Here is a 56,523-nt window from a genome sequence, read left to right as displayed (position 1 = left end):
ATCCCCCGGCGCGTCACGGTCGACGAGCTGTTCGACGACACAACACGGGACTTGAACTGATGACCATCTCCAGCGATCCGCGGCAGTGGCAGGTCGGCATGCTCGGCTATGGCGAGGTCGGTCGCATCCTCGCCGAAGATCTGCGCCAGCAGGGTGTGAAGGTTGCAGCCTGCGACATCAAGCTCGACCGCGGGCAGGGCGCGCCGCTGCGCGCGCATGCGGCGGAAACCGGCGTCGTGCTTGCGGAATCGCATGCCGATCTTGCGGCGCGGGCCGATTTCATCATCTCGGCGGTGACGGCGAGCCAGGCGGTGCCGGTGGCCGAGGCCTGCGCGCCCGCAATCCGGAAGGGCGCCTGGTTCCTCGATTTCAACTCGGCCTCGCCCGGTGCCAAGCAGCGCGCGGCGGCCCACATCGATGGCGCCGGCGGCCGCTACGTCGAGGGCGCGGTGATGACCTCGCTGCCGCCGTACCGGATCAAGGTGCCGCTGCTGCTCGGCGGCCGCGGCGCCCGCGAACTGGCGCCGCTCCTGGCTGCGCTCGGCTTCGCGGCGAAGGTAGCAAGCGACGAGCTTGGCGTGTCCTCGGCGGTCAAGATGTGCCGCAGCATCATGATCAAGGGGCTCGAGGCGATGGTGATCGAGAGTTTCACCACCGCGCGCGCCTATGGCGTCGAGGACGCGGTGCTGGCCTCGCTCAAGGAGACCTTCCCTGGCATCGACTGGGAGAAGCAGGGCGCCTACTTCTTCCAGCGGGTGATCGAGCACGGCCGGCGGCGCGCCGAGGAGGTGCGCGAGGTGGCGGAGACCGTGCGCGAGGCCGGGCTGACGCCATGGTCCGCGTCCGGGACCGCCGAGCGGCAAGGCTGGATCGCCGATCTTGCCGATGAGGGCGTGTTCGGACGCAAGGGCACCGCGGACTTCGCCCGCAGCGCCGATTGGCGCACCGAGGCCGACCGGATTCTCGCGCGCATTAAATCCTGAGCAGGGCGCGCGGAGAATCCGCCGCGTTCCCTGGCGCCGCGCAATGCGCTATTGCTCCGTAAACAGTTTCGTTTTGGAGGCACTCCCATGAAGAATTCCGGCAAGGTCGTCGCCATCACCGGCGCGGCGCGTGGCATCGGCAAGGCCTGCGCCGCGCGCTTCCTGTCCGATGGCGCCAGGGTCGTCATCTCGGATGTCGATGCCACCGGGCTGGTCCACACCGCCCAGGAACTCGGACAGGTCGATCAGTTGCGGGCCGTCGAAGCCGATGTCAGCAAGCGCGCTGACGTTGATCGCATCGTCGCCACGGCGGTGAAGGAGTTCGGCCGGCTCGACGTCATGGTCAACAATGCCGGCGTCGCGCGCAATCGCGACTTCCTCGACATCACCGAGGCCGAGTTCGATGACGTGATGGGGATCAACCTGAAGGGCGCATTCTTCGGCGTGCAGGCCGCGGCGCGCCAGATGATCGCGCAGGGCGGCGGCGGTGTCGTCGTCAACATGTCCTCGGTCAATGCGCTGCTCGCGATCCCCTCGCTTGCGACCTACGCGATGTCCAAGGGCGCGATGAAGCAGCTCACCTCGGTGGCCGCCGTGGCGCTGGCGCCGCACGGCATTCGCGTCGTGGCGGTCGGGCCCGGCACGATCCTGACCGAGATGGTGGCGACGGCGATCTTCTCGTCGGAGGACGCGCGGCGCAGCGTGCTGTCACGTACACCGGCCGGCCGCTGCGGCGAGCCGAGCGAGGTTGCCTCGGTCGTCGCATTCCTCGCCAGCGACGATGCCTCCTACATCACCGGCCAGACCATCTATCCCGATGGCGGGCGGTTGATCCTCAATTACACGGTGCCGGTCCACGACAAGAAGTAGGCGAGGGTCGAGCGCAGGCGGTGAAGATTCTCCCTCCCCCGTTCTTACGGGGAGAGGGTTGGGGTGAGGGGCTATCGCCGCGCCAATGCTAGTAGCGGGATTCGCGGAGGCTCCCCCTCACCCGGATCGCATCTTCGATGCGATCCGACCTCTCCCCGCAAGCGGGGCGAGGTAAGAAGACCGCTCTACCGGCCCTTGAACTGCGGCTTGCGCTTTTCCATGAAGGCGTTGCGGCCTTCGCGGAAATCCGCGCTGTCCATGCAGTCGATGCCGATCTGCTTGATCGCGGCCATGTCGCGATCGGCGGGATCCTTCAGCACCTGCGCGATGGTGATCTTGGCGGCCTTGATCGCCAGCGGCGCGTTGCCCGAGATGGTGCGCGCGATCTCCATGGTCGCGTCCCAGAGCTCGGCATCCGGCAGCACGCGATCGACGAGGCCGATCCGCAGCGCTTCCGCGGAATCGATCCGCATCCCCGTATACATGATCAGCCGCGCCCAGGACGGGCCGACCAGCGACACCAGATGGCGCAAGCCGTCATAGCCATAGGCGATGCCGAGCTTGGCGGCGGGAATGCCGAACTGGCCGCTGGCGCCTGCGATGCGGATATCGGTCAGCATCGCGACCTGCATTCCGCCGCCGAGACAGAAGCCGCGGATGCAGGCAATGGTCGGCTTCGGGTAGTCGGCGAGCAAAGCGCGCTGGGCGGCGCTGCGCCGCGAATATTCCTCGGAGGCCTCGGCGTTGTGTCTCGTCTTCTCGAATTGGCTGATATCGGCGCCCGACACGAAGGCCTTGTCGCCGGCGCGACCAGGATCACGACACGGACCGCCGGATCGTCGCGCAGGGCGATCAACGCCTCACCGAGCCCTTCCCACATCTCCAGCGACATCGCGTTGCGCTTGCCGGGGTTGTTGAAGGTGATGACGCCGACGCCGTCGACCACACTTTGCAGGATCTTGCCGTCGGCGAGCGACTTCTCTGAGATATTGGGCATATGAGGGTCCGGTCTGATTTCGGCCAAAGCTAGCACCCGCTCGTGCGCCGAGGCAGGCGGTTTAGGGCACGGCGCGATTGCATCGGCGTGTGGCAACTCTCCCGGTAGTTGTACGGCTCGCAAAATAAACTGCCGCGTAAGGGTTGCGCCATAGAGTGCGCCGCCCGCGCTCCGTCCCGGCTTAACGTTTTCCTAGTTTTTCGACGGTACGACTGTACGCACCTGCGCGCCAGGACCCTCCCGCGGCGCGCTGGGACGCGTGCTGCAGCCTTCACGCTGCCATCGCGTCGGTAGCGGAAGTCCCACCACCGGACCGACCCGGGATGTCGGTCAACCCAGACCTCCGTGCACTCACATCGCCTCGGGCGAGGTCCAGTCGTGTCTGTCGAAAAGTTCCTCAAGCAACGCGCGGTCAGGATCACGGTCAACGGCAGCTACACGCTGCCGAACTGGTACGACGCGCAGGGCAAGCTGCGCACCTTCGCCTGCCGCACCACGCGCGTGTCGCCGTTCCGCATGATCGTGGACGTGCCTGTCGTCGGCAAGGTCGGCGACCGGCTGACCTCATATTTCGAGGAGTTCGGCAAGTTCGAGGGCTGCATCACCGATACGATGAGCGGCAGCTTCCTGCTCGAGCTCGAGATGACGCATGCAAGGCGCGAGAAGTTCGCCGACAAGCTGACCTGGATCGAGAAGAAGCAGAAGGATCCGAGCGTCCGCGAGGCGCGCAACAATCCGCGTTTCGTTCCGGTCGCGCCGCATGCGATGCTGACGCTGGCGGACGGCACCGTGCAGAGCTGCTTCATCATCGATATGTCGCTGTCGGGGGCCGCGGTGTCCTCCGAGGTGCAGCCGCCGGTCGGCATGCCGCTGGCGATCGGAGCTTGTGTCGGGCGCGTGGTCCGGCATCTGCCGAACGGCTTCGCCATCAAATTCGTCGAGAGCTACAAGCAGGGCGATCTCGGCCGCCTGATCGCGCGCAAGTCCAAGGACCTGCTGGTGGTGTCGGCCGACGCGGACTCTGTTGCCTGAACCGCCGGGCTCCGCCGCTTCGCTACAGCTGTTCCGGATCCTCGGCTGCGCGCATGCGCGCGATGCTGTCCTCGGCAGCAGTCGCACCGGCCGCCGCGATCGCAATCTCGCGCGCCAGGTTGGTGCATTCGGCCCACAGCAGGAAGAACACCAGCGGCGGCCGCTCGCGCGCCTCCAGCATCTGCCGGCAGCGCTCCGCGGCGCCGTCGAGCGCCCACCACTGCCGGGCGACGACCATGACCTTGCGGAAGCTTCGCAGCGTGCCGGAGAATTTCTGCGGATCGGCATTCACGATGGCGCCGCAATGGTTCAGCCAGTTCAGCGCCGCATAGATCGCGATGCCGTAATCCTCGATCGCGGTTCCCGTGAAATCGACGACGGTGTTGTCGTGGGCGCGCTGGCGCAGGAAGGCATCGATCGTCTCGGCCTGGCGGGCCGGATCGGTCAGCAGCGCGGTATCCTTCCGTGGCACCATCGGGACATAGCGCATCGCTTCGAGGCGGGTGTGCTCCCAGATCGCCCTGGCATCGCCGAGCAGGTCGCCGGGCTTGCGCTTGCAGGCCGGATAGACCAGCACGCCATTGTCGGCGAGATCGAGATAGCGCGGCACCACCTTGTCGAGCGCGGCGAGAAACGCACAGGGGTCGGTGAGGCCGCGCAAGTCGCTGGCGGCATCCTCCGCTTGTGCAGGCCTGTTGACGCGTGTCCAGCCGAAATTGGCCATCCCCGGGCGCCTCGATCTCAACCTGTGTGTCAGGTTAGATGGAAAATGCGGCGATGCAAATGCGGCATTTGCCGCCATGCGGCCGTGCGTGCCGGCTGCTGCCGGTTGACGCGGGGTAGCGCCGCGCCTAGCTCATGCTTAACCGTACGCAACGCAGGTTGCCGCCGCTTTCGGGACGTATCGCCATGACCGCGTCTGATCGCCAATTGCATTGGCAGACCGTCTATCTGACCAAGGGCGAGCAGCAGGTGAGCTGGTCGCAAGCCGATCCGCAGCCTTCGCTGCGCCTGATCGAATCCGTGGCGCCGGGCCGCGACGCGTCGATCATCGACATCGGCGGCGGGGCCTCGCGCCTCGTCGATGCGCTGCTGATGCGCGGCTTCCATGATCTGACCGTGCTCGATCTCTCCGAGGCGGCGCTGGCGAGCGCGCGGAAGCGCATCGGCGCGACCGGCGATGCGGTGCTCTGGGTCGCCGATGATGCGACGGTCTGGCAGCTGCCGCGGGCCTCGACATCTGGCACGATCGTGCGGCGTTTCATTTTCTGGTCGAGGCGAACGATCGCGCGGCCTATCTCGACCGGCTGCATCGCGGCGTCAAGGCAGGCGGCCACGCCGTGATCGGCACCTTCGCGCTGGACGGTCCGGAGAAATGCAGCGGGCTGCCGGTGCAGCGCTATGATCCCGCAGCGCTCGGCCGGGCCATCGGTCCGGCATTCGAATTGATCGCGCATGAGGCGCACCGGCACGTCACGCCCTGGGGCGCGACGCAGTCGTTCCAGTTCAGTGTGCTGCGGCGCAGGTGATAGGCCGCGGAGGAGAGGTGAGATGACGGACGCGCCACGGACGATCGGCGAGATCGCGAGCTATCACGCCCATGTCTATTACGATCCCGCAACCAGCCGCGGCGAGGCCGAGCGCCTGCGCAACTGGATGGGCGAGCGTTTCCTGGTCACGCTTGGGCGCTGGCACGACGTCAAGGTCGGCCCGCACGATCAGGCGATGTATCAGGTGGCGTTTGTGGCCGAGCTGTTTCCGACCCTGGTGCCGTGGCTGATGCTCAACCACGGCAGCCTGAGCATCCTGGTCCATCCCAACACGACCAATCCGCGCCGCGATCATCGCGACGATCCGCTCTGGATCGGCACGCCGCTCGCCGTCCATGCCGACAAGCTGCCCGAAGAGGCCGAGATGGAGCAGGCGCCGGCACCGAATACGTCGCCGACATTGCGTCCCTGAGCGCTGCCGGCCCGGTCGGCCGGGTGCGTAAATTTTGACGCAATTCAATTACAACCAAGTCGTTTCAAACTCATCGCGTTTTGCAACGTGAGGTTAAGCCGGCGTTCCTAGGTTCACCCGATAATTTCAGGGTTGGGCGCATTGGGCATGTTCTTTTCATTCCGAAGCTGGGCGCTGTGGCGGGTCGTCGGCCCTCTGCTGGCGATCGTGCTGCTGCTCGGCGGCCTGTCGGCGGGCAGCCTGCAGGTGATGTCCGCGGTCAGGGCCTATGTCGCCGGCGAAAGCATGTGGTCGAAGGGGCAGAAGGACGCCATTCACTACCTCCAGACCTATGTCAGCACCGGCGCGCCGCTCTATTTGCAGAAGTTCGACGCCGCGATCGCGGTGCCGCTGGCCGATCGCACGGCGCGGCGCGCGCTGGAATCGCCGGGCAATAACGACGCGGTGGCCCGCGCCGGTTTCGCCAAAGCGGGTAATCATGATGACGACATCGGCGGCCTGATCTGGCTGTTCAAATATTTCCGCAAGATGCACCACGTGGCCGGCGCGGTGACGGCGTGGCGGAATTCGGATGCGCTGCTCGATCAATTGATCGAGATCAGGAACGAGGCCGCCAACGACGTCGCGCTGCATGATCCCTCGGCTGCGGCCATCAAGCACTGGGCCGAGCGGATCGGTGCGGTCGATGCCGCAATGAGCACGCTCGCCGTCGATTTCTCGGATGAATTGGGCAAGGCGTCGCGCCAGGTTTCCGCGCTGCTGCTGCTGGTCAATCTCGGGATCGCGGCCTGCCTTGCCGGCATCGTGCTGTTCCACACGCGGCGGATGCTGTGGCGGCGCTGGCTTGCCGAGACCGCGCTCGCCGTCGAGAAGGAGCGCGCCCAGCTCACGCTGGCCTCGATCGGCGATGCTGTCATCGTGACCACGGAGGACGATCGCGTCGGCTACATGAACGCCGCCGCGGAGCGGCTGATCGCGTCGGGGCAGGACGTGACAGGGTGGCAGCTTTCATCGCTGTTCAACATCGCCGAGCAGCCGGTGCGCGGATCGTTCCAGAGCGCGGATGACGATGACGAAAGCCGGCCGCAGCAGCCGCTCCTGGTGCGGCCGGATCATTCCAGCGTGCCGGTCTCGGTGGTCGAGACCCCGATCGTGCATGAAGGCGAACCGTCCGGCCGCGTCATGATCATTCACGACATGACCGCCGAGCGGCGGCTGGTCGAGGAACTGGCGTGGGCCGCCTCGCACGACGCGCTCACCGGCCTTGCGAACCGGCGACAGTTCGAGTTCGAGCTGCACAAGGCGATGTCGGGCGCACCGGCGGCGGGCGCCGATCTGATGCTGATCGACCTCGACCAGTTCAAGATCGTCAACGACACCTGCGGCCACATGGCCGGCGATCGGCTGCTGAGACAGGTGGCGCGGTTGCTGACCGCCGAGGTTGGCGACAACGGGCTGGTTGCGCGTCTCGGCGGCGACGAATTCGGCATTCTGCTGCGCGACGACGGCTCCGCCACGCACGACGTTGCCGCCGATGTCGCGGAGCGGATCAGGGCGGTGGTCGAGCAGTCGAACTTCGTCCATGAGGGCTCGAGCTTCAGGATCAGCGCAAGCATCGGCCTGGTCGGGCTTGCCGACAGCGCCGGCGTGCAGGACGCGCTGCGGCTTGCCGACGTCGCCTGCTTCCTCGCCAAGGACAAGGGACGCAACCGCGTCCAGGAGCACCGTCCGTCCGATACCGGCATGGCGGTGCGGGTTGCCGAGATGAGCTGGGTCAATCGCATCCGCAAGGGATTGGACGAGGGCCGCTTCTGCCTCTACGAGCAGGAGATCCGCCCGGTGAACGGCCTGCTGAGGGGCAACGATCGGCGCGAGCTGCTGCTGCGCCTGCGCGACGAGAACGGCGCCCTGGTGCCGCCCGGCAGCTTCCTGCCCGCGGCCGAGCGTTACGGACTGATGCCGCTGATCGACCGCTGGGTGGTGCGCCGCGCCTTCGAGATCATCGCCGAGCGCAAGCACCATCCGCGCAAGATCGCGAGCTACGCCATCAACCTGTCCGGCGCCACTATCGGTGACAGCGACTTCGTCGACTTCGTCGCCGGGCTGTTCGCGCAACACGACGTCCCGCCGGCGCTGGTCTGTTTCGAGATCACCGAGACCAGTGCGATCTCCAATCTCGACGAAGCGCAGACATTCATCGCGCGCTTGCGCGAGATCGGCTGCAGCTTCTCGCTCGACGATTTCGGCACCGGCATGTCCTCGATCGCCTATCTGAAGCACCTGCCGGTCGACATCATCAAGATCGACGGTTCGTTCGTGAAGGAGATCCTGAACAGCAAGGTCGATCGCGCGATGGTGGAGATGATCACCAAGACCGCCAAGATCATGCAGAAGCAGGTGGTTGCGGAGTTCGTCGAGAGCCTCGCGATCCTGGACGAGCTGCGCCAGATCGGGGTCGACTACGTCCAGGGTTACGCGATCGGGAAGCCGGTCCCGGTGCTGACGCTGCGGGAAGAAAAGATCGCCTGAGTCGCCGAGATTGTCCCGAATCGGGACTTTTTGGGCCGTTTCAGCCCGTCCGAGGCTGATTCTCCGGCACTTTCCATCCGAAAAACGTTTAAAAAGCCTGTCGTTGCCGGCTTCGTCTCGATTATGCCTTACTCTAATTCCCTGATATGATGAGCGATCGGTGAATCCCACGTGGGCCGGCTAACAGGCCCCAGAACACCGAACTTGGGGATGATGGGTCAACGTACGACGAAAGCTGCCGGGCGTAGGTCAAGCCGCGGCATGTCTCTGGTGGGCAGCACGGCGTTCGCCGTGAGCGCGCTCGTCCTGTCGTCTGGCCTTGCCGCCTGGATGGTCGGCATCGACCCGACCGCGTGGCTGCACGGACCGGCACTCGCCAATACCACCGCCTCGTTGAATTTCGACGACCGCTTCGGCTCTCGCTCCACCATCAACACGGCTTCGCTCTACTATCCTCTGCGCCGCGGGTTCCGTTCGAGCCGCGGCGATTTCAATTCCGAGTTCGGTCAGATCGAGGACGCGCTGTCTGGTCAGCTGCGTGACACGCAGACCGAATTGCCGAGCAGCAGCGAGCCGGCGACGGCGTCGGTCGCCGCAACGACCACGGTGACGACCGCACCCGCGGTGCCGATGCCGCGGTCGCGGCCGGCCGAGGCCAATCTGCTCGCCCGCAACGATCAGCCGCTGCCGCCGCAGGCGCCGGTTCAGCAGGGCGACAACCGGACGTTCCTGCAGAAGATCGCCGACATGATGCCGGGCAAATTGCAGCTGGCCTCGGTCGATCCGAATGACGGGTTGTTGTCCGGCCCGAGCCCCGATCTCGGCAAGCTCGGTTATGACAGCACCACGGCGGTCTACGATATCACCGGCCGCATCGTGTACATGCCCGACGGCACCAAGTTCGAAGCGCATTCGGGGCTCGGCAACCTGCTCGACGATCCGGCGCATGTGAACGCCCGCAACGCCGGCGCAACTCCACCCGGCATTTATGAGATGAAGCCGCGCGAAAAGCTGTTCCACGGCGTGCCGGCGCTGCGCATGACGCCGGTCGATGGCAGCGATACGTTCGGGCGCGTCGGCCTGCTGGTCCACAGCTACATGCTCGGCCCGAACGGCGACTCCAACGGCTGCATCTCGGTCAAGCACTACGACAAATTCCTGCAGGCCTACCGCAGCGGCACGATCAAGCGCATCGCCGTCGTCATCAGCATCAGGGATGTCCAGTCGGCCTCGACCCGCTCGGCGTCGAACTCTTAAGGCCGCGCGCCGGCGCTGTTCGGTGCATCAGGTCCATCAACATTCAGAATGTCTCCTTACCTCCGGCGCGAAAGCGCCGGGCGATGCGCCGTGGGCGTGATGGAACGTTCAGGCAAAGCTCTCATACCTCTCGACGATCAATACTGTATACGTAAATTGGATATCAAAGTATTATATTACCGTAATTTGTATTATGATGGCTAATGATGTATACATAAAGTATCCGAGGAGATGCTGAGAGGGCGAACGATGCCAAAACCCTTCCCCATGAACGCGTGGTACGCGGCCGGCTGGGACGCCGAGATCAAGCACGCGCTGTTGCCGCGGACGATCTGCGGCAAGCATGTCGTGATGTACCGGAAGGGTGACGGCGAGGTCGTGGCGCTCGAGGATGCCTGCTGGCATCGCCTGGTGCCGCTCTCCAAGGGCCGGCTCGACGGCGATACCGTGGTCTGCGGCTATCACGGCCTGAAATACAATGCACAGGGCCGCTGCACCTTCATGCCCTCGCAGGAGACGATCAATCCGTCGGCCTGCGTGCGCGCCTATCCCGTCGTCGAGCGCCACCGCTTCATCTGGCTCTGGATGGGCGATCCCGCGCTGGCCGATCCGGCGCTGGTGCCCGACATGCACTGGAATCACGATCCGGCCTGGGCCGGCGACGGCAAGACCATTCACGTCAAATGCGATTACCGCCTCGTCGTCGACAATCTGATGGACCTGACGCACGAGACCTTCGTGCACGGCTCGAGCATCGGAAATGATGCGGTCGCCGAAGCGCCGTTCGACGTCACCCATGGCGAGAAGACCGTGACGGTGACGCGCTGGATGCAGGGCATCGAGGCGCCACCGTTCTGGGCCAAGCAGCTGCAGAAGCCGGGCCCGGTCGATCGCTGGCAGATCATCCGCTTCGAGGCGCCATGCACCGTCAATATCGATGTCGGCGTCGCGCCGGCCGGATCGGGCGCGCCGGAAGGCGATCGCTCGCAGGGCGTGAACGGCTATGTGCTCAACACCATCACGCCGGAGACCGAGAAGACCTGCCATTATTTCTGGGCCTTCGTCCGCAATCACCGCATCACCGAGCAGCGTCTGACCAGCGAAATCCGCGACGGCGTCGCCGGCATCTTCCACGAGGACGAGATCATCCTGGAGGCGCAACAGCGCGCGATGGACGAGAATCCGGACCGCGTATTCTACAATCTCAACATCGATGCCGGCGCGATGTGGGCGCGGCGCGTCATCGACCGCATGGTGGCGAAGGAGACTCCGTCGCAGCTGCAGGCAGCGGAGTAGGCGGCATGGCGGAACGCGAAACCGATCGCTCCGTGTCGCAGACCGTGCGGGCGCAGCTTGCGCTGCGCGATCTCGTGCTCTCGGGCCGGCTGCGGCCGGGCGAGCGCATATCCGAGCTGCAGGCGGTCGAGATCACCGGGGTGTCGCGCACGCCGGTGCGGATGGCGCTGGTCCGGCTCGAGGAGGAAGGCCTGCTGGAGGCGATCCCGTCCGGCGGCTTCATGGTCAAGGCATTTTCCGAGCGGGACATTCTCGATTCGATCGAGCTGCGCGGCACGCTGGAGGGGCTGGCTGCGCGCTTTGCCGCCGAGCGCGGCGTGTCGTCGCGCGATCTCGAGCCGCTGAAGGAATGCCTCAACGAGATCGATGGCCTGGTGCGGCAGGATCCGATCTCGGTCGAAGCGTTTTCATCCTATGTCGCGCTCAACGCGCGTTTCCATGCGCTGCTGACCGAGTTGTCGCGCAGCCCGCCGCTGATCCGGCAGATCGACCGCGCCTCGGCGCTGCCGTTCGCCTCGCCGAGCGGCTTCGTGATGGCGCAATCGGCCCTGCCCGAGGCGCGCCAGATCCTGCTGATCGCGCAGGACCACCATCGCGTGGTGGTCGACGCCATCGAGAATCGCGAGGGCGCGCGCGCCGAAGCGGTCATGCGCGAGCACGCCCGGCTTGCGGCGCGCAATCTGCGGCTCGCGCTGCGCAACCGCACTCACCTCGATCTGCTGCCGGCACTGGCGCTGATCACATCAGGCTGAACGGAGCGCGCCATGCGATTCATCGAAACCTGGACATCAGCGACGCTGGTTGAGACGCGCGACCTCACGCCCGCCATCCGCGAATTCCTGCTGCGGCCGGATCATTTCACCGGCGCGCCCTATCCCGTCGGCAGTCATATCGATGTCGGCGTCACCATCGACGGCCAGCCGCAGACCCGTTCCTATTCGCTGGTCGGCGAAGTCGATCCGCAAGGCTATCGGATCGCGGTGCGGCGCGCTCCGGATTCGCGCGGCGGCTCGCGCTACATGTGGTCGCTCGCGCCGGGGGCGCGGCTCAACATCACGCAGCCCGCCTCGCTGATGCAGCTCGACTGGACGCGGCGGCAGTTCTGCCTGATCGCGGGCGGCGTCGGCATCACGCCGATCGTCGGTGCGGCACAGGCGCTGGCCCGCCGCAACGCAGGCGTTGTGCTGCACTATGCCGTGCGCACGCGCAGCGATGCGGCCTATCTCGATAGGCTCGAAGGTTTGCTCGGCGAGCGCCTCATCGTCCATGCCGGTGACGAGGGCAGCCGGCTTGACCTCGAACGCGTCTTCGCAAACCTGCCGCGGGATACGATGACGCTGTTTTGTGGGCCGATGCGGATGCTGGATGCAGCGCGGCGCGCCTGGGAAGCGTCCGGCCGGGCGATGACCGACCTGCGTTACGAGACCTTTGGATCGAGCGGGCTGTTGCCGACCGAGGCGTTCCGCGTGCGGCTCGCGGGCCAGGGCGGCGAGTTGGGCACCGAGTTCGTGATCCCGCACGACCGCTCGATGCTGGACGTGCTCAACGACGCCGGCCATGAAGTGATGAGCGACTGCCGGCGCGGCGAATGCGGCGTCTGTGCGCTCGACGTCGTCGCTGTCGACGGCGAAATCGACCATCGCGACGTCTTCTTCAGCGAGCACCAGAAGCGGGAAAGCCGCAAGATCTGCGCGTGTGTTTCGCGTGCGCGCGGCACCATCACGGTGGACACACTGCATCGCCCCGACGTCCTGTGACGGGCGCGGGCGCTCGATCAGGCTACGCCGCGTGCACCGAGTGCTGCGGATCGTGATCGAGCAGCGCGGTGATCTCGCTGGCGGACATCGGCCGGCCGATCAGATAGCCCTGGACCTCGTCGCAACTGGTCTGGCGCAGATATTCGAGCTGATCGGCGGTCTCGACGCCTTCGGCCACGACGCCGATCTGCAGGTCCTGCGCGAGGCCGATCACCGATTTGACGATCGCGGCGCAATCCGGCTGGGTCAGCATGTCCCGGATGAAGGATTGATCGATCTTGATGCGGCTGAACGGCAGCTTGCGCAGATAGGTCAGCGACGAAAAGCCGGTGCCGAAATCGTCGAGCGCAACCGTCAGGCCAAGCTCGAGCAGCCCGTTCAGGATCGCGGGCGCCGATCCGTATTTCGAGATCAGCATCGACTCGGTGATTTCGATCTCGAGCCGGTTCGGCGCGACGTTGGCCTCGGCAAGCGCCTCGACGATGGTTTGCAGGATGCCGACGTTCTGGAACTGGACCGCGGAGAAATTCACCGCGATCCTGACGTCGTCAGGCCAGCGCGACAGCATCGCGCAGGCGTGGCGGATCACCCACTCGCCGAGCTGGTGGATCAGGCCGCTCTCCTCGGCGATCGGAATGAAGACGCTCGGCGGGATCAGGCCGCGCGCCGGATGCTGCCAGCGCAACAGCGCCTCGAAGCCGGTGATGCGGCCTTTGCGGATGTCGAGGAACGGCTGGTAGACGAGAAACAGCTGGTTCGCCTCGATCGCCTGTTCGAGGTCGCGCTGCAAGGCGCGGCGGTCGCGCGCCGATTGATCGTCGCTCGCCTCGAAGAAGCAGATCGTGCCGGGACCGGACTTCTTCGCGCGGTAGAGCGCGATGTCGACATGCTTGAGCAGATCGTGCGATGTGTTGCCGTCCCGCGGCGCGAGCACGATGCCGATGCTGATCGCGCTTGATATCTCGAATCCGTCGATCGGGAATGGATCGGCGAAGGCCGCGACGAACCGTTCGGCGATCGCAAGCACGTCCTCGGGCCGGGTCAGATTGGACATGATCAGCGCGAACTCGTCGCCGCCGATCCGCGCGACATGCTCGGCCGCGCGCGTGCAGCGCTGCAACCGGGCCGCGACCTGCACCAGGAATTCGTCGCCTGCCGGACGGCCGAACCTGTCGTTGATCTCCTTGAAGCGATCGAGATCGAGCAGCAGCACGGCGAATTCCTCGCCCGAGCGCGACAGGCGGTTCAGCGCGCCGCTGAGCGCCTCGTTGAAGGCGACGCGGTTCGGCAGATGCGTCAGCGGATCCTGCCGCACCGTCCGCTCGGCCTCATGCTGGGCAATGATGCGCCGGCGGAACTCGAACGCATTGACGAAGACGCCGCGCAGCAGCACGGAGCCGTAGACCAGCACGAGGACCGCCATCAGGAGATAGATGAAGTCGCCGTCGCGGCCGAGGCAGATCGCGGTGCCGACGAAGATCGGCGCGGTAAACGCGATCGCGGCGATCGGAATCGTGGAGAACGCGAAAGCGCCGCCGGCCAGCATGCCTGCGCAAAGACACGTGATCACCAATTGTGCGCCGCTCGATGCGTTCGCGAAGAAGGCGACGGGGACGACGCCCCAGGCGGCGCCGAGCGCCAGCGCATTGCGCACCAGCCGGTGCATGGTTCGTCGCGAGACGAATTGCGGTTTGGCGATGCGGCGCGATGCGCGCGCCTGCAGGCCGAAGAACAGCGCGGCGCCGCTCACGGCGGCCGCCCACACCAGCGCAAAGATCCAATCGGGCGATTGCCACAACGCAGCTGCCAGCACCAGCGCGTTGCAGGCGTTGGCCAGCATGATGCCGAAGGAATAGCCGAGCACGAGCGACACCTGCTCGGCGCGGATGTGGCCGGCAAGCGCTTCATCCGTCGGTGCGCCGAAGGCCGCGAGGTCACCCGCGAACAGGGCCGCGAAATATGATCTGAGATAGGTACGCATCTCACTACGTTGCCTGCGCGTCACGACGTCGCCTGCGCGGTTGGCCGTGGCGCAGCGCCGAAGAATTCTCTGCAAACCTTTGACAAACTATGAACTATTGGAACAGACCGTGCCACGCTGGGCTCACGTTTCGGTTCCACGGGCGGGCATTGCTAACAAATTGATACAAATGCGTGACGCGACGTCACGGACCGGCAGAGTTTGCCCAGCGCGCTGCTTGATCGCTCGCCGGTTTTTCGCAATGAGTCGGGTTCCCGCGACTAAAAACCAGAAGGTGCGCATGAGCCTCCCGGCCACGAACCATGATCCCGGGTTTCGTATCACGCGGGCGAGCCATGTGGTCCTGACCGTCCGCGACCTCGCGGCGAGCCGGCGGTTTTACGAAAAGGTGATCGGGCTGATCCTGACCGCGGAGCAGGGTGACACGCTCTACTTCCGCGGTGTCGAGGAGGCCTGTCATCACAGCCTTGTGTTGCGCAAGGGCAAGGGCGCGGTCTGCGCGCGGCTTGGCCTGCGGGTGTTCAGGGACGACGACCTCGATCGGCTCAAGGCTTTCTTCGAGGCGCATGGATGCGAGGCCGCCTGGGCCGAGGTGCCGCACCAGGGCCGCACGCTGCAGGCGACCGATCCGGCGGGAACGCCGCTGGAGTTCTGTGCGACCATGCCGGTCGAGCCGCGCATGATCACGCAATTCAGCCGCCATGCCGGCGGCTCAGCGCTGCGGCTCGATCACTATCAGGTGCTGACGCCGGACGTGCGCAAGGCATGCGAATTCTACACCGCGGCGGGCTTCCGGCTCAGCGAGTATATCGCGCCCGCCGGCACGTCCGATCTGCGCGGCGTGTTCCTGCAGCGCAAGGGCAATCCGCACGACATCGTGTTCTTCAACGGTGCGGGACCGCGGCTGCACCATTTCGCGTTCCTGGCGCCCGAGATCCATTATCTGCTGAACGCCTGCGATCTCGCCGGCGAGCTCGGCTATGGCGCGGCCGTCGAACGCGGCCCGGGGCGGCACGGGCCGGGACACGCGATGTATGTCTATATGCGCGATCCCGACGGGCACCGCGTCGAGCTCTTCAACACCCACTACCAGATCATGGACATCGAGAACGAGCCGATCGGCTGGGATCCGTCCGACCACAAGATCTCGTTTCCATGGGGCCTGCCGGCGCGGCAGGCCTGGTTCGAGGAGGCGACGCCGTTTGCCGATGTTCCGATCCGTGAGCCGCAGATGAAGCCGAAGCCGCTGACGCTAGAGAGCCACCTCGCGAAGTAGCATGTCGTTGTCCGTCGCAAACCCCGAGCCTGATCCAATCTACGATGTGGCAATCGTCGGCCTCGGACCGGTCGGCGCGATCTTCGCCAATCTGCTGGCGAAAGCCGGCTTGCGTGTTGCCGTCGTCGAGCGCGTCGCCGACATCTACGACAAGCCGCGCGCGATCACGCTCGATCACGAGGCGTTGCGTGTGCTGCAGGCGATCGGGCTCGGCGATTTCATGGAGCAGGCGATCGCTCCGCATAACGGCTCGCACTATCTCGGCGTCGACGGCGAGATCATCAAGATCTTCGATCCGATGCCGCCGCCGTTCCCGCTCGGCTGGATTCCGAATGTCACCTTCGTGCAGCCTGACCTCGAGCAGGCGCTGCGCGACAGGCTCGCCGAATATCCGCATGTCGACGTTTTCCTTGCGACCGCCGGCGTGGCGCTCGAGCAGGACGACACCGCGGTGACGTTGACCGCGCGTCGCGAGCGAGGCGAGGAGTTCCTGATCCGCGCGCGCTATCTGGTCGGCTGCGACGGCGCCAACAGCTTTGTCCGCAAGCAGCTCGGCGTCGGCCTCGACGACCTTGCCTTCGACGAATGGTGGATGGTGGTGGACACGCTGACCAGCGATCCCGCCAAGCGGCCGGCCAGGAGCTTTCAGTATTGCTGGCCGTCGCGTCCCGGCACCTTCGTGCCGGGTCCGCGCAATCTGCGGCGCTGGGAGATCAAGCTGCTGCCGGGCGAGGATCCCGAGGCGGCCGGCGCACCCGACAATGTCGTGCGGTTGCTGCAGGGCTTCACCGACATCTCCGATCTCACGATCTGGCGCTCGGCGGTCTATCGCTTCCACGCGCTGCTTGGGCAGCGCTGGCGTGATCGCCGCGTGCTGCTGATGGGCGATGCCGTGCACCAGATGCCGCCGTTCCTCGGGCAGGGGCTGTGTGCCGGCATCCGCGATGCCGTGAACCTCGCCTGGAAGCTGAGGCTGGTGCTGCGCGGCGATGCCGCCGAGGCGCTGCTCGACAGTTACGAGGTCGAGCGCAAGCCGCATGTCCGTGCCGTCGTCGCCAGCGCCAAGGAGTTCGGCAAGATCATCGGCGAGCTCGATCCCGTGGCTGCCGCCGAACGTGACGTGCGATTGCGCGCCGATCTGAAAGCCGGCAAGGCCGAAACCATCAGGCAGAAATTCATCCCCGATCTCGTCTCCGGTCTGATCGCGCGCGATGCTGTCCTTGCCGGGCGGCTGTTCGTGCAGCCGCATGTGCGTGCGCCGGACGGGCGAACGTGTCGGCTCGACGATCTGCTGAAGCCGGAATTTGCGATCGTGACGGCGGCAGCGGAGCCGATGGTGTGGCTATCGGACGAATCCCGTGCCGCCTGGCAGCATCTGGCCGGCGAGCGCATCGTGATCATCACATCAGGTGAAAGCGGTGATGCCGACGGCGTTCTGAGCGTGGTGGAGCGTGACGGGCTGTTCGCCGACTGGATGCGGCAACATGGTGTTGCAGCTATCATCGTGCGGCCTGACCGTTACGTCTTCGGTGCTGCCAGGAACGCCGACGAGCTCAATATGCTTGTCGGGCAACTGCTCCAGAACCTCAGCGCATGGCACTAGAGCGTTTTCGAGCGAGGTGGATGCCGGTTCGCGTCAAGAAAACGCGTCAAAACAAAAGGCTAGAGCCCCATTCCGATTAAATCGGAATGGGGCTCTAGCCTTTTCAAGCCGCCGCTTTGTCTGTACCACCGGAAGAAAGAAACTCCGGGGGAAACCAGTGAACGCCAATAATGATGCGGCCGAGTATGACTACGTCATCGTCGGTGCCGGCTCGGCCGGCTGCGTGCTCGCCAATCGCCTGAGCGCCGACGGCAAGCATTCGGTGCTGCTGCTGGAGGCCGGGCCGAAGGACACCAACATCTGGATCCATGTCCCGCTCGGCTACGGCAAGCTGTTCAAGGAAAAATCCGTCAACTGGATGTACCAGACCGAGCCCGAGCCCGGCCTGAACGGGCGGCAGGTGTTCCAGCCGCGCGGAAAAGTGCTTGGCGGCTCGAGCTCGATCAACGGCCTGCTCTATGTGCGCGGCCAGCACGAGGACTACGATCGCTGGCGCCAGCGCGGCAATGCCGGATGGGGCTATGACGACGTGCTGCCCTATTTCAGGAAGGCGGAGGATCAGCAACGCGGCGGCGACAAGTATCACGGCGCGGGCGGTCCGCTGCCGGTGTCGGACTGGCGCCATCACGATCCGCTGTCGGAAGCCTTCGTTCATGCTGCGGCCGAGGTCGGCATTCCGACCAATCCGGATTTCAACGGCGCGACCCAGGAGGGCGCGGGCTTCTTCCAGACCACGACGCGGCGCGGCCGGCGCGCCTCGACGGCGCGGTCCTATCTGCGGCCGGCGCTGACGCGCGGCAATCTGCGCGTCGAGACCTCGGCGCTGGCGCAGCGCATCCTGTTCGACGGCAAGCGCGCGAGCGGTGTTGCGTATAAGCAGAACGGGCAGTTGCGCGCGGCCAAGGCGCGCAAAGAGGTGCTGGTCTCGAGCGGCGCATACAACTCGCCGCAACTGCTGCAGCTCTCCGGCGTCGGCCCGGCCGAGCTGTTGAAGCAGCATGGCATCGAGATCGTGCTCGATGCGCCCGGCGTCGGCAACGATTTGCAGGATCACATGCAGGTGCGCATCATCACGCGCTGCGCGCAGACGGTGACGCTGAACGACGTCGTCAACAATCCGGTGCGCCGCGTCATGGCCGGCCTGCGCTACGCCGCGCTGCGCGAGGGGCCGCTGACGATCGCGGCCGGCACGTCGGGGGCGTTCTTCAAGACCAGCCCGCGGCTGGCGTCGCCCGACATCCAGATCCACTTCCTGCCGTTCTCGACCGACAAGATGGGCGAGAAGCTGCATCCGTTCTCGGGCTTCACGGCCTCGGTCTGCCAGCTGCGCCCGGAGAGCCGCGGCTCGCTGAAGATCAGGAGCGCGGATCCCAGCGTGCCGCCGGAAATCCGCATCAATTATCTGGCGACCGAGACCGATCGCCGCGCCTTCATCGACGGCATCCGCATCCTGCGCAAGATCCTGGCCGCGCCGGCGCTGAAATCATACTCGGTTGGCGAAGTCGATCCCGGCGCGAAGGTGGTCAGCGACGACGATCTGCTCGATTTCTGCCGCCGCACCGGCAGCACGGTCTATCATCCGACCTCGACCTGCCGGATGGGCAACGATGCGCTCGCGGTGGTCGACAACAGGCTCAAGGTGCGCGGTGTCGAGGGGCTGCGCGTGGTCGATGCCTCCGTCATGCCGGACCTGATGTCGGGCAACACCAACGCGCCGACGATCATGATCGCGGAGAAGGCGTCCGACATGATTTTGGAGGATGCGCGGTAACGCGGCTGTAGCGAACCCGTCATCCTGAGGAGCCGCGAAGCGGCGTCTCGAAGGATGCACGGCCCCGCTCTTGCGGCTCGGAGAGACTCGGGCCGTCGACCCTTCGAGACGCGCGCAAGAGCGCGCTTCCTCAGGGTGACGGTGATAGGGGGGCTTTGCCTCACCCCTTATACGCGCGTACCCGTGCCACCATCTGCTCGACATGGGCGATCGGCGTTTCCTGCAGGATGCCGTGGCCGAGATTGAAGATCAGCCGGCCCTGGCCAAAATTCTCCAGCACATCGTCCACCGCACGGTCGAGCGTGGCGCCGCCGGCGATCAGGGCCAGCGGATCGAGATTGCCCTGCACGGCGACGCGGCTCTGCACGCGCTCGCGGATCATCGACGGCTCGGCTGTCCAATCGATCGAGACGGCATCGACGCCGGTCTGCTCGACATAGGCCGGCAGCATGCCCGCCGCGCCGCGCGGAAAGCCGATGATCCTGGCGCCGGGGACCTGCTTGCGGACGCCGGCCACGATGCGCCGGGTCGGCTCGATCGACCAGCGGGCGAACTCCCGCGGCGGCAGCACGCCGGCCCAGGTGTCGAAGATCTGCAGGCAATCGGCACCGGCCTTGAGCTGACCGACGAGGTAGTGGATCGAGTTCTCGACCAGGACGTCGATGATCTTGGCAAACGCGTCCGGATGGCGGTAGGCGAGCATCCGCGCCGGCGCCTGGTCCGGTGTGCCCTGTCCGGCCACCATGTAGGTCGCAACCGTCCATGGCGCGCCGCAAAAGCCGATTAGCGCGATCTCGGGCGCAAGCTCGCGGCGGACGCGGCGCAGGGCTTCAAAGACCGGCTCGAGCTGGTCGAAATTGGCATGGGTGGCCAGTGTCGCGATCTCGCCGGGTGTCGCCAGCGGATCGAGCCGCGGCCCTTCGCCGGCCTCGAAACGCACCGAACGGCCGAGCGCATAGGGGATCACCAGGATGTCGGAGAAGATGATCGCGGCGTCGAAGTTGAACCTGCGGATCGGCTGCAGCGTGATCTCGGTGGCGAATTCGGGCGTGAAGCAGAGATCGAGGAAGCCGCCGGCCTTGGCGCGCAGCTCGCGATATTCCGGCAGATAGCGGCCGGCCTGCCGCATCATCCAGAGCGGCGGCGTGGCTTGCCGGTGGCCCGACAGGAGGTCGATGAGCGGCTTCTTGGTGGGATCCTGGGGCACGCGAAAGTTCCTGATCTCGGTCAAAATTTGGCCCCTGATACACGCTGCGGCGCAGCGGGCCAAGGCGGTTCTGGAACCCCGCTTTGCGTGGGCGCGTTGCCCCCCGAGAAGGAGGGACGACATGGCCGACAAATTCGATCCTGCCGCGCATGACAAGCATGCCGAGAAGCCGCACGAGGCCAAGGCCGCCGAGCGCAAGGCGCGCTCCCGGCTGAACGAGGGTCTGGAGGATACCTTCCCGGCGTCCGATCCGGTCAGCGCCACGCAGCCGGCGCCGTCGAAGCACGACGGCAATCGCGACAATTAGCTGGTATATCCCAGCGAATGCTAACCACGACGCGAAATCAGCTCAATCATATTGGAACGAACCGCCGCGTCGTGGCGGTTCGACGCGGGCCGCGCCCACTCAGCTAGACAGGGCCGCATTCGGGACACAGCATCCGGTCGAATTCGAAGGTCACGCCGAGCCGGCGCTCCAGGCGCCAGGCCAGAATGTAGTGCCGCCGGATCGGCTCGCTCTCGATCTCGAGGTCGAACGCGAACGGAAGTGCGGTGTCGCTTTCCACCGCAAGTCCCGCCCCTCCGGTCGAGATGTTGAGCACAAGACATCCGACGCTGGCGTTGCGGAACAGGATCGTGCCGCGTTTCATCAAGGCCATTCGCTGGCTGTCGGTCTTGTATCTTCTTATTGTTGTACTCACGGCAGTCTCCTACCCCGGTGTGATGCCCGGTCGCGATCGTGCTCTAGTTCACCAGCACGGCGCCGTCGCAGCGGATGCCCAGCACCCAGACGTCGACCTGGCCGAGCCCGATGCCGAGAGTCGAGAGCAGGGACGCCAGCACCTGATCGATCGGGCTCGTCACGCCGTTCAGGATGCTCATGACGAGCGCGCCCAATCCCGGGATCGGAATGCCAGCGATGTTGAGCGTGAGGTCACCGAGCAGACTTGCCGTCAGCGAAGACAGGAAGTTGGTCGTCGTTACGGTCTTCTTCGTTCCTGCCTGGATGTCGCTGTAGCTGAAATTGACGTTGGTCGGCGTGGTGTTGCCCATGCCGGCTTGGGCGAGGCCCGTGATCGGGATCCCCAGCACAGTGACCAGCGTCGCCGGCGGCGGATTGGGCTTGGTCGCGAAGTTGGTCATATCGGCGACCGTGACGTTGCCGATCCAGGCATCCACGATTCCCGGGGTCACGCCGACGGTGACCTGCGAGGTGCTGATGTTCGGATGGCCGCAGGACACCGCATTGAGCGTGGCGGTTCCCGAGGCGACTTCGACATAGACAGGCAGATTGATCGACGCGATGCTGCCGGAGCCGAGAACATTGACCGTCGCCAGGATCCTGGTCTGCGCGGTGTGCACGCTCACGCCCTGGGTGCCCATCGCGATCCAGCTCGAGCCGACCGGGCGCTCGCCGATCGTCGCGATCACCGACACGTTGGCGATGCCGGGCAGGCCGAGATTGACCGAGGTTGCGATCTGATGGCTGCCGTTGGCGATCTGCGCCACCGTGTTGACGAGGTCGAACACCGAGACGCTGGCGCCGACCTTCGGCTTCTGCCCTACGGTGAGGTTCGCGAAGGGCCCGAGGTCGATCAGGGTGCCCGGCGAAACCTTGGTCGAGGAGCCGGTGACGGCCTGGGAGATCGTCGACAGCGCGGTGGTCGCGGCGCCCGCGCCATTGGTGATCTGCTGGGTGGTCAGCGCAGCCGCCATCAAATCGCCGACCTTGACGTTGCTGCTCAAGAGGTCGCTATAGGTGACGCCGGTCAAATTGATCCGGGTTGCCAGCGCCGACAGGAAGTCCAGCGCGTCGATCTTGGCGCTGATCAGCGAATTGTAGTCCATCACCGAGAGCGACAGCGTGGTCCCGAGCATCGAGCCGAGCAGCGCGTTGACCACACCGCCGTTGACCGAGAGCAGCCGCGAGCCGATCGCGAATGTAGCCATTTCGGTCGATGTCGCGGTGGCGGTCGTCGTGATGTTGAAGCTGCTCGCGCCGGTGAGGTAGCGCGCGAAGTAGAGCGGGGTCTGGGTCGTCAGCGTGACGCGCGCGCGTTCGGAATTCCGACCGCCGGGGTCACGAAACGGGCCTGTGGCGCGATGGCGCTGCTTGCAGTGTAGGTCCCGGTCTCGACCTTGACCAGCGCACTGGCCGGATAGTTGTTCTGCGTCACCGTCGCGGAGGCGGCGTTGACCGGATTGCTCAAATTGGCGGCGGCGACGATCGCGGCGAGGTCGGCGGTGCTCTGGGTCTTGCGCCGATCGGCGAAGATCGTGCCGAGATCGATGGCAAGCCCGGCGCACCCGATCAGGAGCGTCATCAGGCCGGCGCCGATCATCGCGAAGTTTCCCCGCTCGTCGGCGCCGAAGCGCCGCATCAGCGTGAGGATGCCGCTCATCCTAGAACCCCCCATACTGAATCGCGGCGGAGCGGACGATGGTGCTCGCGGGCGCCGGCACGAAAGGCAGCTTGTAGATGAAGTTGCCGGCCGCGTTGTAGTTGAGCGTCACGATGTAGACGTTCGCGTTCGATGCCGACGGCGCGGCATTGACGGTGAGATTGCTGGGAACGAGCAGCGGATAGGTCGATACGTTGGCGGTGACGTAATTGGTTGCGAGGCTGTTGCGTTCAGTGTCGGTCATTCCGGCGATCGACGACCGCGCCGCTTCGGCGGCGAGTTGCTGAACGCCATGCACCATCGCAAGGTACGAGCCGAATACAATGATGCCGAAAATGAAGGCGAGGAACAGCGGCAGCATCAGCGCAAATTCGACGGCAGAAGCGCCGCTTCGACAGCGAAATAGCCTGGTCATGAGACACCTCGAAACGCAATCTACGGCGCCACGTTGCGAGGCTTTGATTAAGGAAAACTATGAAAACGCTTTCGCGAATCAGGGACGTCAATTCAGATGAATGGCGGCGCTTGGACTTATTGGGTGCGCGGTGCGTTATGGGGCGATCAAAATCTTTGATGCCGTGCCCGCAGAAATCCGGGGGCTGCTGGCGTCGAGGTGCTGCGCCCGTGTGCAGGTGCAGCCGTCCAATACCGTAGCATTACGTGGCAATGCACGTAACAATACATATGGCGCGCAATCATGGCGGTGTCGCGACAAATTGAAACTAAACGAAAGTGCAACCAAATGTTAGTATAGCTGAATCACATACTGGAGAACGTAATTGCGTCCCGTGCTGAGATTGGAGGGCTCGCGATGCACAGACCACGTCAGCATTTGAATATTCCTACTGAGATTGTTCGCACCGTCGTTGCGATTGCGGAGACGGGAAGTCTATCGAAGGCAGGGGAACGTCTCGGCCTCAGTCAGCCGGCGATCAGTTCGCAGGTCAAACGACTGCAGAGCCTGGTTGGTGGCGCGCTCTTCGTCAGAACGGCAAACGGCACAACGACCACCGAGCTCGGCAAGGTTGCCGTGCAGCAGGCAAGGCGCATCCTCGAAGCGAACGATCAGCTGCTTCGGCTGGGCGGCAATCATGAAGGACCGCAGCCGTTGCGGCTCGGCATGAGCACGATGCTCGCCGAGGAGTTCCTCAAGCTGCATCCCGCCGATGCGCTCGCCGACGTGTTGGTTCACGCCGACATGTCGCCGATCGTGATCAGGGGATTGATCGATGGCTACATCGACATCGCCTTCGTCTACAGCAACCCTTCGCTTGAGAACGAAGACGAGGTGACGATCGCCGCCGAGGCCGACGAGCGTTCGGTCTGGGTGCGATCACGCGATTTTGTGCTGCGGCCGGGCGCCCCGATCCCGATCCTGGCGTGGCCGGGCGACGACTGGATGATCCGGACGCTCACCAAGCACAACATCTCGTACAAGATCGTGTTCAGGAGCCCGAACCACCAACTGCGACTGGAAGCCGCATGGGCCGGATACGGCCTGACGGCGTGCCCCGAGCGGATGATCCCGTCCTCGCTGATTTCGGCGAAGGACTATTATCTTCCTGATCTTCCGGTGCAGAAGCGCCTGCTGTGTGTTCGCCCGGGCCTCGAGGGCAGCCGCGCGACGGCGATGGTGCAGCGGTTGTCCAGCCTGTTCTTCAGCGGCGCGAAGCCGATGCGTCAGGCGAGCAACATGTAGTCCGGTGCCGCCGCATTCCGGCGGCACTGATCAATAGTGCGGTGGGCGCTCGCTGGCGGGGCCTGGCGCCTGGCGTTCGGCTTCCTGAAGCCGGTCGCGCAACTCGGCGAGCTGGCGCGTCAACGCGTCGATCTGCTTCCACTGCGCCGTGATGGTCTGATTGAGCGTCTCGATGGTTTCGTCCTGATAGGTCAGGCGGACCTCCAGCGCATCGATCCGTTCGCTCAGTCTTGCCGTGTCATTCATGCGTGGCGTCCTCGCGTCCACGCTCGCGCAGCCCGTGGCCGAGCGCGACACGCTCGTCGAACACAAAGCAGTCGCCGCGCCAGCGGCTGTCCTGCTGTGGCGTTTCCTCGAGATATCTGAGGATGCCGCCCTTGAGGTGATAGACCTCGGCGAAGCCCTGCGCGAGCAGATAGGCGCTCGCCTTCTCGCAGCGGATGCCGCCGGTGCAGAACATCGCAATGCGGCGGTGCTTGGCGGGATCGAGATGCAGCGCGGCAAATTCCTTGAATTGCCCAAAGCTCGCAATCCTGGGATCGACCGCGCCTTCGAAGCTGCCCATCGCGACCTCGAACGCGTTGCGGGTATCGAGCACCATGATGTCGGGTGAGGCGATGAGTTCGTTCCAGTCGGCGGCGTCGACATAGGTGCCGACCTGCCGCGTCGGATCGACCGTGGTATCGCCGAGTGTGACGATCTCCTTCTTCAGCCGGACCTTGAGCCGCTGGAACGGCATCTGCGCGGCCTCGGAGAATTTCAGCTCGAGATTGTCGAGGCGGCCGCCGAACAGCGGCCCGTGCCTGAGTTCGGCGATGAAGCCATCGATCGCTTGGTCGCTGCCGGCGATGGTGCCGTTGATGCCCTCATGCGCGAGCAGCACGCTGCCCCTAAGATCGAGCCTTGCGCAGAGCGCGCGCAGCGGCTCGCGCAACGCGCGGAAGTCGGGCAGCACGGCGAACTGATAGAAGGCGGCGACCTTGAGGGGCATGGCCGGGGTTTATCAGGCCGGCTGGGTCGGCGTAACCCCGCAAAGCCATGCATTACCGGGATAATCCCTCTGGCATGCCAGGCATTGCTCAGCCGGGGATGAATGTGCCATGTACTCCCACCGTCCGCCGCAGCAGCATCAGCCCATCACGATCAAGCGAGCTCTCTGTTATGAGGAATTTCCACTTCGCCGGCCGTTCCACGGTCCACGCCCAGAACGCGATGGTCGCTACATCGCATCCGCAGGCGGCGCTGGTGGCCATCGAGGTGATGCGCGAGGGCGGCACGGCGGCTGACGCAGCTGTCGCGGCCTGCGCGCTGCTCGGCGTCATCGAACCGCAATCGACCGGCATCGGCGGCGACTGCTTTGCGCTGATCCAGCCGAGGGGCGAGGGCAAGATCACGGCCTACAACGGCAGCGGCCGGGCACCGATGGCGGCAACCGCCGATTGGTACCTCGAGCGCAAGATCCATTCGGTGCCGCTGACCTCGGCGCATGCCGTCAGCATTCCCGGCGCCATCGATGCCTGGGACGTGATCCTCAGGGATCACGGCAAGTTCGGCTTCGACCGGCTGCTGCAGCCCGCGATCAAGGCCGCCGAAGAAGGCTATGTCGTCGCTCCGCGCATCGCCTTCGACTGGAAGAACGGCTTCGAGAAGCTGAAGAACGGCACCAACACCGAGCGCTATCTGTTGCCGCACGGCAAGCCTGCGGTCGCCGGCGACGTGATCCGCCAGCCCGAGCTCGGCAAGACGCTGCGCGCCATCGCGCAGAAGGGCCGCGATGCCTTCTATAGCGGCGAGATCGCCGCCGACATGGTCGACACGCTGCGCGGCATCGGCGGCCTGCACACGCTCGAGGACTTTGCGGCGCACTCGACGGAGTCGACCTCGCCGATCGGCACGATGTACAAGGGCTACGACGTCTGGCAGTGCCCGCCGAACGGCCCGGGCATCACGATGCTGGTGATGCTCAACATCCTGTCGCGCTTCGACCTGACCAAGTTCAAGCCGCTCAGCATCGAGCGCTTCCACCTCGAGGCGGAAGCTGCGCGCATCGCCTACATGATGCGCGAGCAGTATATCGCCGATCCCCAGCACGCCCATGTCGATGTCGCCGGCATCCTGTCGAAGGAGTTCGCCGACGAGCACATCAAGAACATCCGGATGGACCGGCTGCTCGAACTGCCGAATGTTGCGCCACCGATGAATCCGTCGACCGTCTACATCACGGTGGTCGACAAGGATCGCAACGTCTGCTCCTTCATCAACTCGATCGCGCATTCGTTCGGCTCGGCGATCGTCTCCAACAAGACCGGCGTCCTGCTGCAGAATCGCGCCGGCGGCTTCCGCATCCAGCCCGGCCATCCGAACTGCATCGCGCCGGGCAAGCGTCCGCTGCACACCATCATCCCGGCGCTGGCCACCAGGAACGGCCGTGCGGTGATGCCGTATGGCGTGATGGGCGGGCAGTATCAGCCGGTCGGCCAGACCCATGTGCTGACCAACATGCTCGACTACGGCTGTGACATTCAGGAAGCGATCGACATGCCGCGCGGCCTGCATTACGAGGGCGTCTATCAGCTCGAGGACAGCGTGCCGGCGGAGATTGTCGAAGGCCTGAAGAAGATCGGCCACAAGACCACCAGCGTGGTCGCGCCGCTCGGCGGCGGCCAGGGCATCTGGATCGATTGGGACAAGGGCACGCTGACCGGCGGCTCCGATCCGCGCAAGGACGGTTGCGCGCTCGGCTACTGATCGCGATCAACATCAATCAAGGAAGGACGTCCCGGATGCAATCTTCACGACGCACGATCATCAGGACTGCGTTCGCCGGCCTTGCGGCGGCAGTCTCCACATCCGTTGCCGGCGGTCCGGCAGCGGCCCAAACCGCAGGAAAGCCCATGACCACAGCTTCAGGCCTCCAGATCATCGACAGCAAGGCCGGCACCGGCGCCTCGCCGAAGCCCGGCCAGACCTGCGTTATGCACTACACCGGCTGGCTCTACGAGAACGGCCAGAAGGGCAAGAAATTCGACTCCTCGGTCGATCGCAACGAGCCGTTCGAGTTTCCGATCGGCCAGGGCCACGTGATCAAGGGCTGGGACGAGGGCGTCGCCACCATGAAGGTCGGCGGTAAGCGCACGCTGATCATCCCGCCGAACCTCGGCTACGGCGCGCGCGGCGCCGGCGGCGTGATCCCGCCGAATGCCACGCTGATGTTCGACGTCGAGCTGCTGGGCGTGAAATAAGCGGCACCCGCGAAAGGGGAGGCGCAGCGATGAAGATCTCGATCCTCGACGATTATTTCGACACGCTGCGCACCCTCGATTGTTTCCGCAAGCTCGACGGCCACGACGTCACGATCTGGAACGATCATGTCCAGGATGTCGACGCGCTCGCGGAACGGCTCTCCGACACCGACGCGCTGGTCCTGATCCGCGAACGCACCCAGATCCGCGCGCCGCTACTCGAGCGGCTGCCGAAGCTGAAGCTGATCAGCCAGCGCAGCGTCTATCCGCATATCGACATCGAGACCTGCACGCGGCTCGGCATCATCGTGTCGTCCAGCCAGCACGCCGATACGCCGTCTTACGCGACCGCCGAGTTCACCTGGGGCCTGATCGTCGCCGCGATGCGCGCGATCCCGCAGCAGATGGCGGCGCTGAAGGCCGGCAAATGGCAGATCGGCGTCGGCCATACGCTGCGCGGCAAGACGCTCGGCATCTATGGCTACGGCCGCATCGGCGCGGTGGTCGCGGGTTACGGCAGGGCGTTCGGCATGAACGTGCTGGTCTGGGCGCGCGAGGGCGCCTTGGCGAAGGCCCGCGCCGACGGCTACGAGACCGCGGCCAGCAAGGCCGATTTCTTTACTCGCTGCGACGTGCTGTCGCTGCATATGCGGTTGGTCGACGCGACGCGCGGCATCGTCAAGGCGGAAGATCTCGCGCGAATGAAGGAAACCGCGCTGATCGTCAACACCAGCCGCGCGCCGCTGATCGAGCCGGGCGCGCTGGTCGATGCGCTGCGGGCTGGCCGGCCAGGTATGGCCGCGGTCGATGTCTACGAGAAGGAGCCGCTGCGCGACACGACGGACCCGCTGCTCAATATGGACAATGTGGTCTGCACGCCGCATCTCGGCTACGTCTCGCGCGACGAATACGAGATCCAGTTCACCGACATCTTCGATCAGGTCGTGGCCTACGCCGCCGGTACGCCGACCAATGTGGTCAATCCGGATGTGCTGGCACATCCGGATGTGCTGGCACATCCGCGCCCGCGCGGCTGACGCGCGTCGCACATGCTCGAACAGCGGGCCCGATCGGCCGGCCGTCTTGTCTGTCGTTCAGCGAGGCCAATGGGCCGCTGAGGTCGCTCTCTTGAGCGCATTTCTGACGATACGCTTGGCGCCGCCAAGTGCCTTCTGCCCCTTACCCTTGGCTTCCTGGATCGCGCCTCGGCCCTGCATCGCCGGAGAACCGGTGGCCTTGCCAATGCGCCGCCTGAGCCTGCCGATCGCCTCGTTGGCCCTGCCCCTGATCTTGTCGGTCGTGCTGGTCATGAAATACTCCTTCGAAATACGCTGACGCAACGCGCTGGGACATCGCGATGTTCCGATTGGCAATGTTCCGATTTTGCGCTCGCCTGCGCGCGCGCTTTTCGGTAGCGTTCCAGGCACGAAACTCGACCAACGAAAGCAAGAACGATGAGCGGTTCCCACGATCACACCCATTCTCATGACCACGGTCATCACCATCACGACGACGAGCGCTGGAAGCACGACGGCGTCCGCGTGATTCCCGGCAACCAGCTCGATCCGAACGTCCCGTCGACCGCCGGCATGGACCGCAAGGCCGCGATCAATTTCGCCCGCGTCGGCGCGCAGAAATTGTGGGCGGGCACCGTCAGCATCAAGCCGGACGCCAAGACCGGCGCGCATCATCACGGTCATCTCGAAAGCATCATCTACGTCGTGAAGGGCAAGGCGCGGATGCGCTGGGGCGAGAAGCTGCAGTTCACCGCCGAAGCCGGCCCCGGCGATTTCATTTTCGTGCCACCCTACGTGCCGCATCAGGAGATCAATGCCAGTCCCGACGAGGTGCTGGAATGCGTGCTGGTGCGCTCCGACGGCGAGGCGGTCGCGATCAATCTCGACATCGAGCCGGTCGAGAAGCCGGAGAATGTGCTGTGGGTCGATCCGGTGCACCGGCATCCCGACGAGAAGAAGTGACGAGGCGGCCAGGCCGCGTTGAAAGAACAACAAAACAGGGAGGCCAGCATGACGCTCGTTCGTTACGAGAGTGCGGATCACGTCGCCACCATCACGATGGCCCGCAGCGAAAAGCACAATGCGCTGAACAATGCGCTGTGCAGCGAGTTGCGTGATGCCTGGCTGCGCTTTCGCGACAGCGACGATCGCGTCGCGGTGCTGGCTTCCTCGGAGGAGAAGTATTTTTCGGTCGGCGCCGATGTGGCCGACCTTCCGGTCAATATGTGGCACGCGGTCCCCGGTCTGGGCGTCGAACTGGACAAGCCGGTCGTTGCGGCAACGTCTGGCTGGGTGGTCGGCGGGGCCTTCGTGCTGGTCCAGATGGCCGATTTGTGCGTGGCGTCGGAGACGACGCGTTTCATTTATCCCGAGGGCAAGATCGGAACCACGGCGGGTGGCGTCTCGTCGGTGATGGCGCGGATGCCGCACAAGATCGCGATGGAGTTTCTTCTGGTCGGCGAGGAGATGTCGGCGGAGCGCGCCTACCAGATCGGTTTCGTCAACAAGGTGGTGGCAAAGGGACAACATATCGCGATGGCACAGGAGATGGCCGCGAAGATCGCCGGCAACGCGCCGCTGGTGGTCCGCGCGCTAAAGAAGCTCGCCCGTGAAGCCATGCCGAAGGGGCCGCTGGAGACGGTCGCCGACGTGCGGCGGTTGCTCGACGAAGTCAGGGACAGCGATGATCTCAAGGAAGGCGTCAAGGCCTTCAGCGAGAAGCGCAAGCCGAGATTTACGGGAAGGTGAACCTCCGGCTGCGCGTCATTGCGAGCGAAGCGAAGCAATCCATCTTTCCGCGCATGCGGATGAATGGATTGCTTCGTCGCTGTCGCTCCTCGCAATGACGGGGCTAGAGCGTCACACAAACACCCGGTGATCGATCGACCCGTTCGGCACCACATAGCCGTAGCGCGTGTGCGACGGCTCGGGGCCGGCCTTTTCATACTGCGCCTTCATCATCGCAAAGCGGTCGCCCTTGATGTCGAGCATCGCGCGCTTCGGCTGGATGTTGTAGAGCCGTGCGTTGTTGTCGCCGAAGATCGCGGTCTTCACCGGCCCGTCGGCCGGCCCAAGCGGCGCGTAGCCGAACTTCTTCTGCATCATTTCGGGGATCTCCAGCCGCCGCAGCCCCTCGATCTGCCATTGCGGCGCGCCGGTCCACAGTGCGTCGGTGCCCCAGCAGACGTGGTCGACGCCGAGGCCCTTGATCAGGGTGCCCATCAGCGCGGCGCAGACATTGGGCTCTGCGACCAGCGTGGTCGCGAACAACTGCCCGACATCGCCATAGACATTGTTGACGCCATACTGCGCCGGGATGTCGGCGAGATCGGAGGTCCAGGTGATGCGGCCGGTGCGCTCGAACTCGGCGAGCGCGACCCTGGGATCGCCGCCGACATGGCGATAGGCCGAGTGGTAGATGATGAAATTGAGCTGCGGCCAGTCCTTGGCGGCCTGGCCGACATCGGCAACGTCGGCGAAGCCGCGCAGATTCGGATATTGCTTCTCGATCCCGGGCGGGAACAGTCCCTTGTGGACGCAGACATTCTTGATGCCCGCCTTCACCATCTTCTCATAGCCCTTGTAGGCAACCTTCTCGTCGTCCAGCCGCCAGGGGTAGCGGCTGATCTCCTTGTGGGTGTTGTCGCCGATCGTGTAGCCCTTGCAGGATTCCGGCTTCAAGGCCAAGGCAGCATCGAGCTTGTCGAGCCAGCCGGGCTGCCCGGGCGTGAAGATTGCGTGGCAGAACACGCGGCGCGAGCCGGCCTCGTCGTTCATCTTCTTGCGCGCGTCAGCCATCTGCTCGTTGGTCAGGAACCAGTCCTGCTCGATATCCGACGGCGCCGAGGAGATCAGCGCGATCTTGGTGTCGGAATCGAGAAACATCTCCTTCTTGTAGTTGTTGAACTTCAGATCCTCGATGGTCTGCTCGTGATCTTTGAGCTCCTTATTCCAGCCGGCCTTGCCGACCGCCTTGCGCATTTCCACAAAGCCCATGATGCGGGTGTCGTCGCGCAGGAAATGCGTGTGCATGTCCATGATGAACTGATCCTTCAGTCCGTTGGCGCGCTCTTGCGCCATCGCGGGCGTTGCGGCTTCCGCCGGCGTCACGTCGAACAGCTCCCCGTAGACCTGGTTCATCGCGACGAAGGAAGCGGCCATGCCGGCGGCGGTCTGGAAGAATTTGCGGCGATCGAGGCCCTGCTTGCCGCCGAGATCGTCGGCCATCGCGAGCAGCCGCGCCTCGACTTCGCGCTGCCGTTCGTTCTGTGGGTCGGGATAGAACTCGTCGCTGGAGACGATCTGGGTCGGGATCGGCGTCTGGTGCTGGCACAGTTCCGAGGGCATCAAGGCGGCAAGTTCTTCGTCGGTGAGATTGCTGCTCATTCTTCGCTCCCGCTTCTCGCCGGATTTTTCCGGTCGAACCGCGGCGGAGACTAGGACCAAGTCCCTCCGTCGTCCGCGCAGAATGCCGCGACCGACGTTCACAAAATCGTGCATCACCGTCGCCGTCATTGCGAGGAGCGCAGCGACGAAGCAATCCACGCTTCCGCAAGCGGCGCCATGGATTGCTTCGCTTGCGCTCGCAATGACGGTTGTAGATGCTAGCATTGCACAACACGAGGCCGAACGAAGCCCCGTTGTTCCGAAGGGGAGGCCAGCCATGATGCATTCGGACCATTCGCGGCGCACCATCATCAAGGGCATTGGGGTTGCAACCGCCGGAGTGCTCGGCGCAGCGCCTGCGCAGGCTGCGATGGCCGTTCCCACTGAGGGAGAAATATGGAGCAACGAATACTGGGCGAAGAAGGGTGACGTCCCCTTGTGGATGTTCCGCAAGCGGATCGGCGCGCCGAAGCCGGGCGAGCCGGCGCGACCCGTGGTGTTCTTCGTCCACGGCTCGTCGGTGACATCGAGGGTGTTCGACCTCACGGTGCCGGGCAAGGGCGAGTACTCGCTGCTCAATGTGTTCGCGCGCTACGGCTTCGATTGCTGGACCATGGATCACGAGAACTACGGCAAGTCGGGCCGCACGTCTGATAATGCTGACATCGCGAGCGGCGTCGAGGACCTGAAGGCGGCGGTCGAGGTGATCGCGCGCGAGACCGGCGAGAGGCGATATCACTTTATCGGCGAATCCTCCGGCGCGCTGCGGGCCGGCGCCTTCGCGATGGCGGCGCCCGAGCGGATCGGCGGCTGGTGTTCGCCGCCTTCACATATAAAGGCGAGGGTTCGCCGACACTGGCAAAGCGCGCCGAGCAGCTCGCCTATTACCGCAGCCACAACATGCGCAAGCGCGACCGCGACATGATCCGCTCGATTGCGACCCGCGACCGGCCCGGCACGTCGGACCCGGCCGTGATCGAGGCGCTGGCCGATGTCGAGATGCAGTTCGGCGATCAGATCCCGACCGGCACCTATCTCGACATGATCGCCAATTTGCCGGTGGTGCATCCGGAGAAGGTGCTGGCGCCGGTGCTGCTGGTCCGCGGCGAATATGACGGGATCGCGGCGGTGCCCGATCTCGAGGAGTTCTTCAACAAGCTGCCGAATGGCGACCGGCAGTTCATCATCCTGCCCGGCACCGCCCATTCGGTGGCCCTGGCCACCAATCGCGAGCTGTTCTGGCATGTGACGCGGGCATTTCTGACCATGCCGACGCCGATCGTGACCTGAGGCGGCCTGCGGCACGACGCCGCAAGAAAAATTTGCGCGGCGATGTCGGGAAGCGGCTATGCGGTTCGTCCTCGGACCACAACCCCGCCAATTGGAGTGCTTCTCGTGGCCAATCCCAAAATGATCTTCGTCAACCTGCCGGTCAGCAATCTCGCCCATGCCACTGCGTTCTATGAGGCGATCGGCGCGACCAAGAACCCGCAATTCTCCGACGACACCGCCTCCTGCATGGTGATCTCGGAGACGATCTTCGTCATGCTGCTGACCCATGACAAATTCCGCCAGTTTACGCCGAAAAAGATCGCCGACGCCAAGACCACCAGCGAAGTGCTGGTCTGCCTCTCCGCCGATAACCGCGACGTCGTCGACGGCTACGTGACCAAGGCGAAGGGCGCCGGCGGCACCGCCGATCCGTCGCCGAAGCAGGACTACGGCTTCATGTACGGCCGCAGCTTCGAGGATCCCGATGGTCACATCTGGGAAGTGATGTGGATGGACGTCGAGGCCGCGACGAAGCAATCCGCCGCAGCCACTGCCTGATCGCGGCGCGCCTATGAAGGCAAGGCGGTGTCAGCCGTTCTCCCTCGCTCCCCCGCCTCGCTTGTGCGAGGCGGGGGAAGTTGCTTCAGGCGGCGTCGGTCACGGCGTGGGCGGCCTTTCTGCCCTGCGGCAGCTCGGACGGCTGACAGGGAAGGGCCGGAAAGTTCAGTTCGACCGTGGTGCCGCCTCCCGGCGTATCGCGGAGGGAAACACTGCCGTTATGGGTGGTCATCACCTGGGAAACGATCGAAAGCCCGAGCCCAGTCCCTTCCGCGCCGGTGTTTCCACGCTTGAACGGTTCGAGTAGACGTTCGGGCTGGCCAAGCTGCAGACCGGATCCGAAGTCAACAACGCTCAACCGCGCCGGCGCTTCGACCTTGATGAGCACGGAGCCGCCGGCGCTTCCATGCGTCACGGCGTTTCGGATCAGATTCGAGAGTGCAACGCCGATCGCGGTTTCCGAGCCGCGCACCCGGACCGGGTGACGCGGCTCGGTGAATTCGACATCGCTTCCGTTCTTCAACGCCATCGGCACATGTTCGGCTGCCACCCTGCGCGCGAGCGCAGCAAGATCCATGTCGATCAGCTCGGCAGGTTCGGCCGAGATGCGCGCCAACTGCAGCAACATGGTGACGATCGACGACAGCTTCTGGTTCTCGGCTATCAGCTTGGTACGCAACGGAGCGTCCTCGACCTGCTCGAGTATGGTGCGCGCATTGGTCAAGGGTGTCCGAAGTTCATGTGCCGCATTCGACAGGAAATTTCGCTGCGCTTTCGAAGCGGTGTCTATCCGCGACAGCGCGCGATTGAAGGCCATGACGAGAGGCAACAGCTCGGATGGCGCATTGTCTTCCGGCAGTCGTCGGCCATCTGAAACCCCGTCGATCATTTCGGCGGCCGCAGCGACGGCCCGAACGGGACGCGCGATGAGCGTCGGCACGAAAACCATGGCAGTGAACGCCGTCGCTGCGAGGACGAGGATGATGGGGAGCGCAACGATCGTCGCATCGGTGAGCGTTCCGACCGTCAGTTGCGTTGCCGTATAGGCCACGCCACCGGTTTCGATCCATACCTCGCCCACCGGCGTGTTTCGGACGCCGGCCATCTTCTTCAGCTTGGTGGTTTCGCCGTCGATCGCATAGGCGAGGAAACTCGTCCCGTCACGTGACGCCAGCGTCTTTTGCGGACGCCATTTCGGCACCGGGCCGTAGCTGACCTCGCCACTCTTGTCGGAGAGACATACCAGAATGTCGGAAAATTGCGGGTGATCTCCTCCAGCCGCGAGGTGTGCTTGAGGGCCAGCTGACCCGCCTCGTTGCGTGTGACGGCTGCTTTCAAGGCGTCGGCGACGTCAGCCGCGGCCCAGGTACCGTCGTCGTCGCCGCCAAACCGGATCAGCAAGGCTGCCGCGCAGAGCAGCATGATGGTCGTCACCGCACCGATCAGCGTCGCGGACAGCACCGCAATCGAGCGATGGATGCGCTTGAGCGCTTGCCACTTGGACATCATCATTCACCACTCAACAGATAGCCGAGGCCACGGACCGGTTTGATGACGATCCTGCAGTTGGCCGCACGGAGCCGTCGGCGCAGCCGCGAAACATGCGCCTCGATCGCGTTCGATTGAATCTCGTCGTCAAAATCATAGGCCGCAACTTCAAGGGTCTCGCGCAGGACCACGCGCCCGATCCGTCGCACCATGGCTTCCAGGATTGCCAGCTCGCGCCGCGGGACGACGATCGGCTGGTGATCGACGCAGACCTCGCGATTGAGGACGTCGTAGCTCAGATTGCCGATGCGAACGACCGCCCCTCGATCCAGGAACAGACGCCGGAGCACGGCCTTTGCTCTTGCGACCAGCTCGATCGGTTCAAATGGCTTCGCCACATAATCGTCCGCCCCGTCGTCGAGGGCGCGTGCAATATCGACGGGATCATCAAGTGCCGTCAGCACAATCGTCGCGGGGCTCGGCTTCTGTTGCTTCAGGTCGCGCAGCAGGGCCAGGCCATCGCCATCCGGTAGTCCGCGGTCGATTACCACGAGTTCAAAATTCCGGACGGCAATCGCGGCCCGGCCTTCCTCGAGCGTTGTGACCATATCAGACGAGCCGAAGGCCGTTCCCAGAGTATCCCGCAGCCATGGCCCAAGCTGAGGGTCATCCTCCACGACCAGAACTCGCACCGCATTCTCCCAAGCATGAGACACGGCTTCTACCATTACGGACGGATTACCAGAAGATTACGGCTGGTCGGAAAAGTGCGATATTTCATCTCAATACGTTGATGTGATTGGCGTTTTCTTGACGATTCCGTCGGGTTTTTTGATGCCGGAAGCGATCAGGTCGCCGCCCGATTGGCTGCCCTCGGAAAGACCCGTCGGGATGGGCGCCAAAGCTCCGTCGATCGAGCTCAATCCCTTCTTCGGCTCGGCTTCAGGGGCAGCCAGATCGTGTTATGCCGAGCAGGAGTGCTTCGACACAGTTGATAGGCGCATCGTGGGTGTCATGCGGCATCGGCCGGAGTGCGCGCAATCGCCGCCGCGGCTAACGATCGGCAAAGCTCAATGACCCCTGCGGCCACTGCTGCCCCGTAACCGGCGCCGGCTTCGAGCACCAAGCACCCCAAAGCCAATCAGCGTCATGATCATCATGATGGCGAGTCTTTGCATGCGGATCTCCTCGACGGGATTGATCCGCCAGAGGCATCGATCAGCATTACCGGCGCATGACCGCCATCAGCGTTGGCGAGGGCACTCGGGAGACGTGAGCTGAGCCGCGTCAGGCTGTCGTAATGCTGGCTGTGAAGAGCATGTCGATGGAAGCGCCGACTGGCGTTCGCGATATGAAAACGAAGGCTTCATGCCGATAGATTTTGCGTTGTCGGCGATGGCCAAGCGGTCGGATCGCGATCCGGCACGTTGGCGCCGCCCGTTCAACCAGTGGCTGGAAGGGGTCGAAGCAGGGTGGTCGGTACCACTGCTGCTCGCCGGCTTCGTCGGCATCTGGACGCTGTATCTGTCAGTCGCCTATCACGGCGCTGGCCTGCATCCTGACGTGCTGGAGACCTGGACGTATGGACGGCATTTCGCGTGGGGTTATCCCAAACACCCGCCGTTGATGGGATGGGTGACCGGCGCGTGGACCTCGGTCTTTCCGCTGACCGACTGGTCGTTGCAATTGATGGCGATGACGAATGCTGCGCTGGCATTGTGGTTCGTCGACCTGATCGCAAGGCGGTTTGTCGGTGGGCACAAGCGCCTGCTCGTGCTGCTCCTGCTCATGCTGACCCCGGCGTATCAGTTTCACGCGCAGCGCTTCAACGCCAACGCGGTGTTGCTCGCGGTCTGGCCGCTTGCGACCTATTGCTTCCTCCGCGCCTTTGAAACCAGGGCGCCACTCTGGGCGATTGCCGCAGGTCTGACGGCCTCGCTTGCCATGTTGGGCAAATACTATTCCATCTTTCTGGTCGCGAGCTTCGCGTTGTCGGCAATGGTTCATCCGTTGCGGCGCGCCTACTTCACCTCCAGTTCGCCCTGGATCTCCACCGCGGCCGGGCTGCTCGCGCTGTTTCCGCACCTGCAATGGCTGGCCGAGACAGGCGCGGAGCCCGTCTACTATGCAGCGACCCATGTGCGGGCCGATTTCGTGACGTCTTTGCAAGACGCCGCCAATTTCCTGCTGGGCCTTGCTGCGGCAGTGAGTCTGTCCGCCGCGACGTGGGTGATGATCGCGGGCTATCGAATAAGGCGCCTGTCTCGCGATATGGCGGCGTCGGACCCAAACCTGCAACTGCTCTGGCACGTCGCGATCGGCACGATCGTGCTTCCTTTCACCACCTCGATATTCCTCTGCACCGACTTGCCGTCGCTATGGGCGCTGCAGGGATTGTTCCTGCTTGCCGTGCCGATTGTTTGCAGCACCCGCTACCGGATCGAGCGCTTCTACACGGTCAATGCCGCGCTCCTCGTTGCAGGGATAGCGATCGTTGCCGCCGTGATCGCGGCCCCGATCCATGCGCTCTACCGCAACAGCCACGGCTATGAGGAGGGACGAAGCTTTTATCACCAGGCGGCGGACAAACTCACCCGCCTATGGCACGAGGAGATGGGGACGCCCCTGTCGATCGTCGGAGGCAACGATAGCCTCGGGCTTGCGGTGGCGTTCTACAGCTCCGATCACCCATACTATGGCAATCCCTTCGCCCACCAGTATTCATTGGCATTGCCTCGCCAGGTGACGCCGGAGCGCGGCTGGGCTGCGCTCTGCTTCGATGACCAAGATGATTGCGTTGAGTGGACTGAGCGGATGGCGGCGCAGGCCGGACACTATGTCAGGCGCGAAATTTCCATTCAATCGAGCTTGTTCGGAATTCCAGGCGTCAGGCGAAACCTCGTTGCATTCCTGGTGGCGCCGCTTCGCGAGCCGGGCAGTGCTGCTTCAAGTCTCGCAACGATGTTGGCGAGGGCAAGGACGCATGTCTCCGCGAGCCGATCCACTGCAGCGCGCCGGGCCGGACTGTTCGTCGTGATCCGCTGACCGGATGCTGCAGAAAGTCGCTGCGACGATCGCGACCGTAAGCTTGCGGTAATCGGCACCCGCTTTATCGGCCGCGGGTCGAGGGCGTCATATCGTGAAGGATAGTGCTCCATGTTCACTCGGTTCGTTTGCATCTGCCTCGGTGTTTGTATCATCGGTGCGACCGCCCTCGCGCAGACATCTCCATCCATGACCGGTTCGACCCGCCAGAAACCCGCGACACAGGAGCCGGTCAGCTGGGCTGAAAAGATCAACCTCAACACCGCACCTGTCAGCGAACTGGTGAAGCTTCCGCATCTCAGCGTTCGCGCCGTGACTGCAATCACGGAGGCGAGAACGAAGTCGAAGTTCAAGGACTGGAACGACTTCGTGGGCAGACGGGTTGTGCCGCGATTTGTCCGGAGCGAGATCAAGGACCTCGTCACGTTCTAGAGGCTCTCTGCCGCGGGCCGGATGTCCGGCGCGGATCAGCCGACAAGATGACCCGAGGGCACGGCGAAGCAGGATGCTGGTCGCGCGGCGACGTCATCCTGCGGTAAGCGCGATGGTCGATCGCTGCCACCGGCCCGCGCGGTGTCGAACTCAAATAAGGATATGCGTGAATGACGCGAGTAGCTGTATTGGCGACCGTAGCGGTCATCGTGACGGGATGTATTGCATCGACCGAAGCCATGGCGCGCTGGCGGCGGGGAGATGCCGTGGCCGCCGGCGTGGTTGGCGGTCTCGCCGTCGGAGCCCTGTTGGGCTCCACCATGACTGCGCGGGCGGCGCCGGCCTATGTCTACGAGCGGGATTATTACTCGCCTCCCGTCGTCCACTATCATCGTCACGTGTACGATTACGGCGACGAATATCCGGGCGGATATGACCACGGCTATTCATATGGGTACCGCGACGGGTACTCGGATGGCTACTGGGACAACGACTGAACGGGGCCGCACGGACCGCGCGTATCATGAGAGGCTGAGGCTGCGATTCTGTCAGCCGCGGCGTCGCCGGAGGTCGATCACCTCTGGCGGCATCGCAGTTGTTGTGCCATGGATGCTGGGTCGGTCCGCTGACACCGGAGGCCCGTCCTAGTAACTGATCCGCAGCCCGACGCCGCCGTGCACCGTGTTGCCGACCGGCTGCGGTCCGGCGGTACCGTTGAGGAAGAGGTCGGCGATCCAGCCCTTGGTGATGCGGAAGCCGACGCGGCCGCCATATTCGAACCAGCCCTGGTTACCGATCGTCGGCACGATGGTGCCATCGCCGGTGACGGTGGCGACTATGCCGGAATGGGTGGCGAAGGATTGCACCCAGCCGCCATTGATGTTGGTTTCGATGTTCGATCCGAACAGATGCGTCCACTGGCCGCCGATCTTGACCAGGCTGGTGCGATCGGTGCCGTCGGCGATGGTGGCGTCGAACGGATTGAAGGCGATCGCCGGATCGCTGTAGCCCTTGACCCGTTGCCATAGCTGCCAGACCTCAACCGAGGCCGCGACCTCGTCGCGCGCCGACAGCCGGCTGATCCAGCCCGCGCGCCCGTACACGCCGTAATTCTCGCTCGAGGTCTGGCCGGTGACCGACACCGGGCCGAGGCTGGTCGTGTAGCTGCGGGTATAGCGCACCTTCTCCAACGGCGAGAGGATGCTGCCGACGTCGAAGAACGGCCGCGACGAGCCCCAGTCGACGAAGTCGTAGCGCAGCGCGAAGGCGCCGATCGGCGCACTGGTGACGTTGTAGCCGCCTTCGCCATATTGCGTGTAGGCGATGCCGGCGAGCAGCGAAAGGTTCGGCGTGATGGTCTTGCGGCCATGGATGCCGGCCGAGAACGACCCGGCCGAGCCGAACGCGCTGATGCAGTCGTCGCAATTGACCTGCTCGTTGACGCCGAGCAGCACCGAGCCGAGCACGCGGTTGGTGATCATCTGGTTGAAGCGCTGGTCGGCGAGGTTGTTGATCGAACTGCCGCTCGACGCGCGCCGGTGATCGGTGTCGGTGACGGACTCGGCGTTGGGGTCGGCGTGGGCGTGGGCGTCGGTGTTGGCGTGGGGGTAGGTGTCGGCGTGGGAGTGGGCGTCGGCGTGGGCGTCGCTCCACAGTTCGGCGACACAAATGCTGACAGGTTGGTGTCGGGAATCGACGTGCAGTTCGGCGTTGGAGTCTGTGCCTGCGCCGGCGCAGCCAGCGCCTGCAGCATCGCGAACGACAGCGCCAACGTCAGAGCCGTCGACAGGACCACGTAATGGATGCGCCGTGCCATTATCACCGTCCGCACAGCATTCCGGTGTCGTCGACCGGCGGCGTCACCGGTGACGCATCCGCGAACTGGGTGACGGTGCAGAGGCCCGCGGCCTGGGTGCAGGTCGCCGCAAAGGTCCAGGGCGGGTTGTTGATCTTCTGGATCGTGGTGCGGCCGCCGCTCGAGGTGATGATTGCGGTGTCGCCGGGCTGGGTCAGGTCGATGCACTGCCGGTTCGACGTACACACCGTCGAAGCGCCTTCCTGCAACACCACGGTGGTTTTGCCGCGCTGTGACAGGATGTCGAGCACCGTGCCGCGAACACCGATGGTCGCAAGCGGCGTGGTGATCTTGTAGGCCGCCTTGTCCGAGTGGCCGGTGACGAAGCGGAACGCACCCGAGGTCAGGCGGACCGCGACATCGCGATAATGATGCTCGTCGTCGAACACGGTGCGATCGAGCTTGAGTGAGGCATTCGGTCCGAGCGAGAGGTTGGTGCTGTCGGCCATCACCAGCCGCGCGGCGCTCTCGAGACCGGTGCGCACCGTCTCATCGCGCAGCAGCGCGTCGCCGACATTGATCGGCGTGGTTGCAGCCGCTACGCGGACGACCTCGTTCTTCACCATCGCCGCTTCGCCGACGCGGGTCTGCGCCTGAGCGGAATGCGCCGTCAGGGCGACGAAAAGACCGAGTGCAAGCAGGGAAAAAAGGCTGCGAGGCAAATTCATTGCAATACCGATCGACTGAACGCAGTCATCGTACCGGATCGGGCATGCATCTGATATTGTATATATGTCACAAACTCCCCCGAGGTGACTGGATGGTTAGTCTCTGTCGATTCGATTGCGTTCAACGCGGTGGTTGCGAAAGTGAGTTCCGATCACACAGGTCACACGCGTCGCGTGCAACGGCGCGATCGTAGCTCACACTCCGCTCACACTCGTTCTCCTCCACGTGCTCGCCCTTTGAATATCGCATCCAAATCTCCCTCTGTTCTGCGGCGTCCCGCCGCCCGCACGGCGATCGTCGCGGCGATCATCTTCGTCGTCGCCCATGTCGTGCTGCTGCTCGGGATCACGGCGCCGGACAAGCTCTATTTCGATGAGGTGCATTACGTGCCGGCGGCGCGGCAGATGCTGCAGCCGATGGTCGAGGGCCCGATCCTCAACCCGATGCATCCACCGCTTGCCAAGCAAATCATCGCGCTCTCGATCAAGGCGTTCGGCGACGTGCCGCTCGGATGGCGCTATCCCGCGGCGCTGTTCGGCGCGCTGGCGCTGGTCGCCGTCTATCTCGGCGCGCTCGCGCTGTTTAAGTCGCAGGAACGCGCGATCGCAGCCGTGCTGCTGGCCTTCTGCAACCAGATGCTGTTCGTGCAGTCGCGGATCGCGATGCTGGATATTTTCGCGCTCGCCTTCTGTCTGTTCGCGATTGCAGCTTTCATCCGTGGCTTCAGGCAGGCTCGGCCGCAGTCTGCCTTCGCGCTTGCGGGATTGGCCGCGGGGCTGGCGTGTGCCTGCAAATGGAGCGGGTTGTTCGTGCTCGCGACCTGTGTCGCGATCGTCGTGGCGATCCGCCTGATGCAGGGCTGGCGCACGCGCTTTGCCGATGCCAATGATCAGGATTGGTACCAGCCGGACCTGTGGCCGGATTTCCGTCTGCCGCACTTCATCATCTGTTTCGTGCTGATCCCGTCGGCCGTCTATCTCGCGACCTTCGTGCCGCTCTACGGCCTCTCGTTCAGCGACATCATCGAGGCGCAGCGCCGCATCTTCGCCGACAACACCACGACCGCGATTGCGGGCCACACCTATATGAGCTCATGGCCGTCCTGGCCGTTCCTGGTGCGCCCGGTCTGGTATCTGTTCGAGAAGGTCGGCGATGACAGGTTCGCGGCGGTCGTGTTTCTCGGCAATCCGCTGATCTTGTGGCCGGCATTGATCGCGCTGATCGTCGCGCTGCGCGACTGGATCGTCGCCCGCAGCCGCGATGCGTTTCTCGTGCTTGCGTTCTATCTCGGCCCGTATCTCGCCTGGGCGCTGCTGCCGCGCACGCTCGGATTCATCTATTACTATCTGCCGGCCGCGACCACGGCGAGCTTTGTGCTGGTCTATGCGCTGACGCGCAAGGGGGCGCCGCGCTGGCTGCTGTGGGCCTTCGTCGCCGTCGGATGCGCGGGCTTCGTCGCGATGCTGCCGATCACGGTCGCCGCGATCGAGACGTCGATCGCGACCTTCAATCGGCTGATGCTGTTCCAGAACTGGATTTGAATCCTTCCGAAACAAGCGATCCGCCTGCCGGGGTCGGACAGGCGGATCGGAAGTTCGGGAGATTACTGCTGCGCCGTCTTGGTATCCATGTTGACGACCTGCACGCGGCGATTGGTCGGGTCCATTGGCGCGTTCGGATCCTTCGGCCGGGTCTTGCCATAGCCGACGGTCACGAGATCGGAGCCGTTCAGGCCGTAATGCTCGACCAGATAGGTCTTGATGGTGTCGGCGCGGCGTTCCGAGAGATCCTGGTTATAGGCCTCGCTGCCGATCGCGTCGGTGTGGCCGGCGAGGACGAAGGTCGAGCCCTTCATGCTGGCGTCCGACAGCGCCTTGCCGAGCTCCTGCACCGCCTGGGTCGAGCCTTTGGCGATCTGCGCCGAGTTGTAGTCGAAATGAATCTCCAGATCGATCTTCGGCTTGTTGGCGGCGATGTCGGCGATCTCCTGGCGTTCGCCCAATGACAGCGAGCGGGTCTGCCGGTTGCGAACGGTGTTGAGGAAGCTTGTCTCCTTGGCCGTCGCTGCCGGGTCGACCTGTGCGCCGGAGAGGCTGCGGGTAGCCGACTTCGGCTTCAGCGCATTGAGGATCTGGGCGGCCGGAACGGTGTCGCTGCCGGCCAGTGCGACGCCCGCCGTCATCGACAGCGCAGCGCCGATTGTCAAAAGAGACAAGGAATGAGAGCGGGTCATGGCTTCGTCCTTAAATGTCAGGCCAGCCCAATCGGGCTTGCTGTCGTTTTGATGCCGGGAACCTAGAACCAGTTCAAAGCCATGAATGTGATATGAGTCACAGTTGGGCTTGCCGGGACCATAAGGCGGCGCGATCTAAGCGCGCGAATTCGATGTGCCGCGTCACCCCTCGGCGAATTCCGCAGCAACCCGTTGTGTCGTGGCGATGAAGGCCCTGGCTGCCGCCGAACAGTAGGCATTGCGGCGGCGCAGCAGCGCGGCGCGTCGAGGTTCGAACGCAGGGTTCATCTTGATAGTGGACAGGCTTGCACCACCGACATTTTCCGGAAGGATGGTCGCAAGGTCGGTCATGCGGACGAGCTCAAGCAGCGTCGAAATGGAATTCGCTTCCACGGCTATTTGCGGCCGAAGGTCTTCGTGCCGAAAATAGCGCTCTACCGTCCGACGGATCGAGAAAGACGAGTCCAGTAGTGCGAGCGGGGTGCTGGCGGCTTCGGCCGCGGTCACGACGGTCTTGCGCACCGACGATCGCTTCGCACTTACGATCAGCGCAAGGCGCTCCACATGAAGCAGTATCCCCTCGATGTCTTCAGACAACAGGTCGCCAAAACCGATCCCGAGATCAAGTCTGTCATCGATCAGCGCCGGTTCGATCTCTTCATGCGACGAAACGAGAATCGAGAGCTTGATATTTGGATAGCTGGCGCGAAAGCGCCGCGACACCGGACCGATCAAATAGGCGGCGACCGTAGGCGTGATTCCGAGACGAAGCGAGCCGGCGGACAAATCCTCGACATCGCGGATGGCGCGGCCGCCTTCCTCGAGTTCGTTCAACGCACGGTGCACGCGCTCCAGATAGGCGCTCCCCAAATCTGTGGGGCGAACCTGGCGTCCGCTGCGATCAAGCAATTGCGCGCCCAATCGCTCCTCCAATTCCTTGATTTGTTGCGAAAGGGCTGGTTGCGAGACATGGAGCGTTTGAGCCGCCCGGGTGAAGCTGCCGAGATCGGCGACTGCCTTCAAATAGCGGATATGGCGGAGCAGCATCGTCTATAATTCCTGCTTATGGAATGGGTAAGAAAACGATCTTGGACGGTTATAGTTCAAGAGCCTACCTTCACACCAGACGCGGCGATAGGACGCGTCAATTCAGCAACCGACCGAGGGTTTTCGCCGGCCGCCGCAATTCCGCGGCGCGACCGATGACGGCCGCATCGAAAAAGGACAATCGACCATGCAACAGTTTGCGCGCGTACTCACCGAAAATGGGATCATCCCCGTCGTCCTCAGAGGCGATGAACATCTGGACCTCCGTCCGATCGTGTCGGACATCACGCCAGAGGCCATCGCGAGCGGCGCCTTGAAGGCGGTGGACACAACGGGACTGTCGCCAGTCCGCGGCCCGTTCAACTATCTCGCGCCGATCAGCGGCCTGCGGCAGATCTCAGCTACCGGCTTCAACTACAAAAAGCACATCGAGGAATTCAAAATGAAGCCGCCGACTGAACCCGAGGTGTTCCTGAAGGCGGTTACCTCCCTGGCCGGACCTGGCGATCCGATCTCTCGCGGGCCGAATGCGGGCACGAAGCTGGACTGGGAAGTGGAATTGGCAATCGTGGTCGGACGCGAAGCGCAGGACATCACGGCCGCGGAGGCGCCGAACTATATCTTCGGCTATGTTTGCCTCAACGATATTTCCGACCGCGCCACCCAGGTCGATAGCGAGGGCGGCCAGCATCTTGTCCGCGCCAAATCGCGGCCAGGCTACACGCCGATCGGGCCCTACCTGACCACCGGCATCGATGGCATGAACCTCGACCTATGGACCAAGGTGAATGGCCGATACGAGCAACAGGGCAGTACCAGCGACATGCTGTTTTCGGTCAACGAAATGTTGGCTTATTTCTCCAGGCATATGACGCTGCTTCCGGGCGACCTTCTGGCGACCGGAACGCCTCCCGGCGTCGGCTTCGGCAAGAACCGGTTCCTGACGCCGGGAGACGTGCTGGAATGCGGTATCACCAATCTCGGGGACCAGCGGCACGAGATTCGTCATTGAGCGATGAACACCGTGGCCAGGGTGGGGCAACCTCCACCCTGGCGAACGGCGGCCGCCGATGATCGTCGCTATCCGCGCGAGGTCCTCATGCCGAAGTGATAGATTTACAGCGAACTTGCCTGCATCCGGCTTGGCTGCTGCGCCGTTGGAGGCACCCGCGCGCCAAAGGCTGCGTGATGACGCGATGACGCGGAGCCGATTTCCCCGGATCGGCTCTCCACACGCGCGCGAATCTCACTACATTGTCGGGCAATGCCCCGCGCCGCCGAACCCCTTCAGTTGAACACTGCCGCTGCCCGCCACATCTGGCTGCGCGCGCAGCGGCTCGATACCAAGGCGCCGTTCGGCGAGGGCGCGTCAGCGGTGGCCGCCGCCGTCGACCATCTCGGCTATGTGCAGATCGATACCATCAACGTGATCGAGCGCTGCCATCACCACATCCTGTTCAGCCGGATTCCGGACTACCGCCGCGCCGACCTCAAGCAGGCGCAGAGCCAGGACAAGAGCGTGTTCGAATATTGGACGCACGCGCTGTCCTACATTCCGTCCAAGGACATCGGCATTTTCCTGCCGGTCATGAAGGCGCATAAGCGCGATGGGCACAAATGGTATTCGTCGGTGACGCCGTCGGATACGCGCAAGATCATGCGGCTGCTGCGCGAGGGGCCGCTGACGATCCGCGACATCGACGACGACGTGCTGACCGAGAAGGAGCATCTCTGGCAGAGCCGGAAACCCTCCAAGCGCGCGCTGCAGCTCGCCTTCTATGGCGGCGTGGTCACGATCAGCGAGCGCGCCGGCATGCTGAAGACCTACGAGCTGATGAGCAGGCATTTCGGTTGGGACAAGCCGCCGAAGCCCGCGCCGGCCTCGGCCCGGACCGCGTATTTGCTCGACCGCGCGCTGCGTTCGCAGGGCATCGTCAGCCTAGACTCGATCTGCCATCTCGACGCGCCGAGCAAGAAGGCGGTGCGTGGCTTGATCGAGGCGAGGGTGCGCCGCAAGGAGCTGGTGCCGATCGCGCTCGACGGCGCCGGCAAGCAGGAGCATTGGGCGCGGCCCGAGGTGCTGGAAGCGACCGGCGAGGGGGATCCCGCCCTCGTTCACATCCTCTCGCCGTTCGATCCCCTGATCATCCAGCGCAAGCGCACCGAGCTGTTCTTCGGCTACGGCCACCGCTTCGAGGCCTATGTGCCGAAGGAGAAGCGCCTGTTCGGCTATTTCGCGCTGCCGGTGCTGGTCGGCGACGACATCGTTGCCGCCCTCGACCTGAAGACCGACCGGCAGAACAAGAAGCTCCTGATGCAGAAATGGAGCTGGGTCGGCAACGGCAAGAAGCAGGCGGGGCGCAAGGAGCTGAAGCGCCGCATCGAGGAGGAGCTCGACCGCTTCGCGTGCTTCCAGTTGGCGGAGTAGGGCTGACTGTCGCGTCCGTCATTGCGAGCGAAGCGAAGCAATCCATGGCACCGCGTATGCCGAGCGATGGATTGCTTCGTCGCTATCGCTCCTCGCAATGACGGGAAGAGTGGTTCGGCCGACGACTTCGCAAGTTGCCCGCTGAGCGCTGTGCATCATGCGTTTTTGCCATTGCCCAAGGCGGAGCCACGCAATAATCCTCAAGGCAAGCAATAGCTTTTGGGGGAAACAGATGAGCCAGACCGCAACCGTCGCGCCCGATCGCGGCGCCCGCAGCGAGATCGAGACGTCGACGATCCGCGCGATCTCCTGGCGGCTGATACCGTTCCTGATCCTGGCCTACTTCTTCTCCTATCTCGACCGCGTCAATCTCAGCTTCGCGGCGCTCACCATGAATGCCGAGCTGAAGTTCTCGCCCCTGGTATTCTCCTTTGGCGCCGGCATCTTCTTCATCGGCTATTTCGTCTTCGAGGTGCCGAGCAATCTGGCGCTGGAGCGGTTCGGCGCCAGCAAGTGGATCGCCCGCATCATGGTGAGCTGGGGGATCCTCTCGGCGTTGATGGCGGCGGTCTATGACGAGCACAGCTTCTACGCGCTGCGCTTTTTCCTCGGCGTCGCCGAGGCCGGCTTCTTCCCCGGCATCATCCTTTATCTCACCTATTGGTATCCGGCCGAGTATCGCGCGCGCTTCCTCGCCGCCTTCGCGATCGCCGTTCCGGTTTCGACCGCGATCGGCGCGCCGATCTCCGGCCTGCTGCTCGGCCTCGACGGCGTTATGGGGCTGAAGGGCTGGCAGTGGCTGTTCGTCATCGAGGGCATCCCCTCGGTGCTGCTCGGCATCGTCACCTGGTTCTACCTCACCGACCGGCCGGAGAAGGCCGACTGGCTCTCGGCCGAGCAGAAGACGTGGCTAAAGGCGAAGCTCGACGCCGAGGTCGCGGCCAAGCAGGCGGCCAAGCACTTCACGCTGTTCGAGGCACTGTCCTCGCCGAAGGTGCTGGCGCTCAGCGCGATCTATTTCGGCTTCGTCGCCGCGCTCTACGGCATGCAGTTCTGGCTGCCGCAGATCGTCAAGGCGTTCGGTCTGACCAATGCGCAGACCGGCTTCGTCACCGCGATCCCCTATGCGTTCGGCACCGTCGCGATGATCCTGTGGGCGCGCCGTTCCGATGCGACGCGGGAGCGCGTGTTTCATGTCGGCGCGCCGCTCTTGCTCACCGCACTGGCGCTCGCCGTCTCCAGCTACATCACCGATCCGACCATGACCATGGTCGTGCTGACGGTCGCGGCGATCGGCGTGTTCTGCACCTTCGCGGTGTTCTGGACGCTGCCGACCGCGTGGCTGTCCGGCACCGCGGCCGCCGGCGCGATCGCGCTGATCAACTCGATCGGCAACCTCGCCGGCTTCGGCGGGCCCTATCTGATCGGCTGGGTGAAGGAGGCGACGGGCAGCACCTCGACCGGGCTATTGGTATTGTCGCTGCTGCCGCTCGCTGCGGGACTACTGGTGTTCCTCGGCAGCCACGAGACCAAGACCGAGTTCGTGGAAGCGAAGTAGCGGCACCAGCGTAGTGGCGTAGCTCAGGATGGGTAGGCCGAAGCGAAACCCATCGTTCGGTGTCCGCGGCGAGATGATGGGTATCGCTGCGCTCCACCCATCCTACGATCTGACCCCATAGCCCGGATGGAGCGAAGCGCAATCCGGGGTTTGATCCGCCCCGGATTTCGCTCCGCTCCATCCGGGCTACCGCTTCCCAAAACATTGCCATTTCCGTCCCCGTTCACGGCCATTCTCACGAATAGGTTACTACTGACGAATATTGACATTCATCAGTGATAAATCGATACTCTTCATCAGTCGTCAGCCCGATGGAGAATTCAGATGTTCCGCCGCTCAATTTTCTCGAGCTATTACAGGCTCTTGACGGGAGCATCGCTTGCTTTTGCGGTGTTCGCGCTGACCGGCTGCAACGAAAAGGCGGCCGAAACCGCCGATCCGGGACGCCCCGTTCTGGTGGCGACCGTCCATTATGAAGCTGAAACCCCTGAGCGCAGCTTTGTCGGCACCATCAAGCCGCGTATCGAAGCCGATATGGGCTTTCGGGTTGCCGGCAAGGTGGCCAAGCGGCTGGTCGAGGTCGGACAGACAGTCGACGTCGACCAGCCCTTGGCCACCCTCGACGAGGTCGACCTGAAACTGCAGGCCGAGCAGGCGGAGGCCGAATTCCACGCCGCCACCGGCGTGCTGGCGCAGGCCGCGGCCGCCGAGCAGCGCGCCAAGGACCTGAAAGTCAAGGGCTGGACCACCGATGCGGCGCTCGATTCCGCCAAGGCGGCCGGTGATGAAGCGCGGGCGCGGCTGAACCGCGCCGAGCGCTCGGTCGAGCTGACCAAGAACTCCCTCTCTTATGCAACGCTGGTGGCCGACACCCGGGGTGTCGTCACAGCGACCATGATCGAGCCCGGCCAGGTGGTTGCCGCGGGCCAGGCTTCGATCCGTGTCGCCCGACTTGGCGAGAAGGAAGCTGTCGTCGCGATCCCAGAGACGCTTCTTGCTCGGGCCAGGTCGGGCGTTGCCACGGTGACGCTGTGGACGGATGCCAAGAAGTCCTATGCCGCCAAGCTGCGCGAGGTCGCGCCGCAGGCCGATCCCGCGACCCGCACCTATCTCGCGAAATTCTCGCTGCCGGATGCCGACGAGGCCGTCTCGCTCGGCATGACCGCGACGCTGACCCTGGCCGACAAGGCGAGCGAGCGGGTGGCGAAGCTGCCGCTGTCGGCGCTGTACAGCCAGGGCGGCGATCCCTCGCTCTACATCGTCGACGACAAGGGCGACATCGCGCTGAAGCCGGTCAAGGTGAAGGCCTATGAGAGCAACAACGTCGTCATCTCCGGCGGCGTCGACGATGGCGCCAAGGTGGTCGCCCTCGGCGTGCAGAAGCTCGATCCGAGCCAGAAGGTGCGGGTCGTGTCGTCGCTGTCGTTCTAGTCCCGCGCCATTGCGAGCGAAGCGACGAAGCAATCCACGTCGCCGCACGCTGAAGAATGGATTGCTTCGCTTCGCTCGCAATGACGATTGAAGTCGAGACGATTTGGACCTGGAGAGTTCGATGAAGCGCTTCAACCTTTCTGCCTGGGCGGTCAGCCATCCGACGCTGGTGCTGTTCCTGATGATCATCCTCGGCGCCGCCGGCTTCTTCTCCTATGAGAAGCTCGGCCGTGCCGAGGATCCGTTCTTCACCGTCAAGGTGGTGAACGTCTCGGTGATGTGGCCGGGCGCGACCTCGCAGGAAATGCAGATGCAGGTCGCCGATCCGATCGAGAAGAAGCTGCAGGAGCTGCCGTTCTTCGACAAGGTGCAGACCTATTCCAAGCCGGGCTTCACGGCGATGCAGGTCTCCTTCAAGGATTCGACCTCGCCGAAGGACGTGCCCTATCTCTTCTATCTCTTGCGCAAGAAGCTGGTCGACGTGCAGGGCGAGCTGCCCTCCGGCATTCTCGGTCCTGTGGTCAACGACGAATTCTCCGACGTCGATTCGATCCTCTATATGATGACCGGCGACGGCGCAAACTATGCGCAGCTCAAGAAGGTCGCGGAAGGTTTTCGCCAGCGCCTCTTGAAGGTGCCTGGCGTCACCAAGATCGATCTTTACGGCATCCAGGACGAACGCATCTTCGTCGAATTCTCGCATGCCAAGCTCGCGACGCTCGGCATTACGCCGCAGGCGCTGTTCGACTCTCTCGCCAAACAGAACAACGTCACGCCGGCCGGCACCGTCGAGACCTCGTCGCAGCGTGTGCCGCTGCGCGTCACCGGTGCGCTTGACGGCGTCAAGGCCGTTGCCGAGACGCCGGTCGAAAGCAACGGCCGCGTGTTCCGGCTCGGCGATATCGCAACCGTCAGCCACGGCTATGTCGATCCGCCGACCTTCAAGGTCCGCCAGGAAGGCAAACCGGCGCTCGGCATCGGCGTCGTCACTGCCAAGGGCGCCAACATCCTCGAGCTCGGCAAGGAAGTGCAGCAGGCGACCGCCGAGTTCATGAAGGCGGTGCCGCAGGGCATCGATATCAAGCAGATCGCCGACCAGCCCAAGGTGGTCGAGCACGCCGTCGGCGAGTTCGTGCACTCCTTTGTCGAGGCGCTCGCGATCGTGCTGTTCGTCTCCTTTGTCGCGCTCGGCTGGCGCACCGGCATCGTGGTGGCGCTGTCGGTGCCACTGGTGCTCGGCATCGTCTTCATCGTGATGAACGCGATGTCGCTCGACCTGCACCGCATCACGCTCGGCGCGCTGATCATCGCGCTCGGCCTCCTGGTCGACGACGCCATCATCGCGGTCGAGATGATGGTGGTGAAAATGGAACAGGGCTGGGACCGCATGAAGGCGGCGTCCTTTGCTTGGGAATCTACTGCGTTTCCGATGCTCACGGGGACGCTGGTCACGGCCGCTGGCTTCCTCCCCATCGGCTTTGCCAATTCGGCGGTCGGCGAATACGCCGGCGGCATCTTCTGGATCGTGGCGATCGCGCTGGTCGCCTCCTGGTTCGTCGCGGTGATCTTCACGCCCTATATCGGCGTCAAGCTGTTGCCGAACATCAAGGTGCACCAGAACCACGATCCGCACGCGATCTACGAGACGCGGATGTATCGTGGCCTGCGCAGCGTCGTGCAGTGGTGCGTCGATCACCGCATCAAGGTGGTGGCGGCGACCGTCGGCGTGTTCGTCGCCGCGATCGTCGGCTTCGGCCACGTCCAGCAGCAGTTCTTCCCGCTGTCGGAGCGGCCCGAGCTGTTCCTGCAGCTCCGTTTGCCCGAGGGCACCGCCTTCAACGTCACCGAGAAGGCAGTGAAGCAGGCCGAGGGGCTCTTGAAGGGCGATGAGGACATTGCGACCTACACGGCTTACGTCGGCCAGGGCTCGCCGCGCTTCTGGCTCGGCCTCAACCCGCAGTTGCCGAACGAGGCCTTCGCCGAGATCGTGATCCTTGCCAAGAACGTCGAGGCGCGCGAGCGCGTCAAGGCCAAGATCGAGCAGGCCGCCGCCGACGGCGCGCTGAACGAGGCGCGGGTCCGGGTCGACCGCTTCAACTTCGGTCCGCCGGTCGGCTTCCCGGTCCAGTTCCGCGTGATCGGGCCTGACGCCAACAAGGTGCGCGACATCGCCTACCAGGTTCGCGACATCATGCGCCAGAACAAGAACGTCAAGGACGTCCAGCTCGACTGGAACGAGCAGTCGCCCTATCTGAAGCTCGCCGTCGACCAGGATCGGGCGCGCGCGCTCGGCCTGACCCCGCAGGATGTCTCGCAGGCGCTGGCGATGCTGATCTCGGGCGCGCCGGTCACCACGATCCGCGACGGTATCGAGAAGGTCGGCGTGGTCGCCCGTGCGGTCCAGTCCGAACGGCTCGATCTCGGCCGGGTCGGCGACCTCACCATCACGTCACGCAATGGTGTGGCGGTCCCGCTGCAGCAAATTGCAAAAATCGAATATGCGCATGAGGAGCCGATCCTGTGGCGGCGCAACCGCGACATGGCGATCACGGTGCGCTCGGATGTCGTCGACGGCGTGCAGGCGCCCGACGTCACCAACCAGATCGCGCCGAAGCTCAAGGATATCCAGGCCCATCTCGAGCCGGCCTACCGGATCGAGCCGGGCGGAGCGTTCGAGGAGTCCGCCAAGGGCAATGCGTCGATCTTCATCCTCTTCCCCGTGATGGTGATGGTGATGCTGACGCTGCTGATGTTCCAGCTGCAGAGCTTCTCGCGCCTGACCCTGGTGTTCCTGACCGCGCCGCTCGGCATCGTCGGCGCCTCGCTCGGGCTCAACGTCGCCAACCAGCCGTTCGGCTTCGTGGCGCTGCTCGGCCTGATCGCGCTCGCCGGCATGATCATGCGCAACACCGTGATCCTGGTCGATCAGATCGAGAGCGACGTGGCGTCCGGCCTGACCCGGCGGGAGGCGATCGTCGAGGCCACCGTCCGGCGCGCCCGGCCGGTGGTTCTGACCGCGCTCGCCGCCATCCTTGCCATGATCCCGCTGTCGCGCTCGGCGTTCTGGGGCCCGATGGCGATCACCATCATGGGCGGTTTGTTTGTTGCGACTTTCCTGACCTTGCTGTATCTGCCGGGCCTTTACGCCCTCTGGTTCCGCAAGACCCTTGAGGAGAGCGGTCCCGAGCAGACCGATACTGCGCCGCAGCATGCGGGAAAAGGACAACTCGCATTTCCACTTGCTGAGGCGGCCGAATAATTGAAGATTGAGCAGGCCAACATGACACTGATTTCGGAACATAGCGAAACCGACACCCGCGAACGGATTCTCGTGGTGGCGGAGCGCTTGTTCCGGCAGATCGGCTACCAGAAGACCACGGTCGCCGACATCGCCAAAGAGCTGCGGATGAGCCCCGCCAACGTGTACCGCTTCTTCGATTCGAAGAAGTCGATCCACGAAGGCGTGGCGCGCGGCCTGATGGGCGAGGTCGAGATCGAGGCGCAGCGGATCGCGCGATCCGAAGGGCCGGCGGCGACGCGCCTGCGCCAGATGATGACCACGATCAATCGGATGAACACCGAGCGTTATGTCGGTGATTCCAAGCTGCACGAGATGGTCGAGATCGCGATGCAGGAGGACTGGGAGGTCTGCGTCGCCCATATGGAGCTGATCGGCCAGATCATCGGCGAGGTGATCGCGCAAGGTGTGGCCTCGGGCGAATTCGAGGTCGAGGATCTCGAGGTCGCCGCGCTGTGCGCCTGCACGGCGATGATGCGGTTCTTCCACCCGCAGATGATCGCCCAATGCGCTACCAAGCCGGGCCCGACCATCGACCAGATGATCGATTTCGTCATCGCCGGCCTGTCGCCGCGCGCCCGCGCCCATTGAGCGCCAGGGCTGACGTTTTCGTCAATTGACTCTCCCGTCATAGCGAGCGAAGCGGACGTTGTAGCCCGGATGGAGCGCAGCGTAATCCGGGTATTCGATCCGCTTGCGAGATCGCCCCGGATTGCGCTGCGCTCCATCCGGGCTACCGAAGGGCTGTGCCGTGACCGAGAAAGACCTGCATTTCTACGAGCCGAAGAACGGCCACGGCCTGAAGCATGATCCGTTCAATGCCATCGTGGCGCCGCGGCCGATCGGCTGGATCGCCTCGCGCGACAAGGGCGGCAACGTCAACCTCGCGCCCTACAGCTTCTTCAACGCCTTCTGCTACGTGCCGCCGATCATCGGCTTCTCCTCCACCAACTGGAAGGACAGTGTCGCCAACATTCAGGACACCGGCGAGTTCGTCTGGAACCTGGCGACGATGGATCTCGCCAAGCACATGAATGCGACCGCGGCGCATGTCGCGCGCGATGTCGACGAGTTCAAGCTCGCAGGGCTGACGCAGGTACCCGGCAAGCTTGTCAACGTGCCGCGCGTTGCCGAAAGCCCGGTCTCCTTCGAATGCAAGGTGAGCCAGATCATTCAGCTCCAGGGCGCCGACGGCAAGAAGGCCGAGGCCTGGCTGACGCTCGGCGAGGTCGTCGCCGTCCACATCGACAAGGCCTTCATCAAGGACGGCGTCTACCAGACCGGTCTCGCGCACCCGATCGTCCGCGCCGGGCGGAGAGGTGACTATTTCGAGATCAAGCCGGAAAACATGTTCGAGATGATCCGGCCGGATTAGCTCTTTCTTCTTCCTCGCCCCGCTCTTGCGGGGAGAGGGTCGGGTGAGGGGCCGTCTCCGCGAGTTGTGACCGTCGTGAGACCTGTACCCCCTCACCCGGATTGCATCTGACGATGCAATCCGACCTCTCCCCGCAAGCGGGGCGAGGTGAAGGACGTCGCCTTGCCGCGCATTAGCGCGCTCCGCACGATGGCGTGCACCACAACAATGTGAAATTTCCGCCCGCGGGGATGAAAAACCGTCACTCGCAACCTCGGGGCGAGCAGTCTAACCTCCCGCGCGCCAGGCCGGATCAACGGCCGGTCAACAGAGTGGGAGGATGCGATGACACGCCAACCGCGGAGCAATCCAACAGAAGAGCGGCGCGATCCGAACGTTTCACGACGAACACTTGTCCAGGGATTGGCGGTGGGGGCGGCTGCTGCCGCAACCGGCGTCAGTGGCGCGCTGGCCCAGAATGCGCCGGCGCCGGTCGGGCCGCCGACAACCATCACCAGCCCGCCGCGCGACTTCAGTCCGCGCGGTGCGCCGACCACCTATTTCTGGGACCCCGACATCATCGCCGTCGATCCGTCCTTCAACGACCTGGCCCAGCCCAACACCTCGATCAAGCGCCTCCATACCGGCCTGCTGTGGGCGGAGGGCCCGGCCTGGAGCTCGCAGGGCCGCTATCTCCTCTGGAGCGACATCCCCAACAACCGGCAGATGCGCTGGTCGGAGGATGATGGCCATGTCAGCGTGTTCCGGATGCCGTCGAACTACTCGAACGGCAATTCGTTCGACTTCCAGGGCCGCCAGCTGTCCTGCGAGCATCTCACCCGCCGCGTGACGCGCTACGAGAATGACGGCACCGCGACGGTGCTGGCTGATTCCTATAACGGCAAGCGGCTGAACTCGCCGAACGACATCGTCGCCCATCCCGACGGCAGCTACTGGTTCACCGATCCGCCCTATGGCGGGCAGCTCTATGAGGGCGAGCCTGACGCGGCGGGCGGACCGGGCAATTCCGCCGGCAAGCTCAATCCCCGGATCGGCCAGCCGGCGGGCTTCGTGCCGGCCAAGCGTGAGCTGCCGACCAATTGCTATCGCATCGATCCGTCCGGACGCGTCGATCTCGTGGTGAGCGAGGATCAGGTGCCGGACCCGAACGGAATCTGCTTCTCGCCGGACTACAAGAAGCTCTACGTCGTCTCGACCGGCAAGGGACCGGGCGACACGGGCGCGGGCGGCAAGGGTGACGTCTTCGTGTTTGACGTCGGCGCCGACAACAAGCCTGTCAACGGCAAGCGGTTCAGCGACTTCACGATCGACGGCGTGAAGTGCGGACCGGACGGCATCCGCTGCGACGTCAACGGCAATGTCTGGTGCTCGAGCAACGCCGGCCGCGCGGTCGGCTACAACGGCGTGACGTGCTGGTCGCCGGAAGGCAAGCTGCTCGGCCGCATCCGGCTGCCCGAGGTGTGCGGCAACATCACCTTCGGCGGCCCCAAGCGCAACCGCCTGTTCATGGCTGCAAGCCAGTCGCTCTACGCGGTCTATACCGCGACCCAGGGAGCTGGGCCGGCCT

53 protein-coding genes and 3 pseudogenes (1 of these 56 only partly in view) are annotated in these 56,523 nt (G+C 64.3%); 36 read left to right on the top strand and 20 right to left on the bottom strand.

Annotated elements, in window-relative coordinates; genetic code table 11:
- From AKN84_RS29550 to AKN84_RS29540, 3 genes are all read left to right on the top strand, one after another.
- On the top strand, positions 1-60 hold the final stretch of the coding sequence (locus AKN84_RS29550) for an ABC transporter substrate-binding protein (RefSeq protein ID WP_050424041.1). It extends 810 nt beyond the left edge of the window; 60 of the gene's 870 nt are visible here — the last part of the coding sequence; the start codon falls outside the window, past its left edge; its stop codon occupies positions 58-60.
- A complete protein-coding gene (locus AKN84_RS29545; RefSeq protein WP_128971267.1) occupies positions 60-983 on the top strand; it encodes a DUF1932 domain-containing protein in 924 nt (307 codons plus the stop codon). Before AKN84_RS29550 ends, AKN84_RS29545 begins: the two co-directional genes overlap by 1 nt.
- A gap of 87 nt (positions 984-1,070) precedes the next feature.
- Positions 1,071-1,853 (top strand): SDR family NAD(P)-dependent oxidoreductase, encoded by a 783-nt coding sequence (locus AKN84_RS29540; RefSeq protein WP_050424040.1) that lies wholly within the window; start codon positions 1,071-1,073, stop codon positions 1,851-1,853.
- Between the two features lie 185 nt (positions 1,854-2,038).
- Here AKN84_RS29540 and AKN84_RS29535 read toward each other — a convergent pair.
- Positions 2,039-2,850, bottom strand: a pseudogene (locus AKN84_RS29535) (enoyl-CoA hydratase).
- Between the two features lie 378 nt (positions 2,851-3,228).
- Between AKN84_RS29535 and AKN84_RS29530 the strand changes: the two are divergent.
- Positions 3,229-3,882: a PilZ domain-containing protein gene (locus tag AKN84_RS29530; protein ID WP_050424039.1), complete on the top strand. Its 654-nt coding sequence runs from the start codon at positions 3,229-3,231 to the stop codon at positions 3,880-3,882.
- A 22-nt stretch (positions 3,883-3,904) separates the two neighbouring features.
- Here the strand turns inward: AKN84_RS29530 and AKN84_RS29525 are convergent, their stop codons facing one another.
- A complete protein-coding gene (locus AKN84_RS29525; RefSeq protein ID WP_050424038.1) occupies positions 3,905-4,606 on the bottom strand; it encodes a hypothetical protein in 702 nt (233 codons plus the stop codon).
- 185 nt (positions 4,607-4,791) lie between these two features.
- On the opposite strand from AKN84_RS29525, the pseudogene AKN84_RS29520 reads away from it, so the two are divergent.
- The 7 genes and pseudogenes from AKN84_RS29520 to AKN84_RS29490 all read left to right on the top strand — a co-directional run bounded on the left by AKN84_RS29520 (position 4,792) and on the right by AKN84_RS29490 (position 12,683).
- Positions 4,792-5,411, top strand: a pseudogene (locus AKN84_RS29520) (class I SAM-dependent methyltransferase).
- A 22-nt stretch (positions 5,412-5,433) separates the two neighbouring features.
- On the top strand, positions 5,434-5,844 hold the full coding sequence (locus AKN84_RS29515; RefSeq protein ID WP_050424037.1) for a DOPA 4,5-dioxygenase family protein: 411 nt from the start codon (positions 5,434-5,436) through the stop codon (positions 5,842-5,844).
- Positions 5,845-5,991: 147 nt separating this feature from the next.
- Positions 5,992-8,373, top strand: coding sequence for a putative bifunctional diguanylate cyclase/phosphodiesterase (locus tag AKN84_RS29510; RefSeq protein WP_050424036.1), 2,382 nt, complete (start codon positions 5,992-5,994; stop codon positions 8,371-8,373).
- Between the two features lie 291 nt (positions 8,374-8,664).
- On the top strand, positions 8,665-9,630 hold the full coding sequence (locus AKN84_RS29505) for a DUF2778 domain-containing protein (RefSeq protein ID WP_244485579.1): 966 nt from the start codon (positions 8,665-8,667) through the stop codon (positions 9,628-9,630).
- Positions 9,631-9,879: 249 nt separating this feature from the next.
- The gene (locus AKN84_RS29500) at positions 9,880-10,926 is read left to right on the top strand and encodes an aromatic ring-hydroxylating dioxygenase subunit alpha (RefSeq protein ID WP_050424034.1); all 1,047 of its coding nucleotides are present in this window, start codon (positions 9,880-9,882) and stop codon (positions 10,924-10,926) included.
- A gap of 5 nt (positions 10,927-10,931) precedes the next feature.
- Complete coding sequence (locus AKN84_RS29495; RefSeq protein WP_050424033.1) at positions 10,932-11,678, top strand: GntR family transcriptional regulator; 747 nt, start codon at positions 10,932-10,934, stop codon at positions 11,676-11,678.
- A 12-nt stretch (positions 11,679-11,690) separates the two neighbouring features.
- Positions 11,691-12,683, top strand: a complete 993-nt coding sequence (locus tag AKN84_RS29490) for a PDR/VanB family oxidoreductase (RefSeq protein WP_050424032.1) — start codon at positions 11,691-11,693, stop codon at positions 12,681-12,683.
- A 22-nt stretch (positions 12,684-12,705) separates the two neighbouring features.
- Here AKN84_RS29490 and AKN84_RS29485 read toward each other — a convergent pair whose 3' ends face one another.
- Positions 12,706-14,664 carry a putative bifunctional diguanylate cyclase/phosphodiesterase gene (locus AKN84_RS29485; RefSeq protein WP_050424031.1) on the bottom strand — a complete coding sequence of 653 codons (1,959 nt, stop codon included), beginning with the start codon at positions 14,662-14,664 and terminating at the stop codon, positions 12,706-12,708.
- Between the two features lie 280 nt (positions 14,665-14,944).
- On the opposite strand from AKN84_RS29485, the gene AKN84_RS29480 reads away from it, so the two are divergent.
- From AKN84_RS29480 to AKN84_RS29470, 3 genes are all read left to right on the top strand, one after another.
- On the top strand, positions 14,945-15,940 hold the full coding sequence (locus tag AKN84_RS29480) for a VOC family protein (protein ID WP_244485577.1): 996 nt from the start codon (positions 14,945-14,947) through the stop codon (positions 15,938-15,940).
- 1 nt (position 15,941) lies between these two features.
- A complete protein-coding gene (mhpA, locus tag AKN84_RS29475) occupies positions 15,942-17,543 on the top strand; it encodes a bifunctional 3-(3-hydroxy-phenyl)propionate/3-hydroxycinnamic acid hydroxylase MhpA (RefSeq protein WP_050424029.1) in 1,602 nt (533 codons plus the stop codon).
- A gap of 157 nt (positions 17,544-17,700) precedes the next feature.
- Positions 17,701-19,314: a GMC family oxidoreductase gene (locus AKN84_RS29470; RefSeq protein ID WP_050424028.1), complete on the top strand. Its 1,614-nt coding sequence runs from the start codon at positions 17,701-17,703 to the stop codon at positions 19,312-19,314.
- A 160-nt stretch (positions 19,315-19,474) separates the two neighbouring features.
- On the opposite strand, the gene hemE is transcribed toward AKN84_RS29470, so the two are convergent.
- The gene (hemE, locus tag AKN84_RS29465) at positions 19,475-20,521 is read right to left on the bottom strand and encodes a uroporphyrinogen decarboxylase (RefSeq protein ID WP_050424027.1); all 1,047 of its coding nucleotides are present in this window, start codon (positions 20,519-20,521) and stop codon (positions 19,475-19,477) included.
- Positions 20,522-20,642: 121 nt separating this feature from the next.
- Between hemE and AKN84_RS29460 the strand changes: the two genes are divergently transcribed.
- Positions 20,643-20,828, top strand: a complete 186-nt coding sequence (locus AKN84_RS29460) for a hypothetical protein (protein ID WP_050424026.1) — start codon at positions 20,643-20,645, stop codon at positions 20,826-20,828.
- A gap of 103 nt (positions 20,829-20,931) precedes the next feature.
- Here AKN84_RS29460 and AKN84_RS29455 read toward each other — a convergent pair whose 3' ends face one another.
- The 4 genes from AKN84_RS29455 to AKN84_RS29445 form a co-directional block, all read right to left on the bottom strand.
- The gene (locus AKN84_RS29455; RefSeq protein ID WP_244485576.1) at positions 20,932-21,222 is read right to left on the bottom strand and encodes a hypothetical protein; all 291 of its coding nucleotides are present in this window, start codon (positions 21,220-21,222) and stop codon (positions 20,932-20,934) included.
- A 43-nt stretch (positions 21,223-21,265) separates the two neighbouring features.
- Entirely contained in the window at positions 21,266-22,471 is a 1,206-nt protein-coding gene (locus AKN84_RS29450; RefSeq protein WP_244485574.1) for a Tad domain-containing protein, read from the bottom strand.
- 89 nt (positions 22,472-22,560) lie between these two features.
- Positions 22,561-22,923: a pilus assembly protein TadG-related protein gene (locus AKN84_RS49395; protein WP_244485572.1), complete on the bottom strand. Its 363-nt coding sequence runs from the start codon at positions 22,921-22,923 to the stop codon at positions 22,561-22,563.
- A 1-nt stretch (position 22,924) separates the two neighbouring features.
- Complete coding sequence (locus tag AKN84_RS29445; RefSeq protein WP_050424025.1) at positions 22,925-23,338, bottom strand: TadE/TadG family type IV pilus assembly protein; 414 nt, start codon at positions 23,336-23,338, stop codon at positions 22,925-22,927.
- Positions 23,339-23,734: 396 nt separating this feature from the next.
- On the opposite strand from AKN84_RS29445, the gene AKN84_RS29440 reads away from it, so the two are divergent.
- Complete coding sequence (locus AKN84_RS29440) at positions 23,735-24,622, top strand: LysR family transcriptional regulator (protein WP_244485570.1); 888 nt, start codon at positions 23,735-23,737, stop codon at positions 24,620-24,622.
- Positions 24,623-24,652: 30 nt separating this feature from the next.
- On the opposite strand, the gene AKN84_RS29435 is transcribed toward AKN84_RS29440, so the two are convergent.
- Positions 24,653-24,868 (bottom strand): SlyX family protein, encoded by a 216-nt coding sequence (locus tag AKN84_RS29435; RefSeq protein WP_050424023.1) that lies wholly within the window; start codon positions 24,866-24,868, stop codon positions 24,653-24,655.
- A complete protein-coding gene (trhO, locus tag AKN84_RS29430; RefSeq protein WP_050424022.1) occupies positions 24,861-25,613 on the bottom strand; it encodes an oxygen-dependent tRNA uridine(34) hydroxylase TrhO in 753 nt (250 codons plus the stop codon). The genes AKN84_RS29435 and trhO overlap by 8 nt, the downstream gene beginning before the upstream one ends.
- A 170-nt stretch (positions 25,614-25,783) precedes the next feature.
- Between trhO and ggt the strand changes: the two genes are divergently transcribed.
- From ggt to AKN84_RS29415, 3 genes are read left to right on the top strand one after another with little or no spacing between them, the layout of a single operon-like run.
- Positions 25,784-27,370 (top strand): gamma-glutamyltransferase, encoded by a 1,587-nt coding sequence (gene ggt / locus AKN84_RS29425; protein WP_050424021.1) that lies wholly within the window; start codon positions 25,784-25,786, stop codon positions 27,368-27,370.
- 35 nt (positions 27,371-27,405) lie between these two features.
- Positions 27,406-27,864, top strand: coding sequence for an FKBP-type peptidyl-prolyl cis-trans isomerase (locus AKN84_RS29420; RefSeq protein ID WP_128971266.1), 459 nt, complete (start codon positions 27,406-27,408; stop codon positions 27,862-27,864).
- A gap of 29 nt (positions 27,865-27,893) precedes the next feature.
- Entirely contained in the window at positions 27,894-28,901 is a 1,008-nt protein-coding gene (locus AKN84_RS29415; protein ID WP_050424020.1) for a D-2-hydroxyacid dehydrogenase family protein, read from the top strand.
- A 57-nt stretch (positions 28,902-28,958) separates the two neighbouring features.
- Here the strand turns inward: AKN84_RS29415 and AKN84_RS29410 are convergent, their stop codons facing one another.
- On the bottom strand, positions 28,959-29,174 hold the full coding sequence (locus tag AKN84_RS29410) for a CsbD family protein (protein ID WP_050424052.1): 216 nt from the start codon (positions 29,172-29,174) through the stop codon (positions 28,959-28,961).
- Positions 29,175-29,318: 144 nt separating this feature from the next.
- Between AKN84_RS29410 and AKN84_RS29405 the strand changes: the two genes are divergently transcribed.
- Together AKN84_RS29405 and AKN84_RS29400 are read left to right on the top strand one after the other, a co-directional pair.
- Entirely contained in the window at positions 29,319-29,843 is a 525-nt protein-coding gene (locus AKN84_RS29405; protein ID WP_050424019.1) for a cupin domain-containing protein, read from the top strand.
- Between the two features lie 48 nt (positions 29,844-29,891).
- Positions 29,892-30,629 (top strand): enoyl-CoA hydratase/isomerase family protein, encoded by a 738-nt coding sequence (locus tag AKN84_RS29400; protein ID WP_050424018.1) that lies wholly within the window; start codon positions 29,892-29,894, stop codon positions 30,627-30,629.
- Positions 30,630-30,740: 111 nt separating this feature from the next.
- Here the strand turns inward: AKN84_RS29400 and AKN84_RS29395 are convergent, their stop codons facing one another.
- Positions 30,741-32,267, bottom strand: a complete 1,527-nt coding sequence (locus tag AKN84_RS29395) for an amidohydrolase family protein (protein ID WP_050424017.1) — start codon at positions 32,265-32,267, stop codon at positions 30,741-30,743.
- Positions 32,268-32,544: 277 nt separating this feature from the next.
- On the opposite strand from AKN84_RS29395, the gene AKN84_RS49390 reads away from it, so the two are divergent.
- The 3 genes from AKN84_RS49390 to AKN84_RS29385 all read left to right on the top strand — a co-directional run bounded on the left by AKN84_RS49390 (position 32,545) and on the right by AKN84_RS29385 (position 34,097).
- Positions 32,545-33,192, top strand: a complete 648-nt coding sequence (locus AKN84_RS49390; RefSeq protein WP_244485568.1) for an alpha/beta hydrolase — start codon at positions 32,545-32,547, stop codon at positions 33,190-33,192.
- On the top strand, positions 33,168-33,557 hold the full coding sequence (locus AKN84_RS49385; protein WP_244485566.1) for an alpha/beta fold hydrolase: 390 nt from the start codon (positions 33,168-33,170) through the stop codon (positions 33,555-33,557). Before AKN84_RS49390 ends, AKN84_RS49385 begins: the two co-directional genes overlap by 25 nt.
- 120 nt (positions 33,558-33,677) lie before the next feature.
- Positions 33,678-34,097 carry a VOC family protein gene (locus AKN84_RS29385; RefSeq protein WP_050424016.1) on the top strand — a complete coding sequence of 140 codons (420 nt, stop codon included), beginning with the start codon at positions 33,678-33,680 and terminating at the stop codon, positions 34,095-34,097.
- 85 nt (positions 34,098-34,182) lie between these two features.
- On the opposite strand, the gene AKN84_RS29380 is transcribed toward AKN84_RS29385, so the two are convergent.
- The 4 genes from AKN84_RS29380 to AKN84_RS47500 all read right to left on the bottom strand — a co-directional run bounded on the left by AKN84_RS29380 (position 34,183) and on the right by AKN84_RS47500 (position 36,508).
- Positions 34,183-35,298, bottom strand: a complete 1,116-nt coding sequence (locus AKN84_RS29380; RefSeq protein WP_347337370.1) for a sensor histidine kinase — start codon at positions 35,296-35,298, stop codon at positions 34,183-34,185.
- Positions 35,208-35,603 carry a hypothetical protein gene (locus tag AKN84_RS50475; RefSeq protein ID WP_347337369.1) on the bottom strand — a complete coding sequence of 132 codons (396 nt, stop codon included), beginning with the start codon at positions 35,601-35,603 and terminating at the stop codon, positions 35,208-35,210. Before AKN84_RS50475 ends, AKN84_RS29380 begins: the two co-directional genes overlap by 91 nt.
- Before the next feature lie 2 nt (positions 35,604-35,605).
- On the bottom strand, positions 35,606-36,277 hold the full coding sequence (locus tag AKN84_RS29375; RefSeq protein ID WP_050424015.1) for a response regulator: 672 nt from the start codon (positions 36,275-36,277) through the stop codon (positions 35,606-35,608).
- Positions 36,278-36,367: 90 nt separating this feature from the next.
- The gene (locus AKN84_RS47500; RefSeq protein WP_157863351.1) at positions 36,368-36,508 is read right to left on the bottom strand and encodes a hypothetical protein; all 141 of its coding nucleotides are present in this window, start codon (positions 36,506-36,508) and stop codon (positions 36,368-36,370) included.
- Positions 36,509-36,953: 445 nt separating this feature from the next.
- On the opposite strand from AKN84_RS47500, the gene AKN84_RS29370 reads away from it, so the two are divergent.
- From AKN84_RS29370 to AKN84_RS29360, 3 genes are all read left to right on the top strand, one after another.
- Positions 36,954-38,630 carry a glycosyltransferase family 39 protein gene (locus tag AKN84_RS29370; RefSeq protein ID WP_050424014.1) on the top strand — a complete coding sequence of 559 codons (1,677 nt, stop codon included), beginning with the start codon at positions 36,954-36,956 and terminating at the stop codon, positions 38,628-38,630.
- Positions 38,631-38,819: 189 nt separating this feature from the next.
- A complete protein-coding gene (locus AKN84_RS29365) occupies positions 38,820-39,062 on the top strand; it encodes a ComEA family DNA-binding protein (RefSeq protein WP_050424013.1) in 243 nt (80 codons plus the stop codon).
- A 170-nt stretch (positions 39,063-39,232) separates the two neighbouring features.
- On the top strand, positions 39,233-39,559 hold the full coding sequence (locus AKN84_RS29360; protein WP_050424012.1) for a hypothetical protein: 327 nt from the start codon (positions 39,233-39,235) through the stop codon (positions 39,557-39,559).
- 147 nt (positions 39,560-39,706) lie between these two features.
- Here the strand turns inward: AKN84_RS29360 and AKN84_RS29355 are convergent.
- Positions 39,707-40,893: pseudogene (locus AKN84_RS29355) on the bottom strand (hypothetical protein).
- Positions 40,881-41,585 (bottom strand): FecR family protein, encoded by a 705-nt coding sequence (locus AKN84_RS29350; RefSeq protein WP_050424011.1) that lies wholly within the window; start codon positions 41,583-41,585, stop codon positions 40,881-40,883. Before AKN84_RS29350 ends, AKN84_RS29355 begins: the two are co-directional and overlap by 13 nt.
- Positions 41,586-41,822: 237 nt before the next feature.
- Here AKN84_RS29350 and AKN84_RS29345 point away from each other — a divergent pair, with 237 nt between their 5' ends.
- Positions 41,823-43,127 (top strand): phospholipid carrier-dependent glycosyltransferase, encoded by a 1,305-nt coding sequence (locus tag AKN84_RS29345; RefSeq protein WP_050424010.1) that lies wholly within the window; start codon positions 41,823-41,825, stop codon positions 43,125-43,127.
- 62 nt (positions 43,128-43,189) lie between these two features.
- On the opposite strand, the gene AKN84_RS29340 is transcribed toward AKN84_RS29345, so the two are convergent.
- Entirely contained in the window at positions 43,190-43,819 is a 630-nt protein-coding gene (locus AKN84_RS29340; protein WP_050424009.1) for an OmpA family protein, read from the bottom strand.
- A gap of 162 nt (positions 43,820-43,981) precedes the next feature.
- Entirely contained in the window at positions 43,982-44,866 is an 885-nt protein-coding gene (gene cynR, locus AKN84_RS29335) for a transcriptional regulator CynR (RefSeq protein WP_050424008.1), read from the bottom strand.
- 187 nt (positions 44,867-45,053) lie between these two features.
- On the opposite strand from cynR, the gene AKN84_RS29330 reads away from it, so the two are divergent.
- The 8 genes from AKN84_RS29330 to AKN84_RS29295 form a co-directional block, all read left to right on the top strand.
- Positions 45,054-45,878, top strand: coding sequence for a fumarylacetoacetate hydrolase family protein (locus tag AKN84_RS29330; RefSeq protein ID WP_050424007.1), 825 nt, complete (start codon positions 45,054-45,056; stop codon positions 45,876-45,878).
- Positions 45,879-46,130: 252 nt separating this feature from the next.
- Positions 46,131-47,294 (top strand): winged helix-turn-helix domain-containing protein, encoded by a 1,164-nt coding sequence (locus AKN84_RS29325; RefSeq protein ID WP_050424006.1) that lies wholly within the window; start codon positions 46,131-46,133, stop codon positions 47,292-47,294.
- A gap of 232 nt (positions 47,295-47,526) precedes the next feature.
- Positions 47,527-48,852, top strand: a complete 1,326-nt coding sequence (locus tag AKN84_RS29320; RefSeq protein WP_050424005.1) for an MFS transporter — start codon at positions 47,527-47,529, stop codon at positions 48,850-48,852.
- A gap of 324 nt (positions 48,853-49,176) precedes the next feature.
- Positions 49,177-50,283, top strand: coding sequence for an efflux RND transporter periplasmic adaptor subunit (locus AKN84_RS29315; protein WP_050424004.1), 1,107 nt, complete (start codon positions 49,177-49,179; stop codon positions 50,281-50,283).
- 121 nt (positions 50,284-50,404) lie between these two features.
- Entirely contained in the window at positions 50,405-53,542 is a 3,138-nt protein-coding gene (locus AKN84_RS29310; RefSeq protein ID WP_050424003.1) for an efflux RND transporter permease subunit, read from the top strand.
- Between the two features lie 21 nt (positions 53,543-53,563).
- Positions 53,564-54,172 carry a TetR/AcrR family transcriptional regulator gene (locus tag AKN84_RS29305; RefSeq protein ID WP_050424051.1) on the top strand — a complete coding sequence of 203 codons (609 nt, stop codon included), beginning with the start codon at positions 53,564-53,566 and terminating at the stop codon, positions 54,170-54,172.
- A gap of 160 nt (positions 54,173-54,332) precedes the next feature.
- Positions 54,333-54,956: a flavin reductase family protein gene (locus AKN84_RS29300; RefSeq protein ID WP_050424002.1), complete on the top strand. Its 624-nt coding sequence runs from the start codon at positions 54,333-54,335 to the stop codon at positions 54,954-54,956.
- A gap of 324 nt (positions 54,957-55,280) precedes the next feature.
- On the top strand, positions 55,281-56,523 hold a 1,243-nt coding region (locus AKN84_RS29295; protein ID WP_157863350.1), incomplete at its 3' end, for an SMP-30/gluconolactonase/LRE family protein.

Source organism: Bradyrhizobium tropiciagri (assembly GCF_001189845.1).
GTDB classification, from domain to species: Bacteria; Pseudomonadota; Alphaproteobacteria; order Rhizobiales; family Xanthobacteraceae; genus Bradyrhizobium; species Bradyrhizobium tropiciagri.
The sequence above is the reverse complement of the archived record's forward strand: the minus strand, read 5'-3'. Positions and strand labels throughout refer to the sequence as shown.

What these genes read in the sequence shown, in the direction of transcription:
- AKN84_RS29545 (WP_128971267.1), top strand. Translation starts at nt 60, where the DNA reads ATGACCATCTCCAGCGATCCGCGGCAGTGGCAGGTCGGCATGCTCGGC.
- AKN84_RS29540 (WP_050424040.1), top strand. Translation starts at nt 1,071, where the DNA reads ATGAAGAATTCCGGCAAGGTCGTCGCCATCACCGGCGCGGCGCGTGGC.
- AKN84_RS29525 (WP_050424038.1), bottom strand. Translation starts at nt 4,606, where the DNA reads ATGGCCAATTTCGGCTGGACACGCGTCAACAGGCCTGCACAAGCGGAG.
- AKN84_RS29515 (WP_050424037.1), top strand. Translation starts at nt 5,434, where the DNA reads ATGACGGACGCGCCACGGACGATCGGCGAGATCGCGAGCTATCACGCC.
- AKN84_RS29510 (WP_050424036.1), top strand. Translation starts at nt 5,992, where the DNA reads ATGTTCTTTTCATTCCGAAGCTGGGCGCTGTGGCGGGTCGTCGGCCCT.
- AKN84_RS29500 (WP_050424034.1), top strand. Translation starts at nt 9,880, where the DNA reads ATGCCAAAACCCTTCCCCATGAACGCGTGGTACGCGGCCGGCTGGGAC.
- AKN84_RS29495 (WP_050424033.1), top strand. Translation starts at nt 10,932, where the DNA reads ATGGCGGAACGCGAAACCGATCGCTCCGTGTCGCAGACCGTGCGGGCG.
- AKN84_RS29490 (WP_050424032.1), top strand. Translation starts at nt 11,691, where the DNA reads ATGCGATTCATCGAAACCTGGACATCAGCGACGCTGGTTGAGACGCGC.
- AKN84_RS29485 (WP_050424031.1), bottom strand. Translation starts at nt 14,664, where the DNA reads ATGCGTACCTATCTCAGATCATATTTCGCGGCCCTGTTCGCGGGTGAC.
- AKN84_RS29480 (WP_244485577.1), top strand. Translation starts at nt 14,945, where the DNA reads ATGAGCCTCCCGGCCACGAACCATGATCCCGGGTTTCGTATCACGCGG.
- mhpA (WP_050424029.1), top strand. Translation starts at nt 15,942, where the DNA reads ATGTCGTTGTCCGTCGCAAACCCCGAGCCTGATCCAATCTACGATGTG.
- AKN84_RS29460 (WP_050424026.1), top strand. Translation starts at nt 20,643, where the DNA reads ATGGCCGACAAATTCGATCCTGCCGCGCATGACAAGCATGCCGAGAAG.
- AKN84_RS29450 (WP_244485574.1), bottom strand. Translation starts at nt 22,471, where the DNA reads ATGGCTACATTCGCGATCGGCTCGCGGCTGCTCTCGGTCAACGGCGGT.
- AKN84_RS49395 (WP_244485572.1), bottom strand. Translation starts at nt 22,923, where the DNA reads ATGAGCGGCATCCTCACGCTGATGCGGCGCTTCGGCGCCGACGAGCGG.
- AKN84_RS29445 (WP_050424025.1), bottom strand. Translation starts at nt 23,338, where the DNA reads ATGACCAGGCTATTTCGCTGTCGAAGCGGCGCTTCTGCCGTCGAATTT.
- AKN84_RS29440 (WP_244485570.1), top strand. Translation starts at nt 23,735, where the DNA reads ATGCACAGACCACGTCAGCATTTGAATATTCCTACTGAGATTGTTCGC.
- AKN84_RS29435 (WP_050424023.1), bottom strand. Translation starts at nt 24,868, where the DNA reads ATGAATGACACGGCAAGACTGAGCGAACGGATCGATGCGCTGGAGGTC.
- trhO (WP_050424022.1), bottom strand. Translation starts at nt 25,613, where the DNA reads ATGCCCCTCAAGGTCGCCGCCTTCTATCAGTTCGCCGTGCTGCCCGAC.
- ggt (WP_050424021.1), top strand. Translation starts at nt 25,784, where the DNA reads ATGAGGAATTTCCACTTCGCCGGCCGTTCCACGGTCCACGCCCAGAAC.
- AKN84_RS29420 (WP_128971266.1), top strand. Translation starts at nt 27,406, where the DNA reads ATGCAATCTTCACGACGCACGATCATCAGGACTGCGTTCGCCGGCCTT.
- AKN84_RS29415 (WP_050424020.1), top strand. Translation starts at nt 27,894, where the DNA reads ATGAAGATCTCGATCCTCGACGATTATTTCGACACGCTGCGCACCCTC.
- AKN84_RS29410 (WP_050424052.1), bottom strand. Translation starts at nt 29,174, where the DNA reads ATGACCAGCACGACCGACAAGATCAGGGGCAGGGCCAACGAGGCGATC.
- AKN84_RS29405 (WP_050424019.1), top strand. Translation starts at nt 29,319, where the DNA reads ATGAGCGGTTCCCACGATCACACCCATTCTCATGACCACGGTCATCAC.
- AKN84_RS29400 (WP_050424018.1), top strand. Translation starts at nt 29,892, where the DNA reads ATGACGCTCGTTCGTTACGAGAGTGCGGATCACGTCGCCACCATCACG.
- AKN84_RS29395 (WP_050424017.1), bottom strand. Translation starts at nt 32,267, where the DNA reads ATGAGCAGCAATCTCACCGACGAAGAACTTGCCGCCTTGATGCCCTCG.
- AKN84_RS49390 (WP_244485568.1), top strand. Translation starts at nt 32,545, where the DNA reads ATGATGCATTCGGACCATTCGCGGCGCACCATCATCAAGGGCATTGGG.
- AKN84_RS49385 (WP_244485566.1), top strand. Translation starts at nt 33,168, where the DNA reads ATGCGCAAGCGCGACCGCGACATGATCCGCTCGATTGCGACCCGCGAC.
- AKN84_RS29385 (WP_050424016.1), top strand. Translation starts at nt 33,678, where the DNA reads ATGATCTTCGTCAACCTGCCGGTCAGCAATCTCGCCCATGCCACTGCG.
- AKN84_RS50475 (WP_347337369.1), bottom strand. Translation starts at nt 35,603, where the DNA reads ATGTCCAAGTGGCAAGCGCTCAAGCGCATCCATCGCTCGATTGCGGTG.
- AKN84_RS29370 (WP_050424014.1), top strand. Translation starts at nt 36,954, where the DNA reads ATGCCGATAGATTTTGCGTTGTCGGCGATGGCCAAGCGGTCGGATCGC.
- AKN84_RS29365 (WP_050424013.1), top strand. Translation starts at nt 38,820, where the DNA reads ATGACCGGTTCGACCCGCCAGAAACCCGCGACACAGGAGCCGGTCAGC.
- AKN84_RS29360 (WP_050424012.1), top strand. Translation starts at nt 39,233, where the DNA reads ATGACGCGAGTAGCTGTATTGGCGACCGTAGCGGTCATCGTGACGGGA.
- AKN84_RS29350 (WP_050424011.1), bottom strand. Translation starts at nt 41,585, where the DNA reads ATGAATTTGCCTCGCAGCCTTTTTTCCCTGCTTGCACTCGGTCTTTTC.
- AKN84_RS29340 (WP_050424009.1), bottom strand. Translation starts at nt 43,819, where the DNA reads ATGACCCGCTCTCATTCCTTGTCTCTTTTGACAATCGGCGCTGCGCTG.
- cynR (WP_050424008.1), bottom strand. Translation starts at nt 44,866, where the DNA reads ATGCTGCTCCGCCATATCCGCTATTTGAAGGCAGTCGCCGATCTCGGC.
- AKN84_RS29330 (WP_050424007.1), top strand. Translation starts at nt 45,054, where the DNA reads ATGCAACAGTTTGCGCGCGTACTCACCGAAAATGGGATCATCCCCGTC.
- AKN84_RS29325 (WP_050424006.1), top strand. Translation starts at nt 46,131, where the DNA reads ATGCCCCGCGCCGCCGAACCCCTTCAGTTGAACACTGCCGCTGCCCGC.
- AKN84_RS29320 (WP_050424005.1), top strand. Translation starts at nt 47,527, where the DNA reads ATGAGCCAGACCGCAACCGTCGCGCCCGATCGCGGCGCCCGCAGCGAG.
- AKN84_RS29315 (WP_050424004.1), top strand. Translation starts at nt 49,177, where the DNA reads ATGTTCCGCCGCTCAATTTTCTCGAGCTATTACAGGCTCTTGACGGGA.
- AKN84_RS29310 (WP_050424003.1), top strand. Translation starts at nt 50,405, where the DNA reads ATGAAGCGCTTCAACCTTTCTGCCTGGGCGGTCAGCCATCCGACGCTG.
- AKN84_RS29305 (WP_050424051.1), top strand. Translation starts at nt 53,564, where the DNA reads ATGACACTGATTTCGGAACATAGCGAAACCGACACCCGCGAACGGATT.